This window comes from Pseudomonas sp. PS01299 (genome assembly GCF_029960145.1).
GTDB classification, from domain to species: domain Bacteria; phylum Pseudomonadota; class Gammaproteobacteria; order Pseudomonadales; family Pseudomonadaceae; genus Aquipseudomonas; species Aquipseudomonas putida_A.
This window is the reverse complement of the sequence record NZ_JASCPO010000010.1, coordinates 1-57671: the sequence shown is the minus strand read 5'-3', so window position 1 is coordinate 57671 and position 57671 is coordinate 1. Positions and strand designations below refer to the sequence as shown.

The 57671-nt window shown below is 61.2% G+C and carries 42 protein-coding genes (1 of these 42 running past the window's edge); 25 read left to right on the top strand and 17 right to left on the bottom strand.

The annotated features are described in order from the left end of the window. The 5 genes from QMX91_RS04300 to QMX91_RS04280 all read left to right on the top strand — a co-directional run. Positions 1-601, top strand: partial view of a sigma-54 dependent transcriptional regulator gene (locus tag QMX91_RS04300; RefSeq protein ID WP_139054272.1) — the 3' end only. The gene continues 728 nt to the left of window position 1, outside the view; only the last 601 of its 1329 coding nucleotides appear in the window; its start codon lies off the left edge, out of view; the stop codon is at positions 599-601. Positions 602-609: 8 nt separating this feature from the next. Next, a complete protein-coding gene (locus QMX91_RS04295) occupies positions 610-939 on the top strand; it encodes a GlpM family protein (protein ID WP_209318240.1) in 330 nt (109 codons plus the stop codon). Positions 940-1049: 110 nt separating this feature from the next. Next, positions 1050-1970: an arginase gene (locus QMX91_RS04290; RefSeq protein WP_282412306.1), complete on the top strand. Its 921-nt coding sequence runs from the start codon at positions 1050-1052 to the stop codon at positions 1968-1970. Further along, positions 1967-2341 carry a transporter gene (locus QMX91_RS04285; RefSeq protein WP_098965385.1) on the top strand — a complete coding sequence of 125 codons (375 nt, stop codon included), beginning with the start codon at positions 1967-1969 and terminating at the stop codon, positions 2339-2341. The genes QMX91_RS04290 and QMX91_RS04285 overlap by 4 nt, the downstream gene beginning before the upstream one ends. A 31-nt stretch (positions 2342-2372) precedes the next feature. After that, positions 2373-2756: an EamA family transporter gene (locus QMX91_RS04280; RefSeq protein ID WP_282412305.1), complete on the top strand. Its 384-nt coding sequence runs from the start codon at positions 2373-2375 to the stop codon at positions 2754-2756. Positions 2757-2859: 103 nt separating this feature from the next. On the opposite strand, the gene QMX91_RS04275 is transcribed toward QMX91_RS04280, so the two are convergent. Next, a complete protein-coding gene (locus QMX91_RS04275) occupies positions 2860-3732 on the bottom strand; it encodes a fatty acid desaturase (protein ID WP_134787238.1) in 873 nt (290 codons plus the stop codon). 72 nt (positions 3733-3804) lie between these two features. Continuing rightward, the gene (locus QMX91_RS04270; RefSeq protein ID WP_282412304.1) at positions 3805-4566 is read right to left on the bottom strand and encodes a MipA/OmpV family protein; all 762 of its coding nucleotides are present in this window, start codon (positions 4564-4566) and stop codon (positions 3805-3807) included. 230 nt (positions 4567-4796) lie between these two features. On the opposite strand from QMX91_RS04270, the gene QMX91_RS04265 reads away from it, so the two are divergent. The 6 genes from QMX91_RS04265 to QMX91_RS04240 are packed head-to-tail and all read left to right on the top strand — an operon-like array spanning position 4797 to position 12084. Next, a complete protein-coding gene (locus tag QMX91_RS04265; RefSeq protein ID WP_003227777.1) occupies positions 4797-5507 on the top strand; it encodes an HAD-IB family phosphatase in 711 nt (236 codons plus the stop codon). Beyond that, positions 5500-6894: an aminotransferase class III-fold pyridoxal phosphate-dependent enzyme gene (locus QMX91_RS04260; protein ID WP_098965393.1), complete on the top strand. Its 1395-nt coding sequence runs from the start codon at positions 5500-5502 to the stop codon at positions 6892-6894. Before QMX91_RS04265 ends, QMX91_RS04260 begins: the two co-directional genes overlap by 8 nt. Further along, positions 6891-7769 carry an alpha/beta fold hydrolase gene (locus QMX91_RS04255; protein WP_134787240.1) on the top strand — a complete coding sequence of 293 codons (879 nt, stop codon included), beginning with the start codon at positions 6891-6893 and terminating at the stop codon, positions 7767-7769. Before QMX91_RS04260 ends, QMX91_RS04255 begins: the two co-directional genes overlap by 4 nt. A gap of 37 nt (positions 7770-7806) precedes the next feature. Then, complete coding sequence (locus tag QMX91_RS04250; RefSeq protein ID WP_098965397.1) at positions 7807-8934, top strand: GNAT family N-acetyltransferase; 1128 nt, start codon at positions 7807-7809, stop codon at positions 8932-8934. Further along, positions 8931-10703 carry an ATP-binding protein gene (locus QMX91_RS04245; protein ID WP_139054267.1) on the top strand — a complete coding sequence of 591 codons (1773 nt, stop codon included), beginning with the start codon at positions 8931-8933 and terminating at the stop codon, positions 10701-10703. The genes QMX91_RS04250 and QMX91_RS04245 overlap by 4 nt, the downstream gene beginning before the upstream one ends. Beyond that, a complete protein-coding gene (locus QMX91_RS04240) occupies positions 10693-12084 on the top strand; it encodes a sigma-54 dependent transcriptional regulator (RefSeq protein ID WP_223008034.1) in 1392 nt (463 codons plus the stop codon). The genes QMX91_RS04245 and QMX91_RS04240 overlap by 11 nt, the downstream gene beginning before the upstream one ends. A 10-nt stretch (positions 12085-12094) precedes the next feature. Here the strand turns inward: QMX91_RS04240 and QMX91_RS04235 are convergent, their stop codons facing one another. Beyond that, complete coding sequence (locus QMX91_RS04235; protein WP_223008033.1) at positions 12095-12760, bottom strand: DsbA family oxidoreductase; 666 nt, start codon at positions 12758-12760, stop codon at positions 12095-12097. 178 nt (positions 12761-12938) lie between these two features. Beyond that, entirely contained in the window at positions 12939-13973 is a 1035-nt protein-coding gene (locus tag QMX91_RS04230; protein ID WP_210558487.1) for an alpha/beta hydrolase, read from the bottom strand. A gap of 258 nt (positions 13974-14231) precedes the next feature. Between QMX91_RS04230 and QMX91_RS04225 the strand changes: the two genes are divergently transcribed. After that, complete coding sequence (locus QMX91_RS04225; RefSeq protein WP_282412303.1) at positions 14232-19397, top strand: DUF6543 domain-containing protein; 5166 nt, start codon at positions 14232-14234, stop codon at positions 19395-19397. A 118-nt stretch (positions 19398-19515) separates the two neighbouring features. Beyond that, positions 19516-20433 carry a transcriptional regulator MetR gene (metR, locus tag QMX91_RS04220; RefSeq protein ID WP_282412302.1) on the top strand — a complete coding sequence of 306 codons (918 nt, stop codon included), beginning with the start codon at positions 19516-19518 and terminating at the stop codon, positions 20431-20433. Positions 20434-20650: 217 nt separating this feature from the next. Here the strand turns inward: metR and QMX91_RS04215 are convergent, their stop codons facing one another. From QMX91_RS04215 to QMX91_RS04200, 4 genes are all read right to left on the bottom strand, one after another. Next, positions 20651-21148 (bottom strand): GNAT family N-acetyltransferase, encoded by a 498-nt coding sequence (locus QMX91_RS04215; protein WP_096795595.1) that lies wholly within the window; start codon positions 21146-21148, stop codon positions 20651-20653. Positions 21149-21150: 2 nt separating this feature from the next. Beyond that, positions 21151-21789 carry a LysE family translocator gene (locus QMX91_RS04210; RefSeq protein WP_134787245.1) on the bottom strand — a complete coding sequence of 213 codons (639 nt, stop codon included), beginning with the start codon at positions 21787-21789 and terminating at the stop codon, positions 21151-21153. A 23-nt stretch (positions 21790-21812) separates the two neighbouring features. Then, complete coding sequence (locus tag QMX91_RS04205; RefSeq protein WP_282412301.1) at positions 21813-22247, bottom strand: NUDIX domain-containing protein; 435 nt, start codon at positions 22245-22247, stop codon at positions 21813-21815. 67 nt (positions 22248-22314) lie between these two features. Then, a complete protein-coding gene (locus QMX91_RS04200) occupies positions 22315-23676 on the bottom strand; it encodes an HD domain-containing phosphohydrolase (protein WP_282412300.1) in 1362 nt (453 codons plus the stop codon). Between the two features lie 241 nt (positions 23677-23917). Here QMX91_RS04200 and QMX91_RS04195 point away from each other — a divergent pair, with 241 nt between their 5' ends. From QMX91_RS04195 to QMX91_RS04175, 5 genes are read left to right on the top strand one after another with little or no spacing between them, the layout of a single operon-like run. Further along, positions 23918-26182 (top strand): EAL domain-containing protein, encoded by a 2265-nt coding sequence (locus QMX91_RS04195; protein ID WP_139054260.1) that lies wholly within the window; start codon positions 23918-23920, stop codon positions 26180-26182. Then, on the top strand, positions 26179-28053 hold the full coding sequence (locus tag QMX91_RS04190; protein ID WP_139054259.1) for a GGDEF and EAL domain-containing protein: 1875 nt from the start codon (positions 26179-26181) through the stop codon (positions 28051-28053). The genes QMX91_RS04195 and QMX91_RS04190 overlap by 4 nt, the downstream gene beginning before the upstream one ends. A 40-nt stretch (positions 28054-28093) precedes the next feature. Further along, positions 28094-29047, top strand: a complete 954-nt coding sequence (locus QMX91_RS04185) for a cytochrome c peroxidase (protein ID WP_134787250.1) — start codon at positions 28094-28096, stop codon at positions 29045-29047. Next, on the top strand, positions 29044-30858 hold the full coding sequence (locus tag QMX91_RS04180; protein ID WP_134787251.1) for a DAHL domain-containing protein: 1815 nt from the start codon (positions 29044-29046) through the stop codon (positions 30856-30858). The genes QMX91_RS04185 and QMX91_RS04180 overlap by 4 nt, the downstream gene beginning before the upstream one ends. Next, positions 30855-32258: an ATP-binding protein gene (locus QMX91_RS04175; protein ID WP_282412299.1), complete on the top strand. Its 1404-nt coding sequence runs from the start codon at positions 30855-30857 to the stop codon at positions 32256-32258. The genes QMX91_RS04180 and QMX91_RS04175 overlap by 4 nt, the downstream gene beginning before the upstream one ends. Before the next feature lie 6 nt (positions 32259-32264). Here the strand turns inward: QMX91_RS04175 and QMX91_RS04170 are convergent, their stop codons facing one another. Together QMX91_RS04170 and QMX91_RS04165 are read right to left on the bottom strand one after the other, a co-directional pair. After that, the gene (locus QMX91_RS04170; protein ID WP_282412298.1) at positions 32265-33590 is read right to left on the bottom strand and encodes an APC family permease; all 1326 of its coding nucleotides are present in this window, start codon (positions 33588-33590) and stop codon (positions 32265-32267) included. Positions 33591-33884: 294 nt separating this feature from the next. Beyond that, positions 33885-34706, bottom strand: a complete 822-nt coding sequence (locus QMX91_RS04165) for a carbon-nitrogen hydrolase family protein (protein WP_282412297.1) — start codon at positions 34704-34706, stop codon at positions 33885-33887. Positions 34707-34831: 125 nt separating this feature from the next. Here QMX91_RS04165 and QMX91_RS04160 point away from each other — a divergent pair, with 125 nt between their 5' ends. Both QMX91_RS04160 and QMX91_RS04155 read left to right on the top strand, forming a co-directional pair. Next, positions 34832-35632 carry a LuxR C-terminal-related transcriptional regulator gene (locus tag QMX91_RS04160; RefSeq protein ID WP_098965425.1) on the top strand — a complete coding sequence of 267 codons (801 nt, stop codon included), beginning with the start codon at positions 34832-34834 and terminating at the stop codon, positions 35630-35632. A 241-nt stretch (positions 35633-35873) separates the two neighbouring features. Next, positions 35874-37493, top strand: a complete 1620-nt coding sequence (locus tag QMX91_RS04155; protein WP_027612095.1) for an FMN-binding glutamate synthase family protein — start codon at positions 35874-35876, stop codon at positions 37491-37493. A gap of 6 nt (positions 37494-37499) precedes the next feature. Here the strand turns inward: QMX91_RS04155 and QMX91_RS04150 are convergent, their stop codons facing one another. Then, a complete protein-coding gene (locus QMX91_RS04150; RefSeq protein WP_134787254.1) occupies positions 37500-38987 on the bottom strand; it encodes a glucosyltransferase domain-containing protein in 1488 nt (495 codons plus the stop codon). A 166-nt stretch (positions 38988-39153) separates the two neighbouring features. Then, positions 39154-40572: an amino acid permease gene (locus QMX91_RS04145; RefSeq protein ID WP_027612097.1), complete on the bottom strand. Its 1419-nt coding sequence runs from the start codon at positions 40570-40572 to the stop codon at positions 39154-39156. A gap of 625 nt (positions 40573-41197) precedes the next feature. On the opposite strand from QMX91_RS04145, the gene QMX91_RS04140 reads away from it, so the two are divergent. The 3 genes from QMX91_RS04140 to QMX91_RS04130 all read left to right on the top strand — a co-directional run bounded on the left by QMX91_RS04140 (position 41198) and on the right by QMX91_RS04130 (position 49959). Then, a complete protein-coding gene (locus tag QMX91_RS04140; protein WP_098965430.1) occupies positions 41198-41656 on the top strand; it encodes a transposase in 459 nt (152 codons plus the stop codon). 341 nt (positions 41657-41997) lie between these two features. After that, positions 41998-45111, top strand: coding sequence for a transglycosylase domain-containing protein (locus QMX91_RS04135; RefSeq protein WP_282412296.1), 3114 nt, complete (start codon positions 41998-42000; stop codon positions 45109-45111). Between the two features lie 165 nt (positions 45112-45276). After that, positions 45277-49959 carry a DUF6543 domain-containing protein gene (locus tag QMX91_RS04130; RefSeq protein ID WP_282412295.1) on the top strand — a complete coding sequence of 1561 codons (4683 nt, stop codon included), beginning with the start codon at positions 45277-45279 and terminating at the stop codon, positions 49957-49959. A gap of 48 nt (positions 49960-50007) precedes the next feature. Here the strand turns inward: QMX91_RS04130 and QMX91_RS04125 are convergent, their stop codons facing one another. From QMX91_RS04125 to QMX91_RS04105, 5 genes are all read right to left on the bottom strand, one after another. After that, positions 50008-50499, bottom strand: coding sequence for a CS1 type fimbrial major subunit (locus tag QMX91_RS04125; protein WP_098965436.1), 492 nt, complete (start codon positions 50497-50499; stop codon positions 50008-50010). Further along, positions 50496-51260, bottom strand: coding sequence for a molecular chaperone (locus QMX91_RS04120; RefSeq protein ID WP_223008022.1), 765 nt, complete (start codon positions 51258-51260; stop codon positions 50496-50498). The genes QMX91_RS04125 and QMX91_RS04120 overlap by 4 nt, the downstream gene beginning before the upstream one ends. Before the next feature lie 59 nt (positions 51261-51319). Further along, a complete protein-coding gene (locus QMX91_RS04115; RefSeq protein ID WP_282412294.1) occupies positions 51320-52576 on the bottom strand; it encodes a hypothetical protein in 1257 nt (418 codons plus the stop codon). Between the two features lie 28 nt (positions 52577-52604). Beyond that, complete coding sequence (locus QMX91_RS04110; protein WP_282412293.1) at positions 52605-55127, bottom strand: CS1-pili formation C-terminal domain-containing protein; 2523 nt, start codon at positions 55125-55127, stop codon at positions 52605-52607. Between the two features lie 105 nt (positions 55128-55232). Beyond that, positions 55233-55709: a CS1 type fimbrial major subunit gene (locus tag QMX91_RS04105; protein ID WP_177416203.1), complete on the bottom strand. Its 477-nt coding sequence runs from the start codon at positions 55707-55709 to the stop codon at positions 55233-55235. 515 nt (positions 55710-56224) lie between these two features. On the opposite strand from QMX91_RS04105, the gene QMX91_RS04100 reads away from it, so the two are divergent. Both QMX91_RS04100 and QMX91_RS04095 read left to right on the top strand, forming a co-directional pair. Continuing rightward, a complete protein-coding gene (locus QMX91_RS04100) occupies positions 56225-56806 on the top strand; it encodes a PadR family transcriptional regulator (RefSeq protein ID WP_027612106.1) in 582 nt (193 codons plus the stop codon). Next, positions 56803-57588: a siderophore-interacting protein gene (locus QMX91_RS04095; RefSeq protein ID WP_098965444.1), complete on the top strand. Its 786-nt coding sequence runs from the start codon at positions 56803-56805 to the stop codon at positions 57586-57588. The genes QMX91_RS04100 and QMX91_RS04095 overlap by 4 nt, the downstream gene beginning before the upstream one ends. Positions 57589-57671: the final 83 nt, after the last annotated feature.

Here is a 57671-nt window from a genome sequence, read left to right as displayed (position 1 = left end):
CCTCGATGAAGTGGAAAGCATGCCCCTGCCGCTGCAGATCAAACTGCTGCGCGTGTTGCAGGAGCGCACCCTCGAACGCCTCGGTTCGAACCAGAGTGTGGCGGTGGACTGCCGGGTGATTGCAGCGACCAAGTCCGACCTCGACGACGCGAGCAAGGCCGGCGAATTCCGCAGCGACTTGTACTACCGCCTCAACGTGGTGACGCTGGAATTGCCGCCACTGCGCGAGCGGCGCGAAGACATCCTGCAACTGTTCGAACACTTCACCCAGCAGTCAGCGCTGCGTTTTGACCGGGTGCTGCCGGAGCTGGACAACCAGACCCTGTCGAACCTGATGAGTCACGACTGGCCGGGCAACGTGCGTGAACTGCGCAACGTCGCCGAGCGCTTTGCCCTCGGCCTGCCGGCATTCAAGAAGTCCGGCGCCAGCAGCGGCGGTCAGGGGCTGGCGTTCGCCGAAGCGGTGGAAGCCTTCGAGCGCAACCTGCTCAATGACGCCTTGCAACGCAGTGGCGGCAACCTGACCCAGGCCAGTCAAGAACTGGGCATGGCCAAGACCACGCTGTTCGACAAAGTGAAAAAGTACGGGTTGAGCCACTGATGGATCTGATACTCAAAGCGGCACTCGGCGCGGCGGTGGTGCTGATCCTCGCCGCGCTGTCGAAGACCAAAAACTATTACATCGCCGGACTGGTGCCGCTGTTTCCGACCTTCGCCCTGATCGCCCACTACATCGTCGGCAAGGGCCGCTCGATCGACGATCTGAAGGCGACGATTGTGTTCGGCATGTGGTCGATCGTTCCGTACTTCATCTATCTGGCGACGCTGTACGTGATGGTCGACCGCATGCGCCTGGAGGCGTCACTCGCGGTGGCGGTTGTGGCGTGGTTGATCGCCGCGACCGTGCTGGTCACGGTGTGGGTGCGTCTGCACGCCTGAGACAACGGCTGGCCCGTCCCTTGCATTTACCCCCGAAAGCCCTGCCCGGCTGGCGCTCATGCTCGATGAGGCCGGTGTCTGGCAGGGTCTGCCAAGGGTAAATAGCGACCTTGAATATTTTAGATCTCGACCACAGCCTGACCGCCCAGGCGCCGATTGCGCGGCTGCTCGACAGTGGCCGCGCCAGACGCCTGGACCTGCTCGACCTCGGCCCGAAACTCCGGCTCTGGTCCAGCGAACGCACCTGGCGACGCTTCGCCGAACGCTTGCAGCAGCGGCCGCGGCACATCGGCCCGGCACCGGAAATCTTCTTCGTCGGCTCCGGTGACTATCACCACCTGACCCCGGCGTTTCTCACCGACCTGCCCGAGCCGGTCAGCCTGATCCATTTCGACAATCACCCTGACTGGGTGCGGTTTGCGCCGCGTCGGCATTGCGGTTCCTGGGTCAATCAGGCCCTGAAACTGCCGGACATCCGCCGCATCGTCACCCTCGGCCCGTGCAGCGATGATCTGCAAAATCCACAACTGAAGGGCGGCAACCTCGCAGCGCTCAAACGCGGGGTTCTGCAGCTGTTTCCGTGGCAGCACGCGCCCTCCCGAGTCTGGGGGCGAGTCGGTGATGGCGCCGGCCATGAACAGCAGGAAAACATGCTGCACTGGCGCAATTTGTCCGAGGTCGACTGGACCCTGTTCCTCGACAAAATGATCGCCAGCCTGCCGACCGATGCGGTGTGGATCACTATCGACAAGGACGTGCTCGCCAGCGAAGACGCCGCGACCAACTGGGATCAGGGCGGCATGCGCCTGAGCCATATGCTTCAGGCCCTGCGCGCGCTGGCGGCGAGCAAGCGAATCATCGGCATCGACATCTGCGGCGAATACGCCCGTCCGGCCTTCAGCAACGTATTCAAACGCTGGGAGGCGAAGACCGATCAGCCGCCGGCCGAGCGCTGGAGCGACACCGATATCCTGCGCAACTCCACCACCAATCAAGCCTTGATCGACCTGTTCGAGGAACTGTTTCCATGACTTTCACCGTGATTGTGCTGGTGGCCCTGTCCATCGTTCTGGATGTGATCGGCCAGCTGTGTTTCAAACTGGGCCTGGATCGATTACCGGAGCTGGAGGGTGGTTTTCGGCTTCAGGTGTTCTGGGGCCAAGTGTTCAACGCACCGCTATTGTGGTGCGGGATAGGCGCTTACGCGATCGAGTTTTTCGTCTGGCTCGGCGCCCTGTCGCGGGCACCGCTGAGTCTGTTGTTTCCGGCAGCCGCGCTGGCCTATTGCGGCGTGGTGCTGGCGGGCAAACTGGTGCTTGGCGAAACCGTCAGCCGGCGGCGCTGGCTGGGCACGCTGGTGATTACGGCGGGCGTGATGCTTGTGTGTGCCGGCCATGTCTGAAGCTCGCCTGGAACTGCAAAGGAACGACGCAATGCATTGGCTACACGGGCGCGTGGGCACCATTGTGCTCTGGGCGCTGTTGATCATTCTGGAAAGTGGCGGACAGATCGCGAGCAAGGTCGGTGGCGATCAGTTGGGCCAGATGGACTTCAGCCTGCAATGGCTGCAAGGCATCGTCATGACGCCCGGGGTATGGGTGGCGGTTGCCTGCTACATCGGCGCGTTTTTCGTCTGGATGCTGATTCTGCGACGCAGCAGTCTGTCGCTGGCGTTTCCCCTGAGTTCGCTGGTGTTTGTCGGGGTGCTGCTGGGGTCGTGGCTGGGACTGGGCGAGCAGATCAGTCTGCTGCACTGGGTCGGCGTGGCGGTGATCATGGGCGGGATAGCCTTGCTCGCCGAGGGCGAAGAGCACTGAAATGCTCCGTGTAGGAGCTGCCGCAGGCTCGGGCCGCGATCGGACGATCTTTGCTTTTCAAGATCAAAAGATCGCAGCCTGCGGCAGCTCCTACACAAATCGGTCAGGCGTCAGGCTTTTGGTGGTTCAGCAGGAAGCCCAAACCGTGCGCCAGCGGAATATCCTTCACCCCCGCTTCCTGCTGTTGCCGGGCGATCTGCCGGTGATAGGCCTTGACCTGAGTCCAGTGCATTTTCGGCCGGTAGTGGTGCTCGGCGTGATAGCCGTTGTTCATCCACAACAGGTTGTACAGCGGGCTGTAGGCACTCACGCCCCAGGCAATCGGCAAGTCCGGGTTGCCGCCAAAATGCTCGTAGTAACCGTTGAGCGAAGACAGCGCCTGGCCCAGATACCAGAACGGCAACAACACCAGCACCGCCTGCCAGTCATACACCGCCAGCAGCAAATAAAACGCTACCGTCACATAGATCTCGACCTGAACCCAACGCGCATCCTTCGGGCGTTTGCGGCGCATTTCGTTGTAGATCGGCTTGGGGTCGTCGCGGAAAAAACTCAGGAAGGTGTAGGCCCAGGGATTCTCCGGCTGACCGTTCTTGCCGCGCAGATAGATCGACAGCGGATCAATGGTCTTGCCGTCCGGCCCCGGCAGATCCGAGTTGCCGCGGTGATGGCGGTTGTGGATATCGCGATAGAGGGTTTGCGAAAAACCGATGGTCACCGACAACAACAGATCGAATGCCCGGTTCAGCCACGCCGGGGTGAAGTAGGCGTTGTGAATCTGGTTGTGGGAAATGCTGTTGATGCTCCACGACAGGCTGATTGCGTAGCCCAGCGCCAGCGGCACATAAGTCCACCAGGACAGGTCGTGAAAGGCCGCAACCAGCCACAGGACGAAAGCGAAATGGGCCAGGCCCAAAGCGACGGGGATCAGGTCCCACAATGAATGAGCCAGCAGACGGTTAGCAGGGCGAGCCATGAAGAACATCCTGGAGGAATGGATTCGACATGGCTGTCTGCAAACCGCAGACCAATTTGCCCGCGCGCGTAATCAGTCGAACTTGTAGGCGATGGCCGCCTGCACTTCGCCCTGATTGGTATCGCCCACCGCTTTGACGATGCTGCTGTCCGCCGCCGAGCGAGTCAGGTGAATCCAGCTCACGCTGGTGACCAGCGACCAGTGTGGCGCCAGAGGGAACTCGAAGCTCTGGGTCAGCGCCACGTTCTGCAAACCGCCGCCGGCGTTGTACGCGCGGATGCCCGAGGCCTGCGCCTCGTGATCACTGACACCGAAGAAGGTCTGGGTGCCCTGCGCATCGGCAAAATGCGCGGTCAGGTTGCTGCTGCCGATCACCCCGCCGCCCAGTGGATAGCCAATTTCACCGCCCACTTTGCCAAACACGCCGCCCTGCCCGCTGCCACCGCCGACGGCCTGGCCAACGAAGGCGAATACGCGCCAGAAATCGGCCGGAGCGTATTGCACGAAGCCGCCAGCCTCGGCCATGTCGGGCACATCACGCAGGCCGCGCAACTCGCCGTTGGCGGTGCGCCCGGAGAGGTAATTGACGTACGGCCCGGCGCTGAAACCGTTGCTTTTCAAGGCGCTCCAGGTCAGGCCATCGTCGGTACCGAGGCTGACATCGCCCCAGTCCAGATCCAGATACGGGATCGGTCGGGTTTCGTAGCGGCTGCCGCTCGGATCATGCGGTTGGTACCCCACCCCGATTCCTGCTTCACCTGTAATGCCATCCGCCAGGGCGGGCCCGGAAAAGCAGGCCAGTGCGGCCAATAACGCCAGTGTCTTCCTCTGCATGAGGTCATTCCTTTTCTGAACTTGCGCGCATCAATCCCCGGATACCGCCCTTGGCGCAAGCACTCATGTTGTTTGTAGCAAGCTACAAAAATTGTAGCTCCACTTTTCGAAAACCGCGCATCGCCCCCGCCAGCACGGGGCTTTGGCCAATTGGCACAGTCCCTGCTCCCACCCTTGCCAGGCGCAGACCGCGCACCCTGACAACTGCCTCGACCCAACAGGTACTGCAGATGATTGACTGGCATATCGTGTGTGATTTCGACGGGACGATCACCCGTACCGACGTAATCGACAGCATCCTTGAACGCTTCGCCGACCCGAGCTGGGAAGCCATCGAAAATGAATGGCTGGAGGGCAAGATCGGTTCCCGTGAATGCCTCAGCCGTCAACTGGCGCTGATCAAGGCCACGCCGGCACAACTGCTGGAATTCTTCGACAGCATCGACATCGACCCGGACTTCCCCGATTTCGTCGACCACGTGATCGGCCTCGGCGCTTCGCTGGAAGTGGTCAGCGACGGCATCGAACAAGGCATCGCGCGGATTCTGGCGCGCAACTACGTGACACTGCTGCCGATCCTCGCCAACCGCCTGCGCCAGATCGACCACGACAAGTGGCGCATCGATTTCCCTTACGCCAGTGACGCCTGCCGCGCGGCCTCCGGCAACTGCAAATGCAAATCCACCCCCAGCAGCAAACGCGTGCTGGTGATCGGTGACGGCCAGTCCGACATGTGCGTGGCGTCCACCGCCGATTTCGTCTTCGCCAAGGATCGCCTGGCCGAGCACTGCGAGCGCAACGGCATCGCCTACGCGCGCTTCGACAGCTTCGCCGAACTGCCGCAACTGCTGGCCCGCCTGCCGCTGGCCCCGGCCGCCAACGCCGTCAATTTCAGCACCGAATCCACTTCTGAAGCACAGGAAACCCTGCACCATGTCTGATATCCGCATTGCGACAGCCGAAGACCAGGTCCTTCTGGAAAAAGAAGCCAGATACTGCTCCTACGGCGACACCGTTCACTACATCGAACCGCCGCGCATCTTCAGCCGCTGCGAAGGCTCCTACGTCTGGGACACCGAAGATCAGGCCTACCTCGACCTGCAAATGTGGTACTCGGCGGTCAACTTCGGTTACGCCAACCCGCGTCTGAACAATGCGCTGAAACAACAGATCGACACCCTGCCGCAAATCGCCAGCCAGTACCTGCACAAGGGCAAGATCGAGCTGTCGGAGATGATCGCGGTCGACGCCAAGAAAAAATTCGGTCTCGACGGCCGAGTGCACTTCAACGTCGGCGGTTCGCAGTCGATCGAGGACTCGCTGAAAGTCGTGCGCAATGCCAGCAACGGCAAGAGCCTGATGTTCGCCTTCGAGGGCGGCTACCACGGGCGCACCCTTGGTGCTTCGTCGATCACCTCCAGCTACCGCTATCGCCGCCGCTACGGTCACTTCGGTGAGCGCGCGCAATTCATCCCGTTCCCGTATCACTTCCGCGGCCCTAAAGGCATGACCAAGGAAGAGTACGGCAGCCACTGCGTGCAGCAATTCGCGCGGTTGTTCGAGACTGAATACAACGGTGTCTGGGACCCGAAAGTCGGGCAGAGCGAATACGCCGCGTTCTACGTTGAGCCGATCCAGGGCACCGGCGGTTACGTGATCCCGCCGATGAACTTCTACAGCGAACTCAAGCACGTGCTGGATCAGCACGGCATCCTGATGGTGGTCGACGAAATCCAGATGGGTTTCTACCGCACCGGCAAGCTGTGGTCGATTGAACACTTCGACGTCAAACCCGACGTGATCGTCTTCGGCAAGGCGCTGACCAACGGCCTCAACCCGCTGGGCGGCATCTGGGCCCGCGAAGAGCTGATCAACCCGAAAGTCTTCCCGCCAGGCTCGACCCACTCCACGTTCGCCTCCAACCCGCTGGGCACTGCGGTGGGTCTGGAAATGTTCAAGATGACCAGCGAAGTCGATTACGGCGCAATGGTCATGGCCAAGGGCAAATACTTCCTTGAAGGCCTGCAGGATCTGCAAAAACGCTACCCGATCATCGGCGATGTCGACGGCCTCGGTCTGGCGCTGCGCTGCGAGATCTGCACCGCAGACGGTTTCACCCCGGACAAGGCCACCCTCGACTTCATGGTTGAAGAAGGCATGAAGGGCGACATCGAAATCGACGGTCGTCGTCTCGGCCTGATCCTCGACGTGGGCGGCTACTACAAGAACGTCATCACCCTGGCACCGTCGCTGGAAATCAGCTATCCGGAAATCGATCTGGGCCTGGCCCTGCTCGACCGCCTCCTGCATCGGGCGATGAAACGATGATCGACGCTGAGATCGACATGGGCGAAGGCAACGCCGGTTTCGTTCTCGGTGACGGGGAGGTCGCGGTGCTGTTGATCCACGGCCTCACCGGCACCCCGACGGAGCTGCGTCGGGTGGCCGTGGGCCTGGCGAAAGCCGGACACACGGTCTATGTGCCGACCCTGGCCGGGCACTGCGGCGGCAATGCCGACCTGCAAGCCACCGGCTGGCGCGACTGGTACGAAAGCGCACGCAACACCTTCGTCGGCGTACGCCGCAAACACCGCAAAGTGTATGTCGGCGGCCTGTCCATGGGCGCCGTGCTGTCGATGTACCTGGCCGCCGAACACCCGGGACAGATCGAAGGTTTGCTGCTGTATTCGACCACCCTGCGCTACGACGGCTGGAGCATCAACAAACTCGCGTTCCTCACCCCGTTGCTGATGAAAATCCCGTTCGGCGTGCACCTGTGCAGTTTCGAAGAAAAGCCGCCCTACGGGATCAAGAACGAGCGCCTGCGCGCCATCGTCGAACGCCAGATGAAAGAAGGTCAGAGCAGCCAGGCCGGGTTGCTGACCATGGAAGGCGTCACCGTGCGCGAACTGCACCGGCTTAACGCCGTGGTGAAAAAACGCATGCCGTCGATCACCACGCCGGCGCTGGTGCTGCACTCCATCGAGGACGACATCACCAGCCGCTGGAATGCCGATTACGTCGAACGCACACTCGGCGGGCCGGTGACCAAGGTGCTGCTCGACGACTGCTATCACATGATCACCGTGGATTTGCAGTACCGCCGGGTCGTGGAGTTGAGCGCCGATTTCATCGAGCGCGGCGTCACGCAACCGGTCGCCATAGCCGATACGCCATCACTGGAAACCCGGCAACTGGCTTGAGCAGTTGCAGTCCGACTCGCCGACACAAGGAACCGACGTGATCACCGCTCAAGCCTTTTCAACGATCGAAGCAATCGACCGCTGCGCCTGGAATGACTGCTTCGTCGATGAGCTGGAGGACTGGGATTACTACCGCGCCGTGGAACGGGCCGGCATCGACGGCTTTCACTGGCGCTATCTGACGCTGCACGAGGATGGCCGCCTGGTCGCGGCCACCGTGGCGTTCACCACCGCCTATTCGCTGGACACCACCCTGCAAGGTGCGGGCAAACGGGTCAGCCAATGGCTGCGCCGGCGTCTGCCCGGACTGTTCGATATCCGCCTGTACGCCCTCGGCTCGCCGGTGGCGGAGCAATGCCATGTCGGCAGCGCTTCGCACATTGCCTCGACACAGCGCCCGGCACTGCTCAGGCAATTGCTCGAGCTGGCCCGACAAGATGCCGAGCAGGCCGGGATCGGCCTGCTCGCGGTCAAGGACGCCTCGCATCGCGATCGACAATGGCTCGACGTCTGCCGCCAGGCCGGCCTGCAAAGCATGCCCGGTCTGCCCGGCGCCGAATTGCCGATCAACTTCGCCTCGGTGGACGCGTATCTGGGCAGCCTCGGCAAATCCACGCGCAAGGACCTGCGTCGCACCCTGCGCAATCAGGGCCCGCGCACGGAATGGCGGCGCTCGGTGCACGACCTGCTGCCGCGCATGATGGAACTCTACGAAGCCACTCTGGCCCGCAGTGATCTGGCCTTCGAATGCCTGCCTGCGGCGTATTTTCGCGAAGTGCTCAATCACCTCGATGACCGCGCAGCCTGTGTGCTCTATTGGGTCGAGGATGAACTGGTTGCGTTCAACCTGCTGTTGCTCGACGGGCAACGGATGGTCGACAAGTTTTTCGCCCATGATCTGGCCCGCACCCGCCAGTACAACCTTTACACTCGTAGCTGGCTGGAAAATGTCGACTACTGTATTGAACACAAACTGGCGATCTATGTGTGCGGGCAGGCCGGCTATGCCAGTAAGCTGCGTCTGGGTTGCTCGTTTGTCGGTAACACCGTGTTCTTCCGCCATCGCAATCCACTGCTCGACCAACTGTTGCGTCTGGTGAAAATATTCGTCCGCCCGGATCGCAGCGATCCGGCCCTGGCCGCTGCAATAAGCGAAATCCAATGATCAATGACCGACGCGCCACGCCCCGCCCTTTCGCCCTCTCCGGCTGGAGCCTGCAACGCAAACTGGTGCTGGCCTTCTGGCTGGTCAGCGTGATTCCGACCATGATCGCTGCGGAACTGGCGGCCACTACGCTGTCGCAGATCTTCGACAGCAACGTGCGCATCTGGCTGCAGGAATCCTCGAAGATCGTCGAGGATGAAATCAGTGAAATCCTCCGCGAAAACGCCCGGGCCGCGAAGCTGTTCATGCGCCACGCCCGCCCGCCCACCGACCGCCAGTCCGCCAGGCACGACAAGCTGACCGCCGATATCGCCGACTCCATGGGCATCGATGTGGTGACGCTGATCCGCAACAGCGATAACAGAGTGGTGTTCAGTACCGCCGCCGACGATATCGTCAGCCAGATCAGCACTGCGCCGAAGGCTGTGCTGCAGACCCTGCAAGTCGGCGGCGTACCCACCGGCACGGTGATTTCGACCTTCGAGACCGATCAGGGGGGCGTGGACTACAAGATGATCGTCGGCACTTATCTGGACAACAGCTTCCTGACCAGCGTCGCCGATGTGCACTCGCTGGACCTGCGCCTGTACCTGGCCAAGGGCGAGGACTTTTCCGAGATCTTCTCGACCCAGCGCTTCCAGGATCACCCCTCGCAAGTGCCGAAAAAAATCGAGCAGATCCTGCGCGAGACCAAAGGCCCCTACGAACAATTCACCAATAACTACAGCGGCATCTACCGGCCGATCTTCAATGAAAACGGCCAACTGCAAGGCGTCATCTTCAGCGGTCTGCTGCGCCACACCAGCCTGGTCGGCCTGGTCAATCAGAGCAACCTGTTCATTCTGATTTTCCTGCTCAGCTCGGCAGCGTCGCTGGCGGTTGGCTGGCTGGTCTCGCAACGCCTGACCAAACCATTGCGCGGTCTGGCCCGTGGCGTACAGGCGGTGATCGCCGGCGATTATCATCAGCGCCTGAGCGTGAATGGCGGCGACGAACTGGCAGAACTGAGCAGCACGTTCAACCACATGAGCGAACGTCTGGAAGAGTTGCAGCATCTGGAGTCGCAACTGCGCCGCCGTGATCGCCTGCACGCGCTGGGCGAAGTCGCCATGGGTCTGGCCCATGAAATCCGCAATCCGCTGGGCATCATCAAAACCGCCACGCAACTGCTGCATCGCCGTGCCGATCTGCCGGAAACCGACAAGCGTCACCTGGAATACGTGGTCAAGGAAGTCAGCCGGATCAACGACCTGATCACCGAATTTCTCGACTTCGCCAAACCCAGCGCGCCGATCCGCGCTACGCAATCAGCACGCACCCTGGTCGACGAACTGGCCGGATTCTGCGAGCCGGAACTGGCCAGCCACAACATCGATCTGCACATCGCCGATCACGCGCCGGGGGCGACGATCTACGCCGATGCCAAGCAACTCAAACAGGTGGGCCTGAACCTGATCGTCAACGCCATCGACGCAATGCCCGACGGCGGTCGCCTGACCCTGAGCATCGCCAACGCTGGAAAATTCACCATCATCGGCGTCGCGGACACTGGTCAGGGGATCGAAGCCGACATGCTCGAACGCATCTTCACCCCGTTCGTCACCACCAAGGCCTCGGGCACCGGGCTGGGCCTGGCCAAGGTGTTTTCGGTCATGGAAAGTCATAACGGGCGCGTAGAATGCGTCAGCGAAAAAGATGCCGGCGCCACCTTCAGCCTGTACATTCCGGCCAATGGCGAAGACTTCGACGAGAGCGACGATGACGCATAACATTCTGGTAGTGGACGACGAACCGAAACTCTGCGACCTGCTGGCCTCGGCCCTCGGGCAGAACGGCATCAGCGTGTTCACCGCCGGCAATGGTCTGCACGCACTCAAAGTGCTGGAAATCGAAGACATCGATCTGCTGATCAGCGACTGGCGCATGCCCGGCATGGACGGCCCGCAGTTGCTGGCTGAGGTGAAGACCCGCTATCCGCAGTTGCCGGTGATCGTCATGACCGCCTACAGCACGGTGAAAAACGCCGTGGAATCGATGCGCAACGGCGCGTTCGACTACATCGCCAAGCCGTTCGACATCGACGAGCTGGACATCACCGTCAGCAAGGCCCTGCAGTTTCGCGACATCCTCAAAGACAACCAGCGCATGCGCGCCGAGCTCGACGAGCATCAGCAGATCGACAGCCTGATCGGCGACAGCCCGAGTTTTCGCAGCGTGCTGCAAGCGGTGGACTCGGTGCGTGAAAGTGCCGCGACGGTGCTGCTCAGTGGCGAAAGCGGCACCGGCAAGGAAATGGTTGCCCGGGCCATCCACAAACATGGCAACCGCGCCGACAAGCCGTTCGTTGCGGTGAACTGTGCGGCCATCCCCGAGGGGCTGCTGGAAAGCGAAATGTTCGGCCACCGCAAAGGCGCGTTCACCGGCGCCGTGGCCGATCGCATCGGACGTTTTCAGCAGGCTGACAAGGGAACGCTGTTTCTTGATGAAATCGGTGAAATGCCGCTGGCACTGCAGGCCAAGATCCTCCGCGCCCTGCAGGAGCGGGTGATCGAGCCGGTGGGCGATACCAAGGAACGCAAGGTCGATGTGCGGGTGATCGCCGCCACCAACAAAGACTTGCTGCAAGCGGTGGCGAATAAGGAGTTTCGCGAGGATCTCTACTACCGCCTCAATGTCTTTCCCATTCCGCTGCCGGCATTGCGCGAACGGGTCGAGGACATCGCGCCGCTGGCCCGCCACTTCGCCCACACGCTGGGGGCCGCTGCCGGCAAACGCATCAGCGGCTTCAGCGCGCAGGCCTTGCAGGCCATGACCCGCTATTCATGGCCGGGCAACATCCGCGAACTGCAGAACTGCGTGGAGCGCGCGACCATCGTCGCCTCCGCCAACATCATCGAGGAGCACGATCTGCCGGCTTACCTGTTCGCCGCACAGGCCTCGGACAGCAGCGGCCCGCTGAGCGAAATCAACGGTGTCCCGGCGGATCTGGACGCAGCACTCGCCGAAGTCGAGAAGGCCTACATTCTGGCGGCCCTGCAACAGAGCAATGGCGTGCAGGCTGCCGCCGCGCAGTTGATCGGGATCTCCGAGCGCAGCTTCTGGTATCGCCTGAAGAAGCTCGGGATTCACGTCGACAAGATCGTGCGCTGACCCCGCAAGGTCAGTTGACGGTGCCGCCGCGGGCTTCACTGATGATCTGCCGAATCGCCCCGACAAAGGTGTCCACCGGTTGCCCGCCCGTGACCGCGTACTGACCGTTGAACACCACGGTCGGCACCGAACTCACGCCGCGTTGCAGCCACAGTTGCTCTTCTGCACGCACCTCATCGGCAAACTCGTCGGAGGCCAGAATCGCTTGCGCACGCTGCCGATCCAGGCCCACGCTTTCAGCAATCTGCGCCAGTTGCGCGTGATCGGACGGATTACCGCCATCGGTGAAATAGGCTTTGAACAGCGCCTGCTTCAACGGCAACTGCCCCCCCTCAAGCCCGGCCCAATGCAACAGACGATGAGCATCGAAGGTGTTGTAGATGCGGCTGTTGCCATCGGTGCGAAAGGCAAATCCGACCTCGGCGCCACGGGCACGAATCGCCTCGCGGTTCTTCTGTGACTGCTCCGGAGTCGAGCCGTATTTTTCGCTGATGTGTTCGGTGATGTTCTGCCCGTCCGGGCCCATCTTCGGGTTCAGTTCGAACGGCTGGAAATGAATCTCGGCCTGCACTTCATCGCGCAGAATCTCCAGCGCCTGCAGCAGGCCATTCAGGCCGACGACGCACCACGGGCAGGAAACGTCGCTGACAAAATCGATTTTCAAAGCGGAACTCATCACATACCTCGCGGGCGGAAATCGTGCGGGAAAGTTTGCACGATACACCTGCCTGCTCTTGCGATGACAGTGATGGCCCCTTCGCGAGCAAGCCCCCTCCCACATTCGGAATACGGTTCCCCTTGTGGGAGCGGGCTTGCTCGCGAAGAGGCCCGAGTCAACACCGCCAAAACCTCAGCTACAGCAGGTTGCCGCTTGCCACCGGCTCAATCTGCGCCCAGTGCGAGGTATCTTCACGGTGCTCTTGCAAATACGGCAACACCGCCGCCAGCAAGGGCGCCTTGAACGCCTCCTGAAAGCGATGAGCCAGCCCCGGAATCAGCTTCAACTGACTGCCACGAATGTGCGCCGCCAGATGCACGCCGTGCATCACCGGCAACAGCGGATCGGCCGTGCCGTGCACCACCAGCGTCGGCACCCGCAGTTGATTGAGCAAGGCCACCCGGCTCGGCTCGGCAAGTATCGCCATGATCTGCCGTTTCACACCTTCAGGGTTGAACGCCCGGTCATAAGCAATCGCCGCCTGATGCAACAACGCTTGCCGGTCATCGGTCACCGCGGGGCTGCCAAGCGCCGCCAGCAGATCGGCCTGCTGCTCCAGCGCCACTTCGCGATTCGGTGCGCCACGCCGCGCCAGCAGTTGCACCAGCGCCGCACTGGGCGCCGGCAAACCTTCGGCGCCGGAACTGGTCATGATCAGCGTCAGACTCTCTACCCGCTGCGGTGCCATCGCCGCCAGATGCTGGGCGATCATCCCGCCCATGCTCGCGCCCAATACGTGAAACTGGTCGATGTGCAACGCGTCCATCAAGCCCAGCGCATCGTCGGCCATGTCCGTCAGCGAATAGGGCGCCGACACCGGCAAGCCGAGTTTGTAGCGCAGCACTTCAAAGGTCAGGTTGGCGTCGGCCGGGGCCTGACGCCAGGTCGACAGGCCGACATCGCGGTTGTCGTACCGGATCACCCGAAAGCCTTGCTGACACAGCGCAACCACCACTTCGTCCGGCCAGTGGATCAACTGACCACCCAGGCCCATGACCAGCAACAGCGCCGGATCCGAGGCACGGCCGATGCTCTGGTAGGCAATGCTCACTTGTTGCAGATCGACATGCGCGGTCGGCACATTCACATCGCAACGCGCCGCCGCGAACGCTGACGTACCGAATAAAAACGCGACCAAAACGGCCGCGAGCGAAAAAAATCCCTTGCTCATGAAAAACACCGAAACGCAGAACCCCAGTAGAGCGCGAGTCTGATGAAGTTTGTTCAAGCGCGCTGCCACAGTTGCGTGACAGTTTGATGAAGATTGCCGAGCGGTCATTTGTGCAGGCCGTTGAGCAGGCGGACACACTCTGCAAAACAGACCAGCGCAAAGCGATACCCCAGTACCACACCCGCCTCCGACGTCTGACCTCTAATGGCTTGAAATCCGGCTCAGCCCGGTCTTTCAAGCCATTGGAATCCTTTCATCATGTTCGACCTCCCCACCCCCGCCACGGTCGATTTCGGCCTGCCCCATTCGTTGCCGAAAAATCTCGATCAGAACCTCCACCAGCAGTCCAGCGCGTGTTTGCGCGATTGTCATCGGCAGTGGCGGGCATTGATGGCGCAAGCCGCGCGCGACGATTGGGATCAGCGCGCAACCGGCACGCCGTTTTCGCGTCGGGATCAGGCGCTGCTTATCTATCGCCAGCACTTCGAGGCGAGCTGCCTGAATGCCCATGCACAAGAAACGCTGCAGGCCGCGCCCCTGCAGAGGCTGCTGACAAGCGTTGACCAGCAGACCACACACAGCGACGTTGCCATCCGCCAGCCACGACTCGCACGCCGCGATGACAGCCAGGTCACGTTGCCCGGTGCGCTGCTGATTCGTCTCGACCCGACGCGACATTTACTGTATCTGCCCTCGCACGACCCGGCACTGCAGCTGTTCCGGCAACACGCCGATCTGCAGGACTGGCTGATCAGTCATTGCCGACAGAGCGGGCAATACTCACGGCTGGAGGCGGTGACACTGGTCGAGCCGGTGCTCGGTCAGGATCCGCTGCGCCTCAACCTGCAAATGCTGTTCACGGGTTCAGCGTCGACGAGTGACTTCCACGAGTTGATCGGCGCACCGTCCGAACTTGCGATCGACGCGTTGCCTGCCTCCGATGACGTCGCGCTGTTCGGTCTGCTGAGTCCGGACATTCCCTTCAACCAGCGCAGTCGGGCGCTTGATGTTGAGCAGCGGGCCCTCGAGCGCTTGCTCGGCGAAGCCGCTGCAGCAGAGCTGAACAACCCGCAACGCCAACAACTGGCGCAGCATTTCGACGCACTGAGTGAAGCCCGGCAAGCCAGCCACGCTGCCGCTTCAGCACTGCTTGAGAGTCGCGATCCGCTGAAAATGCTCGAGCTGCGTCATGCCACGAATGCCCATCACCACGCCCTGCTTCAGGCCCGTATCGCAGGGCTGCGCGCCGAGGTCGAACTGCAAAGGGCGCTGGATCATCTGACCGTCGAGGAGCATCGGCGAATCATCGCGATGCTGGACGCACCGGGGCGCCATCTGCCGACAGCGGACGGGGTTATCGCCCGCCTATCGATGGCGGCGGCAGATCAGAACATGACCGCCGTCGAGGAGCTGCATGGCGTACTGATCATAGCGACGACCGCCGCACTGGAGCCTGACTCGAGCGACAGCCTGCTGCTTTACTGGCCGGGCGAGTTCGGCGGGCTGCAACGTTTTACTTCACGTACAGCGCTGGCACAGGATCTGTTCAAACATTCGCCGAACGACGGCGGGCTGACCCTGCACCTGACGCCGCTCACGGGGGACCCTCTGGCCTGGTCCCTTGATCGACAGCTCTATCAATGCGAACAACAGGCCGCGCAGATCCTGCGGGACAACCCGCTGCCCGGCCGTGCCGACGAACGCCGGGCCGAGATGGAAAAGCTGCGCGAACAACACCTGCCACGCCTGACCGTAGCGGTCGCACAGGCCCGCGAACAGGCATTTGCCGAACGTCAGGCGCAAGACCGCAGCGCAGCGCTGGCCGGCAACCTGCCGGCATGGTTTGAAAAGCTGGAAGAAGCGCCACGTGCACGGATCAAAACGCTGATCAGCCAGTACCTCGGCGCCATGCAACGCGCCCATGCGTTGCTCGAACGGGAATTGCCGCCGCGTCAGGCCTTCGCCGAACAGCGCATCGACGCCCGCTTGCGCGCAGACTTCGCGCTCAAACAAAGCGTGAGCGTGAGCCTCGATCTGCCCGACTCGACTTTCTGGCAAAAGACCGTGATGGAAGGCGCCGCGCCTGGCACACCGCAACGCAATATTCTGACCGCGAGCGACCAGCGCGGCGACCTCACCCTTGAACAACTGGCACAGGAAAACATCGATCAGGACATGGAGTGGCGCCTGTCCTTCATGCGGGTCAGGATCAGCGCCGAGATCGCCACTGATCGACAGCGCCTCGAAGCCGGGATCACCCCGGTCTATTTGCGCAAACTGGTAACGGAGCTGGATCTGCCCGGACGTTACGAAGAACTGATTCGCCAGGCATTTTTCGGCGCGCCGGGAGAACCGGCGTTTCAGCAGGCCTGGCGCCGTGAATGCCTGAGCGAACCGTGGCGGCTGATGCTCCAGTTGCAAGGTGAGTTCGCGCTGCTGCAACGGCACATCGACAGTGCCGGCCATGCCGTGCTGAAGGTCGCCATCGATGCGACTACACCTCAGGCGTATGCCGTTAATGGACAACGCATCGCGCTGCTGCCGGTGCACCTGACGGTCGGTGGAGAGGACACCGCGCATCAGGGGCCGAGCACGCTCGCGGGTGTCACGTTCATTGTCGAGCAAACCAGTGGCCTGACCCTGCTCTACTTGCCCGACAGCACCGACGCCATCTTCCTGCGTCAGTACGACACACTGGAACAGGCGCGGGTGGATCTGTTCAAGCGTTGTGTGGACAGCAAAATGGTCAGCTACCTGGCCGGACGCGCGGTGAGCGGCGAGTTTGCCAGCCATGTCAGCCGGATCAACCAGGCACAGCTGCGCAATTTCGATGCGCTGATCGGCGTCGGGATGGCCTGGCCGGCGACCACATCGCTGGCCACTCATTTACTGAACGTGCACATGGGCCGGTTGCTGGAGGCCCATCGCAGCAGTTCACGTTCCAACGATGCGTTGTATCTCGAACGCTGTGCACTGAAGTCCGGGGCGTTGTTCAACTATCTGAAAATGGCCATCGGCATGTTGCCGTTCGTGGGCACGGCGGTGGCCCTATATGACGCCTGGAACAGCGCCAATCTGGCCGTCGCGGCGTTCTTGCGCGGCGAACTCGGGCATGGGCTGGCGGAGGTGGAGGCGGTGCTGCTGTCGCTGATCGACGCGGCAATGGATGTGCTCCCCGGAACCGTCTCGGCCCCCGCAGCCGCACGTCTGGCCAGCCGCCAGCGGCAACGCGCGGCATTGGGCAGATCCGCCGCGATGCCGACATCCTGGCAATGGGCCAGGCAGTCGCTCGAGCGTTTCAAGGGTTACGAGTACGAATTCGACATCTCCCTCGCCGGCCTGCAACCGGCCACCCACGGTGTCTATCGCAACGTCTACCGCCACGCCGATGGTGACTTCATCGTTCGTCAGGGCCGCATCTATCGGGTTCAGCTCAGCGATGCGCCACGTGGTTGGAGGCTTTACGGCACATGGATGCGCAGCTACAAACAACCGATCGCCCTCGACGAAAGCGGCCAGTGGAACACCCACTACGCGGTGTACGGCACCGTTATGGACGGTGGCGGTGCAGGCGGTGGCGCCGTGCTCGGACATCTGGCCGACGGCATGGACCCGCTCTGGCCCGCGCCAATTCGCCAGTGGTTGCCGCGCTGGTGGACCGATCGGCAACTGCGCCGGCAATTGACCCTGACCAACACCGCCGACGCCTATACCCGGCGCCTTGAAACCCAGACACGCGCTACCAACCAGTTGCTGGAGAACTATCAGAAACTCGACGTTGCCCAGCGCAAGCCACTACACACAGCAGTCGACGCAGCATGCCTGAATGACATCGACCTCGCGATCGCCCAATACGACAACCTTGCCGAACTGTTGCCCCTGAGCCATGGCCGCAAGCGTCTGCAGATCGAAGACATCCGCAGCCGCTGTGCCTGGATCGTGGTCGACCGCGCCGTGCAGCGCGTCACCGTCGCCCGCGACCGCTTGCTGGAACACCTGAACCGGATCGACGCACTGGTCGCCGAATCCGATGCCACCCCTTTCGGCAATACAGCGGCCCATATAAAACTCATGGCCCGGCGCAAGCAGGTACGCAAGGATTTCCTCAAGGAGTTCGATCAACTGCACGCAATCACCGAGCAGGCCAACCTGTGGAACAACCGCATCAGCAATCGCGCGCAGAAAACCCAGATGGCGAAAGACATGACCGCGCTCAATCGCAACCTGGGCGACAACACGCACCACTACCTGAGAACTGCACATCTGCTGGAAATCATTACTCGCTACGATGCGGTCAGCGACCTGTCCTGGGTGTATTTTCATACCCAGCTCAAAGACGCCCGGGTCAAGGTCGGGCGCGCACTGCTGACCCAGCATCACCTGCCAGAAGTCAGCGCCAGCCTGGTCGAGCGCAAACAGGTGATCGAGGATTGCCTGCAGATCTATGCCGGTTTCCGTCGTCAGCTCAACGCCTGGACGCTGGGTTATGCGCAGCATCTGGATCTGGAACAGGTCGGGCCATTCCTCGATGGCCTGACCAAGGTCGAAGCACACGCGCGGCACTCGATCAAACAGCGCCCGCCGATCAAACCGCGAGAGCCGGGCGGCAGGCAACTGTTCGAAACCGAGGACAACCAGTTGCTGATCGGTACCGAAAGCATTGACCCCGGCACCCGGGAAAAACGCTTTACCGTCGAAGGCATCGACGGTTTCCGCGAAACCTGGCTGCCGCGCTCCAGCGGCAAATATCATCTGCAAGCCCGCCCCGCATCTGCCACAACACCGCTGCCGACCGATGTTCAACCATTGCTCGCGGAAGCGCGAAAACGTCTGGAGGCGGTTGCGGCCTACAGCGCCAAGGTGCAGGGCTACACCCGTCAGGACATGTTGCCGGTGGATCTGGAACACATGTTCAGCAGCGAAGCGACCGAGCTGAGCATCCGCGCCCAGGCCATCGAACGGTTATCGCCGACCGAACCACTGGTGGTGCAATTGCACGCCAAGGCCGGTGAGCTGCGACGTACCGGTCGTACCCTGCGCATTGATCAGTCACTGCGCAGCAAGACACCCACCGAAGGCTATCTGGACTATTTGCTGCAACAGCAAGTGGTGGATATCCGCCGCGAAGGTTCATTGCGGGCACTGGGCAAACGCGCTGACGGACGCAAGGATTTCCTTCAGGAATACCAAGTGCGCGACCTCACCAGCACCCCACCGCGCACGCTGTGGTTCGCCCACTTTCACTACACCTCGGACAAGGTGCCGTTCGCCGACTTCGTCAAAGCCCACCTGAAATTGCCGGAACAACGCAATCTCGGCATGCAATGGCAGCAGGCCCAGGCCGCCGGCGGTGCGCAGGTCGAAGCGATCTGGCGTGGCGATATCGGCAAACCGCTGGGCATTCGGCATTTCGCAGATCTCTAAGGCAAAAAACAGCGGGGCACTGACTGTGCCCCGCTGCTTGAGCGGTCGACAGCGCCGTCAACATGAGACAAACTCACCGCTTTCGTCATGATCACAAATTTTCTTCATGGGGCCAGCAGTGCTTGAAATCCGTCATCTGAAAACCCTGCACGCCCTGCGCGAGGCTGACAGCCTGGTCGATGCCGCCGACCGTCTGCACCTGACCCAATCGGCGCTGTCGCACCAGTTCAAGGAACTGGAGGAACGCCTGGGCATGCCGTTGTTCGTGCGCAAGACCAAACCGGTGCGTTTCACCAGCGCCGGCCTGCGCCTGCTGCAACTGGCTGACGCGACTCTGCCGCTGCTGCGCGCTGCCGAACGCGACATCAGTCGTCTGGCCGGGGGTACCGCCGGGCGTTTGCACATGGCGATCGAATGCCACAGCTGTTTCCAGTGGCTGATGCCGACCATCGACCAATTCCGCGACGCCTGGCCGGAGGTCGAACTCGACCTCGCCTCGGGCTTCGCCTTCGCCCCGCTGCCGGCGCTGGCCCGCGGCGATCTGGATCTGGTGGTGACCTCCGATCCGCTGGACATCGCCGGCATCACTTACGTGCCGCTGTTCACTTACGAAGCGATGCTCGCGGTGGCCAACCAGCACCCGCTGGCGAGCAAACCGTACATCGTTCCCGAAGACCTGCTGACTGAAACGCTGATCACCTATCCGGTGGAGCGCGATCGGCTGGACATCTTCACCCGCTTCCTCGAACCGGCCGACATCGAACCGGCGCAAGTGCGCACCTCGGAGCTGTCGATGATGATGATGCAACTGGTCGCCAGCGGCCGTGGCGTCTGCGGCATGCCGCACTGGGCGCTGCACGAATACAGCTCACGCGGCTACGTAAAGGCCAAGCGCCTGGGTGAGAAAGGTCTGTTTGCCACGCTGTACGCGGCGATTCGTGCGGACATGCTCGATGCGCCGTACATGCGCGATTTCCTGCTGACCGCCAAGGACACATCATTCTCGACGCTGGATGGGGTCAGCGCGGTTCGCTGACACCAAGGTGCCTCATGACTGACGGTAAACCGAGAACATTTGCGAGACAAAAAGATTCATTGTGGTGAGGGGATTTATCCCCGATGGGCTGCGCAGCAGCCCTGAGACCTGTGCACTCGGTGTTTCAGATAGCCCGCGTTTGTAGGATTTGGGGCTGCTTCGCCGCCCATCGGGGATAAATCCCCTCGCCACAAAAACCTCTCACTTAGGGGGACGATCAGAGTTGTCGCCACATGTGGATCTTGTCGAAGTAGTCTTCGCCGACCCGCACCGCCAGCGGCTCAAGGCCGAACTGGATGAAGCCGCAGCGTTGGTACAGGGAGAACGCGGCGTCGTTGCCGGCGGTGACGGTCAGTTGGATGAGTTTCAGTGCAGGATGGGTGTGTGCTTCGGCGATGGCGGCCTGCACCAATGCATGGCCCAGGCCGTGCTGGCGAAAATCGGCTGAGACGTACATGCCGAACAGGGTCGACTTATGGCGGGCCTTTTCTCGCGGCTCGAATGCCAGGCCGACGATGCCGGCCAGTGTGCCTTCCTCGAACGCACCGAGCACCACGTCGAGCTTGCTGGTCAGCCGCGCTTCCCACCAGCTCAGCGGCATCACCGCGCGCTCGCGCACGCTGGAGGTGAAGGCCTGCGGATGGCGGTCGTAGGCTTCGAGCATCAGCTCGCGATAAGCCAGGGCATGACTGGCGTCGAGGCGTTCGATCCACATGCTCAGGCGGTCCTGCGTTGTTCAAGCATCAGGCGCACCGCCAGACCGGCGAGTACAAAACCCATGAAATAACGCTGCAGCGCCAGCCATGTCGGATTGCGCACGAACCACGACGCGATGCCCGCCGCGAACAGCGCGATCAGCAGATTGACGCTGAAACTGACACTGATCTGGGTCAGACCAAGAATGATGCTCTGGGTAAACACCGAACCGTGTTCAGGGCTGATGAATTGCGGAAACACCGAGAGGTAGAACACGGCGATTTTCGGGTTCAGGGCGCTGGTGAGAAAGCCCATGGTGATCAGTTTGCGCGACGAATCCGCCGGCAGTTGCTGCGCTTCGAACGGCGAGCGCGCACCGGGTTTGACCGCTTGCCAGGCCAGCCACAGCAGATACAGCGCACCGGCCCACTTCAGCACTTCATAAGCCAGCGGCACCGCCAGAAACACCGCGGTCAAACCGGCGGCCGCGGCAAACATATGCACGAAAAATCCCGCGACCACACCGAGCAACGAGGTGACTCCGGCCTTGCGTCCCTGACAGATCGAACGCGAGATCAGGTAGATCATGTTCGGCCCCGGCGTCAGTACCATCAACAGCGCGGCGGCGGCGAAGATCAGCAGGTCTTGAAGCGGGATCATGGCAATGTCCTTTGCGTGAATGATCAAGCGAGCGCCGTCAGTGAGCTGCGATAAAACGGCAGGATCAGGTCGCGTGTCAATGGCGCCATAACGACAGCAGGATCAGTGGCGGGATCGATCCAGATCACTTCCTCGATTTCGGCAGCGGGCTTCACATCGGCGTCGATGGTCAGCTGAAAGATCTCCGCTTGCACGACGAATCCCGGCTCGTTGGCGGCCGGCGCCGAGAACTGGCCAAGGAAGCAGGCCTGCGCCGGGTCGATTTGCAGGCCCAGCTCTTCTTCCAGCTCGCGGGCCAGTGCGTGCACCGGCAACTCATGGGCTTCGATCTTGCCGCCCGGTTGCATGAACGCCGTGGTGCCGCGCTTGCGCACCAGCAGGGTCTGGCCTTCGGCGTTGAGCAACAGCGCCGCGGAGATACGGATGAGGTTTGGAGCGACAACGGATGCAGAGGTCATGGGTCAGCCACCGGCCTGGAAAAACCGCAAGGATCCCATGCCCGGCCTGATTCAGTCACCTCACAGGTCACTCCCCCTGAGCCTTGAGCGCGGTTTCATCCTCCTCGGGCAGCTTGACGAATATCTTGTATTTGCCGCCCTCCATGGCTTCGAAGGCAATCAGCTTTTCCACCAGCAGCGCGCTGAGCACCTTGCCGGCGTTGAGCAGCAGCATGCCGTTATCGGCATTGAGATTACGCGCCAGAATCATCCCTGCCGCCAGGTCCCGGGTGGTCAGCACCTTGACCGACGGGTCGGCGAGGGTGACGTCGCCCAGAAATGCCGCGCACACCTGAATGAAATCCTCGACCAGCTCGGGATCATACAAACGCCCGGCGTACTGCCGCAGGTAGAGCAACGCTTCGTCGCTGTTCAAATGCCGTTCGAGGATCAGGCCGCGTTGCAACTCGACGAAATCCACTGCCAGTTTCAGCAACCGCGCCCCCAACGGAATCGCCTCGCCCTTGAGCCGGTCAGGAAAACCGCTGCCGTCCCAGCGCTCCTGGTGATGCAGGATCAGGCGCGCCGCGTCCTTCATCGGGTCAAGCGTCATCAACAGCGATTCGCTCTGCTTCGGATAGCTGCGATAACGCTCGCGATCGGTATGGCGCAGCAAGTCCGAAGGCGTGGTCATCATGCCGTCGGTCCAGCTCAGTTTGCCGATGTTGTACAGCGCAGCGGCCATGGTCAGGTCGCGGCTGGTGGCCTCGTCCAGACCGTGTTGTTTGCAGTAGCTGCGCACCAGTTCGATGATCTGCCGATTGGTCTGCTTGGCAGGCGGCAGACGCAGATTGGCCAGCAGCGAGAACACTTCGGTGCCGGTGACATAGCTGTGTTTGAGTTCTTCGTACGCCAGATCGAGCATGTCGGCGGTCTGCTGCAACTCGGCGGTACGCGCCGCGACGTGCTTTTCCAGGGTGCTGTTGAGCAGCTTGAGCTGGTCGTTCTGCACCTGGGTCAAGCGCTCCAGACGTAGGCGCTCCTGCTCGGAATGCTGATGTTCGAGGGCTTGGCGCAGGATCAGCAGCAACTCCTCGTCATTCCACGGTTTGCTGATGTAGCGGTGAATCTGCCCATCGTTGATCGCCTTGATGATTGCCGACGGGTCGGCATAACCGGTGAGCATGATGCGCACGGTTGCCGGATAGCGTTGACGGACATGCGCCAGTAACGAGGCGCCATCCATGTTCGGCATGCGCGCATCGCTCATCACCAGGTCCACTGGCTGTTGCTCCAGCATCTCCAGCGCCTGGGCACCGCTGGTCGCCAACAGGACGTCATAGGGTTGTCCCCGCAGCAGACGACGCAGGCTGTTGAGGATCGATTCCTCGTCATCGACCAGCAACACCTTGGGTCGATGTACCGGCAAAGGGGCGGATTGCTCTTCCATGGCTTGGCCTCAAGAAACAGGGTTGACGACACATCGACCGACCGCCTCACTGGCCCGCGCCTGAGTCCAAGGCTAGATGATTTTTGACTGCATTCACGCAAATCTTCGCTCACAGGCCACGGCGTCGCGCCGGGACGACTATGCTGAACACGGCGCAATACTCCATCGGTCGAACCGACAAGTTGCGAGGGAAAAGGATGCCCCGGATGACACCCGCCAGCGGCCTCATGGGCGGCGCGGCATGAACCAGCCAACAGCGCAGATCAATCGCCGAGTGCTCATCGTCGACGACAGCCCGTCGATCCATGGCGATTTCGCCAAGATTCTCTGCCCGCTCGTCCCCGCTGACGACGGCCTGGGCGAAACCGAGAATCTGTTGTTTGGCACCCCATCCGCCACACCGTCCCAGCATTTCGAGCTGGACTCGGCCTTTCAGGGCCGCGAAGCGCTGGAAAAACTCGAAGCCGCGCTGGCTGAAAACCGCCCCTACGCCATGGCGTTCATCGACATGCGCATGCCGCCAGGCTGGGATGGCCTGGAGACCATCGAACGGCTGTGGCAAGTCGACCCCAAGCTGCAAGTCGCGCTGTGCACGGCGTATTCCGACTATTCCTGGGAAGACATCGACCAGCGTCTGGCACTCAATGACCGCTTGCTGATTCTGAAAAAGCCGTTCGATGCGATCGAGATCCGGCAGATGGCCAGCGCGCTCACGGTCAAATGGCAGATGACCGAAGACGCCGAGCTGAAAATGAACCAGCTGGAACAGGCGGTTCAGGCGCGCACCCGCGAGCTGTCCGACGCCAACATGATTGTGCAGAACAGCCCGACCATCCTGTACCGGCTGCGCGGCGATCCGTCGTTTGCCCTGATGTACATCTCCCACAACATCACCCGCTACGGCCATGTCGCCGCCGACCTGCTGCGCTCGCCCAACTGGGCGCAGGAACTGATTCACCCGGACGATCAGGCCAGCGTCGATGCCGCCATGGCGCGGGTGCTGGATCGGCATGCGTCAGGCGCGTCGATCGAATTTCGCCTGAGAACCGGCCAGGGCACCTGGCGCTGGGTGGAAAACCGCTACATCCCGGTGCGCGATGATGACGGCCGTCTGCTGGAAGTCGAAGGCATCATCCTCGACATCACCGAGCGCCGCGTGGCCGAGGAAAAACTGGCGTTGCTGGCGCGCTCCGACGGCCTCACAGGCCTGGCCAATCGCGCCACGCTGATCGAACGCCTGCATCAGGCCTTCGCCGCCGCACGTCGGGGGGCCGCGCCGTTTGCGGTGTTTTATCTGGATCTTGACCACTTCAAACGGATCAACGACACCTTGGGCCACCCGGTGGGCGATCTGCTGCTGCAGGAAGTCGCCCGCCGCATCAAATCAGGCGTGCGCGAAAGCGACGTGGTGGCGCGCCTGGGCGGCGATGAATTCGCGATCCTGCAACTGGACGTCAGCGATCCGACCCAATCAGCCGCCATGGCGGCCAATATCCGCGACACGCTGCTGGCGCCCTACAACCTGGCCGGCAATGCGTTGCACATTTCGGTGAGCATCGGCATCAGCAGTTACAGCGAGCTCAGTCTCGACGCCGACAGCCTGCTGGGCCAGGCCGACATGGCGCTGTACCGCGCCAAGGAAATGGGGCGCAATCAGTATCACTTCCACTCCGAGGACATCTCGCGGGAAGTGGCCGAACGCATGACCCTCGTCGACGAATTGACCAGCGCCCTTCAGGGCAATCAACTGTTGCTGCATTACGCACCGGAGATTGACCTGCACAGCGGCAGGATTCTGGGCATGGAGGCGCAAATCCTCTGGCAACATCCGCGCCTCGGCCTGCTGCCTGCCTCCGCCTTCGTACCGATAGCGGAGAAAACCGGCGCGATCATTCCGCTCGGACGCTGGGTACTGAATCACGCCTGCCACCAGATGCACCTGTGGCGAAATGACGGGGTCGCCCCGCCGGTGATGGCGATCAAGATTTCCCTGGCACAGCTCAAGAGCGGCCCCGAACTGATCTATGACGTTCTGCGCACCACCGCACGCTGGGAACTCGCCCCCTGGGACCTGCGATTCGATGTCACCGAAGCCACGCTGGCCCAGACCAAGTGGACCCACAACGATGCATTGCCGCGCCTGCGTGAGCTGGGCGTGGCGATTGCCATCGATGATTTCGGCACCGAATATTCCTCGTTCGATTACCTGAAAACCTACCGGGTCAATCACCTCAAACTGGCCCAGAGCTTTATCGCCAGCGCGTCCCAGGATGTGGCCGGAGCCAACGCCCTGCGAGCGATCGTCAATTTCGCCCGGGATCTGGACATCGGCATCATCGCCGAAGGCCAGACACCCCTGAATCGACCCGATGTACCCCGTGCCGAAGCACCGCTGCCCAGCGCACAGGGGCTGTATTTCAGCGAAGCGGTCAGCGCCGAACAGGCGGGCCGGCTGCTCCGGGACGTGCCCCGCGCGGCGCCCTCCCCCAAGGAGGATGAGGCATGAAAACGGCCTTCCCCCAGACCAACCGGCGCATCCTGATCATCGATGACACGCCAGCGATTCATGAAGACTTTCGCAAGATTCTGGCCCCGCAGGCGCAGGATGACGTCGACTTGCATCAGTTGGAACAGACGCTGTTCGGTACCCGCCAATCGCCGCACCTGACCTTCCAGCTCGACTCCGCCTATCAGGGCCAGGAAGCCCTGGCCCTGGTCAAACACGCGCTGGCCAGCGGTAACCCGTATGCTCTGGCGTTCATCGACATGCGCATGCCACCGGGCTGGGATGGCCTGGAAACCATCGAGCAGCTATGGCGTGTCGATCCAAATCTGCAGGTTGCCCTGTGCACTGCGTACAGCGACTACAGCTGGGAAGCGATGGCCGAACGGCTGGAATTCGGCGACCAGTTGCTGATCCTGAAAAAGCCGTTCGACAGTCTGGAAATCCGTCAGATGGCCAACGCCCTGACCTGGAAATGGCAACTGGCGCAGGACGCGGCGCTGAAGATGCTCAGCCTTGAGCAGACCATCGAGGCGCGGGTTCACGAATTGCTCAAGGTCTCGCATCTGTTGCAATACGACAGCCTCACGGAGCTGCCCAACAGCACCCTGCTGGGTGATCGCCTGAGCCAGGCCATGGCTGCCTGCCGGCGCCATGACAAGCAACTGGTAGTGATGTTTCTCGGTCTGGATCGCTTCAAGCGCATCAACAATGCGCTGGGCCATCCGGCGGGCGATGAAATGCTCAAACGCACCGCCCGCCAACTGCTGTCATGCGTGCGTGATTCCGACTCGGTGTTTCGCTATGGCTCGGACGAGTTCGTGGTGATCCTCGGCGACATCAACCATCCCCAGCAAACCCACGGCGTCGCGGAAAAACTGCTGGCCGCCATTCGCCTGCCGCAGACGATAGCCGGGCATGACGTCAGCGTCACCGCCAGCGTCGGCATCAGCGTCTACCCCGATGACGGCCTCGAAGCCACCGAGCTGATCAAGAAAGCCGAGACGGCGATGCGCAACGTCAAGGAACACGGCCCTGACAGCGTTGGCTTCTTCATCGAAGCCATGAACCAGCACGCCCGCGAGCAGCACAGCATCGAGTCGGGCATTCGCCGCGCTCTGCACGAGCACGAGTTTGTCCTGCACTATCAGCCGAAAATCGACCTGCGCAGCGGCACCGTGGTCGGCGCCGAAGCGCTGATACGCTGGCAGAAACCGGGACACGGCTGGATCTACCCGGCGGAGTTCATTCCGGTGGCCGAAGACAGTGGACTGATCGTGCCCTTGAGCAAATGGGTACTGGGCGAAGCCTGTCGCCAGACCCGTGCCTGGCAAACAGCCGGTCTGCCGCCGATCCGCATGTCGGTGAACATGTCACCCATCGATTTTCGCCAGCGTGACTTCGTTGCGGGCGTCGAACGCGTGCTTGAGCAGACAGGCCTGGCCCCTGACTGGCTGGAGATCGAGATCACCGAAGGTGTGCTGATGCAGAACGTCGAAACAACGATGGTAGCGCTCAATCGTTTGAAGGCGCTGGGCACCCGCTTGGCCATCGATGACTTCGGCACCGGCTATTCCAGCCTGAGTTACCTGCGCCGGTTTCCGATTGATGTGCTGAAGATCGACCAGTCGTTCATTCGCGGTCTGTGCAACGACAGCAACGATGCGGCACTGGTCAGCGCCATCATCAGCCTGGGCAGGAGTCTGGGGCTCAACGTCATCGCCGAAGGCATCGAAACCGCCGAGCAACTGGCGTTCCTCAAGGCCCACGACTGCGAAGAAGGTCAGGGCTACTTTTTCAGCAAGGCATTACCGGCTGACGACTTTGCGCACTGGCTGGCCAGCGCAGCCCCGCCACCGTGGACGGCGCGATGAACGCCTCGATACCGGCCTTGAGTCAAGGAGACGATTGCCGATGAACCTGTTCCGTCCCGCCATGACGCTGCTGCTGTGCGGACTCTGCGCCGGGGCCAGTGCCGACCCGCTGGACGAGCCGCTCAAACCGTTGCCCGCCGTGCCACAGCAGGACGCCCGGCGCGTGGAACTGGGACGTCGGTTATTCCACGAGCCACGCTTGTCGATCAACAACACACTGTCCTGTGCCAGTTGCCACCAACTGGACAAGAACGGTGCCGACAGCCGGGCGCTCTCGCTGGGGTTCGACGGCAAACCGGTGGCGGTCAACACACCGACCGTGTTCAACGCCAGCCTGAATTTCCGCCAGTTCTGGGACGGCCGCGTAGAGACGCTGGAAGAACAGAGCAATGTCGTCATCACCAGCCCCCATGAAATGGGCAGCGACTGGAGCACGGTCGTCGAGCGGATCGCCAACGACGCCGATTACCGCCGCGATTTCGCCGCCACCTACCCGGACGGCGTGACCAAGACCAACATCCAGCAGGCGCTGGCCAGTTTCGAACGTACCTTGCTGACCCCCAACTCACGCTTCGATCAGTACCTGCTGGGCAATACCGACATCCTCACGCTGGACGAAAAATACGGTTATCAGCGCTTCAAGGAGTACGGCTGTATCTCCTGTCACCAAGGGGTGAACATCGGCGGCAACATGTTCCAGAAGTTTGGCGTGTTCGGTGATTACATTGCCGATCGCGGCAACCCGACCGTGGCCGATCAGGGCCGCTTCAACGTCACTCGAGACGAAGCGGATCGTGAATTTTTCAAAGTGCCGAGCCTGCGCAACGTCGCGCTGACCGCACCGTATTTTCACGACGGGTCAGCGCCTACCCTCGAACGAGCCGTGGATGTGATGTTCCAGTATCAGTTGGGACGCAAGCCGACCGAAGACGACAAAATGCAGATCGTTCTGTTTCTCAAGACCCTGACCGGCCAAAGGGAAGGCAAGCCATGATCAACATTTCCCGTCGCCGTAGTCTGTTGTTGCTCACACTGGTCGTCCTCGCGTTGGCCTCGATCCTGCTGTTTCTGTACTTCAAGTCCAGCTCCGACCAGACCATGACATACACCGAGTCGCGGGATCTGATCCGGCAGATCAAACAGCAGAATTCGCTGTGGGAAAACGAGATCCTCAAGGCGCGGGTGGCGCTGACCCACAACTATGATCCGCTGGTGTCGCCGATGAACGAGATGAACCGGCTCTGGGAGCGCTTCGACGCCATAGAATCGGGGCATGGTCGAAACGATTCGACGCAGTGGAACGAGGCCTATGAGAGTTTCCTGCAAGCGATGCAGGAAAAAACCCGGCTGGTCGAACAGTTCAAATCGCACAACGCCTTGCTGCGCAACTCTCTGGCGTTTTTGCCCACCGCCGAAGACGACATTCAGCAACAACTGGCCAACCTGTCGGACTTCGATAAATCCCAGTTGGAGAACATCACCACCGATACCTACGACCTGCTGCTCAGTGCGCTGGAGTTTGCCCAGGTCACCTCCGATGACCGGGCCGCCGACATCGAGGTGGGTCTGAACAAACTGACCGTCAACGCACAGCGCCTGCCGCAGGCGTTTCAAACCCCGGTCAAAATCCTCAGCAACCACATCAGCCTGATCGCTCGCGAGCAGCCACTGGTCAATCAGTTGCTCGAAAGCATCGAAAACATTCCCGTCGCCGAACGCCTCGACAACATCACCACCATGCTCGATCGCGATCAACAGCGTGTCGATCAGGTCGACCGCCAATACCATTTCTACCTGCTGCTGTTCTCGGTGCTGCTGATGTTGTCGCTGGTGTGGCTGGCCATCCGCCTGATCGGCAGTTTCGCCGAGATCAATCGGGTCAATACGGCCCTGCAAACCGCCAACGATGCACTGGAGCAACGCGTCGAGGAGCGCACCCGGGAACTCAAGAACGCCCAGAGCGAGCTGCTCGACGCTGCACGTCAGGCCGGCATGGCGGAAATCGCCACCAACGTGCTGCACAACGTCGGCAACGTGCTCAACAGCGTGAACATTTCCAGCGATCTGATCGCGCGCAAGCTGCGCAGCAGCAAGACCCAGGGCCTGGGCAAGGCGATGCAACTGATCAACGAGCACCCGCACGACCTCGGCGCCTTTCTCAGCGAAGACGCCAAGGGCAAATTGCTCCCCGGTTATCTCAACCAGCTGGTCGGCGCGATTGCCCAGGAACAGCAGGAAATGGTCGACGAATTGAACCAGATGAACAAAAGCGTCGATCACATCAAGGACATCGTCGCCACCCAGCAATCCTATGCCGGCGCCAACAGCATGACCGAGCCGCTGTTTATCAACGAGCTGCTCGAAGATGCGTTGCGCATGAACGCCGGGGCCCTGACCCGGCATCACGTCACGGTGGTCAAGGAGTACGCCGAGGTGCCCCAGGTGATGGGCGACAAACACCGTTTGCTGCTGATCCTGATCAACCTCATCAGCAACGCCAAATACGCCATGTCTGACCTCAGCAACCGCCCCCGCACCATGACCCTGGCGGTAAGGATCGTCGATGACAACTTCCTCGAAATCAGCGTCAGGGACGACGGCGAAGGCATCGCGCCGGAAAACATGACGCGGATCTTTGCCCACGGTTTCACCACCCGCAAGGAAGGTCACGGCTTCGGTCTGCACAGCTGCGCGCTGGCGGCCATCGAGATGAACGGGCACCTCACCGCGCACAGCGACGGACCGGGCAAGGGCGCGCTGTTCACCTTGCAGATCCCCCTGATCAGCGTCACGGAGAACGCATGAGCGAGCTTGTGAACCGCCGCATTCTGCTGATCGACGACATGCCGTCGATTCATGAAGACTTCCGCAAGATCCTCGCGCCACCGGCAGCACAGTCAGTGGAACTGGACGAGATGGAAGCAGCACTGTTTGGCGCTCAGATTCGCGCCGAACGTCCGCCGTTCGAGCTGGACTCGGCCTACGGCGGCGAGGAAGGTCTGGGCAAACTGATGCAGGCCTTGCAGGAACAACGCCCTTACGCGCTGGCCTTCGTCGACATGCGCATGCCCGACGGCTGGGACGGCGCAAAAACCATCGAGCATCTATGGCAGCAAGACCCGCTGTTGCAGGTGGTGGTGTGTACCGCCTACTCGGATTATTCCTGGGATGAACTGCTCGAACGTCTGCAAGCGCATGACCGATTGCTGATCCTGAAAAAGCCGTTCGACAACATCGAAGTGCAGCAGATGGCCAACACCCTGCTGACCAAATGGCAGATGACCGAACGGGCCTCGTTGCAGATGCATCACCTGGAACATCTGGTGGATCAGCGTACCGCGCAGTTCAAGCAGGCCAGCGAAGAACTGCAGCGCGAAATAGATGAACGCAAGCAACTGGAAAGTCAGTTGGTGCAGTCGGAAAAGCTTGCGTCACTGGGGCAAATGGCGGCCGGCGTGGCCCATGAAATCAATAACCCGATCGGCTTCATCTCCTCCAACCTCGGCACCCTCGACGGCTACTTCAACCAATTGTTGAGCGTACTCGATGCCTGGCAGACGCTTGGCCCCACGCCGGACAGCGAATCCGTGGCCCGGCTTGAGCAACTGCGCAAAGACGCCGATCTGGATTTTCTGCTCGAAGACATCCCGGTGCTGATCCGCGAATCCAAGGAAGGCATTGGCCGGGTCGGACAGATCGTCAAGGATCTGAAGGATTTCTCCCGGGTCGATACCCATCAGCAATGGCAGTGGGCCAATCTGCAACAAGGCATCGACTCGACGCTGAACATCGTCGCCAGCGAACTCAAGTACAAGGCCGATGTGATCAAGGAATATCAGCCACTGCCGGACATCGAGTGCCTGCCCTCACAAATCAATCAGGTGATCATGAACCTGGTGGTCAACGCGGCGCAGGCCATGGGGCCCGAGCGCGGCACCATCACTTTGCGTACCGGGCAGCAGCAGGACACGGCCTGGGTGGAAGTCGCGGATACCGGCGCGGGAATCGCGCCGGACATCCTGCAGAAAATCTTCGATCCGTTTTTCACCACCAAACCGGTCGGTCAGGGCACCGGGCTGGGCCTGTCCCTGTCCTACGGCATCGTGAAAAAACACGGTGGCGACATTTCAGTCCGCAGCGAACCGGGCGTGGGCACAACCTTTCGCGTCGAGTTACCGATGCGCCAGAGCCGACCCGCAGCCTGAGGTGCCTCAGGTCGCTTCTTGAAAATCCATCTCCGGCGGCTGACGACGAAAGCCGCCCGTGAGCACCGCCAGATACACCACGCCAATCGCCAGCCAGCTCAGGCCCAGATACACCGCCAGGTGATCCAGGCTGACCATCAGCCACAAGTCCGCCACCAACCCGATGAACGGGAAGATCAGAAACAGCACCAGCTCAAGCGGGCCCTTTTTCTCGCCGCCGATCCAGTAGTGAAAGATCACCGACAGGTTGACCAGACTGAACGCCAGGAACGCGCCGAAGTTGATGAACGACGTGGACGTGGTCACGTCGAGTTTCAGCGCCAGCAACGCCACCACTGCACACAGCAGGATGCTGTTGACCGGTGTGCCAAAGCGCGCATGCAAGGTGCCGAAAAATGACTTGGGCAACACGCCGTCGCGGCCCATGGCAAACAGCAGACGCGAACCGCTGGCCTGGGCCGACAACCCCGAGGCGAACTGGCCGACGATCAAGCCAATGAGGAAGGTCGAGACGAACAGATCGCCACCGATGTTGCGCGCAATTTCATAGGCCGCCGAATCGACGCTGTCGAACTGGAATGACGGGTGGGCGATCTGCACAAAGTACGACACCCCGACGAAGATCAGCCCGCCAATCAGCGTAATCAACATGATCGCCCGTGGAATGGTGCGGCGTGGGTCGCGGGTTTCTTCGGTCAGCGTGCTGACCGCGTCGAAACCGAGGAACGAGTAACAGGCGATGGCCGCGCCACTCATGATCAGCGGCATCTGCATGCCGCCGTTGAAGAACGGTTTGATCGACCACAACGGCGTGCGCGCATCGCCGCCGACGTAGTGCACGCACAGCGCGACGAAGGCGATCAGCACCAGAAATTGCACCAGCATCAGCAAGGCGTTGATGCCATTGGCCAGTTTCAAACCGATGATGTTGATCGCGCTGGTGATGCCGATGAACGCCAGTACCCAGATCCACTGCGGGATCGACGGGAACGCCGAAGCGAGGTACGCCGCGCCGATCAGCCAGATCGCCATCGGCAAGAACAGATAATCGAGCAGCACCGCCCAACCGGCGATGAAGCCGAGCTTGGGGCTGATCGCCTTGCGCACGTAGCTGTAGGCGGAACCGGCGACCGGGAACGCGGCGGCCATGCGCCCGTAGCTCATGGCGGTGAAGAACATCGCCACCAGTGCCGCCAGATACGCGGCCGGGACCATGCCGGCGGTGGATTGCGCGAGGATGCCGAAAGTGCCGAGGACAATGATCGGCGTCATGTAGGCGATGCCGAACAGCACCACCGACCCTAATGACAGGGTGCGTTGCAAACGAGCCATGGGCGACTTACTCCGAATGTTATTGGATTTATGGCAGAGCCGAGTTCGGCGTATGTTTCGGGTGTGGCTTTGTTGTTTTGGGTAAAACTCAAAGGTGCGTCAGAGTCAAAATCCACCCCTCATCGGAACGCCCCCCGCCCAGCCCTCTCCCCAAGGGGGAGAGGGGGAGAGGGAGCAGATCTCCATGATTTTCAGATCCTGAGTTCGACTGGGTATTTCAGGTCGATGTACTTCAAAAGAACACCTCGATCAGTCCCCTCTCCCTCCGGGAGAGGGTTAGGGTGAGGGCAGCGGTCAACAGGCAGGAATCAAAAGCTCCCGGCCCCCACCCTCCCGCTCCACCACCTCCCCCGGCAGTTTCAAACGCTGATCATCCAGGTAGTGGTAATCCTTGCGCGCAATCACCAACCGGTCGAAATCCAGCTCGACGCTGAACTGCCCTTCCTCACGCCCCGCTTCGAACAGCAATTCCCCCAACGGATCCACCAGCGCACTGCCGCCGGCAAACATCAAACCGTCATCCCCGGCCTCGACGCGGTTGACCATCAGCGCAAACGCCTGGTTTTCCTGGGCGCGGGCCATGATTGCGGTACGGTGCGTCGGGGCGTACGGGTCCATGTTGCCGTTGGTCACGATCAGCAATTCGGCACCCAGTTGCGCCAATGCGCGGGCGGATTCGGGGAACTCGATGTCGTAGCAGATCAGCAGGCCGACGCGCACGCCGTTCCACTCGCAAGTGGCATAGCGGTCGCCGGGTTCGAACACGCCGCGATCCGAAGCCCAGAGGTGGGTCTTGCGATATTTGAGCGCGATGCCTTCGGGGGTGATCAGCAGGGTGGTGTTGTAGAAGCGACCGTTGTCGTTTTCGGCCATGCCGATCACCACAGCGATGTTGCGCTCGCGGGCGGCGGCCAGCACCGCGCGGACGGTCGGGCCATCCAGCGGCTCGGCGATCTGCGCCACAGTGTCGGCGCTCGGAAAGCCCATCAGGTGGGTTTCCGGGAACACGATCAATTGCGTGTCGGCCGCGCATGCGGCAATCGCCGCGAGGGCACGTTCGAGGTTGTACGCCGTGTCTTTGTCACGGCCCGCCAGTTGGGCGAGTTCGACTTTCATGAGAATTCCTTGTGATGGGCAGCGGGCGCCGAAAGATTGCCCGGTGGCTGTCTGTGGGCCAGTATGCGCAGCAAGCAACCGGCCAGGGAATCACGCGGCCGGGGTAACCCGATAGGGGTAGATCCATGACCGTTTCGTTTGATGACATCACCTGGCACCGCGCCGTCGGGCAACTGATCGACGCGCTGGACAAGCCGAATTTCTGGGCGCAACTGGTGCGTCTGCTCGACCAGTACGTGGCGTTCGATAGTTGGGTGGTGCTGCTGTTCAGTGCCGATCAGCACCCGCAGGTGTTCGCCGAATGCCCCGGCGAGGACGGCAGTCCCGACCCGCTGTTTCAGGATTATCTGCGCGGGTTGTACCTGCTCGACCCGTTCTACATCGCCTGCCGCGAGCAGTCGCGCACCGGGTTGTATCGCCTGTCCGAGGTGGCGCCGGAGCATTTCGAGCTGACCGAGTATTACCAGCGATACTTTCGTCTGAATGTGGTCGCCGACGAAATCCAGTTCAATTGTCAACTCGAAGGCGAGCGCACGTTGTGCCTGTCGCTGGGCAGTGAAAAACGTTTCACTGGCGAACAGATCGCTTTGCTGTCTTTGATCCAGCCGTGGGTGCTGGGCCTGTTGCGTCAGCGCCTGCCGTACGAGATCAACCAGACCGTGGCCCTCGCTGCCGCGCCAGCTGCGGCCGACTGGCGCGTGCAGCTGGAAGCCTCGGTGCAACAACTCAAGGGTGCGCAACTAACCGCCCGGGAGCTGGATGTCGGGCGTTTGATGCTCAGCGGTTGCTCCAGTAAAGAAATCGCCCGTAAGCTGGAAATCTCCGTAGAAACCGTGAAAGTCCATAAGAAACACATGTACAGCAAGCTGGGGATCAAATCCCAGTCGGAGCTGTTTTCGATTTTTCTCCAGGCGCAGAACGCCTGATAACGCGTGGAAATGCTTTCCTGTGTCGACAGATTCTCTGTGGTGAGGGGATTCATCCCCGATGGGCTGCGCAGCAGCCCCAAGTCTATGCATGCGGTCTTTCAGTTAAACCGCAGTGAATGGTTTTGGGGCGGCTTCGCCACCCATCGGGGATGAACCCCCTCACCACAATAAATCTCTTCAACAGGCCCGCCTGCTGCCACAGGTTTGCAAACCATTGAGTCCGAACCAAGGAAACCGTATGAGCCTGTCACTCCTGAGCCGCTACGCCTTCTTTGCCGTCTGCGTGATTTTCACCCTCGCCAGCCTGCCCTTTCTCGAACACGACTGGCTGTGGCCGATCACCGCCGTCACCGGCGTGCTGAGCCTGCTCGGTCTGTTCGACCTGCTGCAGAGCCCGCACGCGGTGCGCCGCAACTACCCGATCCTGGGCAACATCCGCTATCTGGTCGAAGGCATCCGCCCGGAGATCCGCCAGTACCTGCTGGAATCCGACAGCGACGCCCTGCCCTTCTCCCGCGCCCAGCGTTCGCTGGTGTACTCGCGGGCGAAAAATGAAAGCGCCGACAAACCCTTCGGCACGCTGATCGACGTGTATCAATCGGGCTTCGAATTCATCGGCCACTCGATGCGCCCGGCGCCGTTGAGCGACCCGAGCGGTTTCCGCGTCACCGTCGGCGGCCCGCAGTGCACCCAGCCGTATTCGGCCTCGGTGTTCAACATCTCGGCGATGAGCTTCGGCTCGCTCAGCGCCAACGCCATCCGCGCGCTGAATCAGGGCGCCAAGCTCGGCAACTTCGCCCACGACACCGGCGAAGGCAGCATCAGCCCGTATCACCGGGAACACGGCGGCGACCTGACTTGGGAACTGGGCAGCGGCTACTTCGGCTGCCGCACCAGCGATGGCCGATTCGACCCGGAGCGCTTTGCCACCCAGGCGCAGAATCCGCAGGTGCGGATGATCGAAATCAAGATGAGCCAAGGCGCCAAACCCGGTCACGGCGGGATCCTGCCCAAGCACAAGGTCACCCAGGAAATCGCCGACACCCGCGGCATCATGATGGGCGAAGACTGCATCTCGCCGTCACGCCACAGCGCGTTTTCCACGCCGATCGAAATGATGCATTTCATCCAGCAACTGCGCGAACTGTCCGGCGGCAAACCGGTGGGCTTCAAGTTCTGCCTCGGGCATCCGTGGGAGTTCATGGGCATCGCCAAGGCCATGCTGGAAACCGGGATTCTGCCGGATTTCATCGTGGTCGACGGCAAGGAAGGCGGCACCGGCGCCGCACCGGTCGAATTCACCGACCACATCGGCGTGCCGATGCGCGAAGGCCTGCTGTTTGTGCACAACACCCTGGTCGGCCTGAACCTGCGCGACAAGATCAAACTCGGCGCCAGCGGCAAGATCGTCAGTGCCTTCGACATCGCCAGCGTGCTGGCCATCGGCGCCGACTGGGCCAACTCGGCGCGCGGCTTCATGTTCGCCATCGGCTGCATCCAGTCGCAAAGCTGCCACACCAACAAATGCCCGACCGGCGTCGCCACCCAGGACGCTCTGCGCCAACGCGCCCTCGTCGTCCCGGACAAGGCTCAGCGCGTCTACAACTTCCACCGCAACACGCTCAAGGCGCTGGCAGAAATGCTCGCCGCCGCAGGCCTTGAGCATCCGTCGCAACTGTCGGCCAAGCACCTGGTGCGCCGCATGTCGGCGACCGAGATCAAACTGTTTTCGCAGTTGCATGTGTTTCTGAAACCGGGGGAATTGCTCACGGGTGAGGTGAATGGCGAGTTCTATTCGCGGATGTGGCAGATGGCGCGAGCAGACAGCTTTGAGCCGCAGGAAGTGGCGGCAGCCTGAGCGTCGTCACCAACTGAGCAGGCGGTGAGGCGGCGGCTCTTTCATGACGATGAAACCGTAATCGCCAATCAGGTAAATCCGGTAATACAGGCTGTCCACCAGCGCTGGAAACCCCTGATAGCCGACGCGGGTGGCATTGCGCCGTTCGCGTTCGGCGACCACGTTGGTAATGCCTGCTGACGGCAGATTTTCCGCGAGCATGAAGTAGTCGACGTTGAGCAAATACTTCAGAACCGGTAGCCGTTTGAATGAACCGGTCGCACTGGCCAGCCAGCGCTCGGAGTAGCTCACCGAGAGATAGATCCGCTTGGCTTCACGCAACTCGCGATGGGCGGCGATGTCGTGGCTCAGGCTGTACAGCGCGCTGTTGGCGAAGGTTTTCTGCAGGCTCAGCACCCGGCCATACGCGAAGGACAGCGAGAGAGTCGCCAGCAGCGCAATGATCAGCAGCAAGGGCAAGCGACGGTGCGCGGATGCCAACGCAACGTGAGACAGATAGAACAACCCCAGCAACAACACGCCGAACCCCATCAGGGTGCGCGCGCCCTCATTGAAGTCACGGAACAGCAGCGTGATCCCCGGCACCAGCAAGACCAGCACTGGCAGCGTCAGCAAGCACAGCAACAGGGTTGACCAACGGTTCTGGCGGTACTGAATCAGGCGCACACAGCCGGCGATCGCACACAACACCAGCGCAGCGAAAACCCACGGGTAGCCACCGTGAAACAACAGCGCAACTTTATCCAGGATCCGAGCGAAATTGATGCCGATCTGCAACAGCGGATCGGCGTCCAGGTTCAACAGATCCGTTTTTCGCAACGTTTCCATGAATGGGTACGCCGTGGCGCTGTAGATCAGGATGCCCAGGCCCGCTTGTGCGAGTTTCCAGCCCAGCATCCGCAGAATCTCCGGCCACTGAGTTCGCCGCTGAACAGCCCTGATCAACTCGACACAACACAGCCCGAGAAACACATTGAAGCTGATCTGATAAAGACCGATTGCCAGCGCCAGCAACGCCGCCGGCACCAGCCAGCGCTGCACCCGCGATGAACCTTCGAACGTGATGGCGTAGATCGCCGCGACCATGCTCAGGGCCATGATCGGGCCGTCGTATTGATAGGACAGATTCTGCAACAGGAACGGGTTGTACCAGAGCGGCAACGGCACCAGACAGCAGGCCAGCGTCGGTTCTGCAAAGTAGTGAAAGGTCAGGCGCGTCAGGGCCAGGCTCATCGCTACGACGGCGAGCAACAGCGGCAACGGAAAGATGTTCGGCGCGGCGCCGGTGAACGTCAGCGCTTGATAAAACCAGTCGGCAAACAATCGCCCCTGCCCGGCCCAGGCATTGCCGGCGGCCAGCGTGCGCCAGTTGTCGTCGATGTAGGGGAAGTCGGCGAGGATCAGGGGCAGGACGTACAACGCGGTAGCCAGCAGGAAGAACAGCGCGACCTGACGCTGACTGAGTTCTCGTTGGAGAAATGCGCTCGTTCTCATGTGCGCGCCTCGGTTCACTGCCGCGCGGGATTGCTGAGTGATACAGGTTTGAGCCTTGCTTCTGGGTTTGTATCGCGCTTTCAGACCGGCGGTTACAGCTTCTGAAGCGCCCATGAAAAAAGCCCCGACCAATGGGCCGGGGCTTGTGTATCACCGTACTGTCGACTTACGAAACCGAACGCACCGCACCCTGCGTTTCACCGGTCGGCTGCAGCTTGAACACGTAGAACAACACAGTCAGCAGCACCAGGAACACCGGCCCCACATACAGCGCCACGCGGGTGTCCGGGAAGTACGCCATCAGGCCGACCACCAGCACCAGAAACGCCAGCGCGAAGTACGAGCTGACCGGGTACAACCACATCTTGTATTTCAGGCCGGCACGTTCGCTGGCGCTCAGGCCTTTGCGGAATTTCAGTTGCGCCAGCAGGATCATCACCCAGGTCCAGATCGCGCCGAAGGTGGCGATCGAGGTGACCCAGACGAAGACTTTCTCCGGCACCAGGTAGTTGAGCAGCACGCCGATCAGCAGCGCGAAAATCGACAGCAGCAATGCCCGACGCGGCACGCCGTTGGAGGTCTTGGCGAAACCGGCCGGGGCCTGGCCGTTCTGCGCCAGGCTGTAGAGCATGCGCCCGGTGCTGAAGATGCCGCCGTTGCACGACGACAGCGCCGCAGTGATCACCACGAAGTTGATGATGCCGGCGGCGGTCTTGATGCCCAGACGCTCGAAGGTCATCACGAACGGGCTGCCCTGGGTGCCGATTTCGTTCCACGGGTAGATCGACAGGATCACGAACAGCGCGCCGACGTAGAACAGCAGAATGCGCCAGAACACCGAGCCGATCGCATCGGGAATGGTCTTCTGCGGGTTCTTCGCTTCACCGGCGGTGAGGCCGATCATCTCGACACCGAGGTAGGCGAACATGACCATTTGCAGGGACATCAGCACACCGGTCACGCCGTTGGGCATGAAGCCGCCGTGGGCCCACAGGTTGGAAATCCCCAGCGCCACGCCGTCGTTGCCGAAACCGAAAGCAATGATGCCGACGCCGCCGATGACCATGGCGATGATGGTGACGATCTTGATCAGGGCGAACCAGAACTCGAATTCACCGAAGGCTTTTACCGCGATGAGGTTGATCGAGCCCATGCTGATCAGCGCCGCGAGGGCCCAGATCCAGCGCGGTACATCGGGGAACCAGATGCCCATGTACACGGCAACGGCGGTGATTTCCGCGACGCAGGTCACCAGCCACAGGAACCAGTAGTTCCAGCCGGTGAGAAAGCCCGCCAGCGGGCCGAGGTAGTCCTGGGCATAGCGGCTGAACGAGCCGGCCACCGGGTTGTGTACAGCCATTTCGCCGAGGGCGCGCATGATCACCAGGATCGCCAGGCCGCCGAGAATGTACGACAGCATGATCGCCGGGCCGGCCATTTCAATGGCCTTGGCCGAGCCGAGAAACAGGCCGACGCCGATACAGGCACCGAGTGCCATCAGGCGAATATGCCGTTCGCCGAGTTCGCGTTTAAGCGGGCCGCCGTGAGCGGTCTCGCCATGGGGCAGGTGATTGCCGACTGGCATAGGGATACAACCTCGTCTTGTTATTGGATATGACCACCGTGTGTCGAAGCCTCGACCGATAGGCCTCAGCTTCCCGACACCGCGCCTGCTTCGTGGGCAGACACGTCATGCAGGACCCTGCCTGCAAGATCAGCGGGGCGTGCAGTATAGAAAGCTTGTCACAGGGCTTTTCACTCTATAAGTGACAACATTCAGCTAGAAGTCTCGGCAAAAAGCCGCTTTGCGGAGAGATATTACCTGATATGCGTAGGAATATTCACCACAAAAAATCCCGGCGAGTATTGCACGATGATGGTGCACCGTCATGGCCCTGCTTTGGTGGTATTGAAGATTAAAGAGCTCTAAACCGGTACTCCTCAGTTCATATGGCCTATTGCGTTGAAAGCTTTCTGTGGTGAGGGGATTTATCCCCGATGGACTGCGCAGCAGGCCCAAGCTCTTAAAATGTGATCACCCTTGGTCAGGGCCGCTTCGCGCCCCATCGGGGATAAATCCCCTCGCCACACGTGACGTCAATATTCCCCGCCCCGCCTGAAAAACGAAAATTCCTACGGCATTTACAGACCCGGCTCAAGTAATCCGCCACTAGCCTTCAGGCCTTGATGACTGAACGCAGGGAGCGAACATGCCAGTCAAACCAAATACTTACCGTCTTCGTTTAGGCCGACATTCCGAAACAGACCGAGCCTATTTCGTTACTTCAGTTGTATATGACCGCCAACCCGTATTTTCCGACTGGCGCACCGGCCGATTATTGGTTACAGAGTTCCGCCACGCCCATGAACAAGGCTTAGTGGAGTCCATCGCCTGGGTGGTCATGCCTGATCACTTTCATTGGTTGATGCAGTTGAAAAGCGACAACCTTGGCACAGTCATTGGCGCGGTAAAGGCGCGCTGCACCCAAGCCGTTAACAGGAAAACCGGTCGGCGCGGTCGATTGTGGCAAACCGGTTTCCACGACCGCGCTATCCGTGATGGTGAGGACTTGAAACCATTCGCCCGGTACATCATCGCCAATCCGCTACGGGCGGGATTGGTAGAGCGGATTGGCGACTACCCGCTTTGGGACGCCTGCTGGCTCTAGGTCCATTACCTAAACTCAATCATGTCAATTCATCTGTGGTCAGGAGATTTGAATGTGGTGAGGGGACTTATCTGTGGCGAGGGGATTTATCCCCGATGGACTGCGCAGCAGGCCCAGCTATTAAAATGCGTAGCCCCTTGTTCAGGGGCCGCTTCGCGCCCCATCGGGGATAAATCCCCTCACCACAGATAAATCCCCTCACCACAGTTAACCTCCACTCAAAATAGCCAGCGACTCCAGTTTTGTTCAGATGGCTTCCCCGCACTTTTTTTTCCCCATCACCAACCACCGTCTAAGCTTCAGTCAAGTCCGATCAATCTGCGTGAATGGATCAATCGACTATGGGCGCTTTGTGGCAAACCGATTCGAGTAAAGCCGTGGTTCCGACTGAACGTGTGGATGAAGCGCCTGTTCCCCCCCAAAAACGCCGCAGCCGGCATGGCTGGAAGGCGTTCTGGTTATTGCTGCTGATTATCGCCATCGTGGTGGGTCTGGCCGCGAGTAAGGAGATGCGTACCTCGCGTTTCCAGTCCCGGGAGCTGAGCCAGTACGCCGCCTCGCTCAAATATCAGTTGGAGCCCGGTCCCAGCGAAGCGATCCGCTATCCGGGCAACGGGCCGTTCGATCTGCGTCTGGGCTACAGCTCTCTCGATGAATTCCTGCCACGCCTGCTCAAGCGCAATTACGTGATCACCGAGCAGACACGATTTTCACCCGCGCTGCTGAGCTACACCGACAAGGGCCTGTTCGTGCCCTATTCGGAAAAGATCCAGGCCGGGCTGTCGATCACCGATTGCCGCGCTGCGCCGTTGTATCAGTACAAGTACCCGCAGCAGCTGTATTCGAGTTTTGCGGCGATTCCGCCGGTGGTGGTCAGCAGTTTGCTGTTCATCGAAAACCGCTTTCTGCTCGACCCCAAACAACCGCTGGCCAACCCGGCGGTGGACTGGCCGCGTTTCGGCATGGCCGCGTGGTCGCAGGTAGCGAAGTTGCTGCACCTGCCGGGGCAATCGGCGGGCGGCAGCACCCTGGCGACACAGCTGGAAAAGTACCGGCATTCGCCCGATGGCCTGACGGTGTCTGGCGCCGAGAAGATCCGCCAGATGATCTCCGCCAGCGTGCGCGCCTATCAACCCGGCCCCGAAACCCTCGGCGCACGGCAGAACATCATCCGCGACTACCTCAACAGCGTGCCGCTTTCCGCTGTACCGGGGCACGGTGAAGTACACGGCATGGCTGAAGGTTTGCGGGTTTGGTACGGCAGCGATTTCAACCAGGCCAATGCACAGCTGAACAGCCCGGCCACCGATGCGAAAACCATGGCCGACAAAGGCCTGGCCCTGCGCGAAATGCTCTCGCTGATGATCGCCCAGCGCCGCCCTTCGCATTACCTGACCAAGGGCCGCGAAGAACTCGCCGACCTCACCGACAGCCACTTGCGCCTGCTCAAACAGGGCGGCGTGATCGACAGCGCGCTGGCCGATGCCGCACTGGCGAGCAAGGTCACTTACCGCGACTGGCAGACCCAGCCGACCCTTCAGCCGATCGAAACCAACAAGGGCATCAGCGTCGCCCGCAGCCGTCTGGCGAGTATGCTCAACCGTCCGCTGTACGACCTTGATCGCCTCGACCTCTCAGCCACCAGCACCTTGCAGGGCGAGTTGCAGACCCAGGCCACCGATTACCTGAAAAAACTCGCCGATCCCACGTTTGCCGGGCAGATCGGCCTGATTGGCGAACGCCTGCTCACCCCCACCAGCACCACCCAGGTGCGTTACAGCTTCACCCTGTTCGAGCTGACCCCGGACGGCTCGCGGGTGCGCGTGCAGACCGACAGCACCGACCAGCCGTTCGACATCAACGAAGGCAGCAAGCTGGAGCTCGGCTCGACGGCGAAGATGCGCGTGCTGACGACTTACCTGCAGATCATCTCCGAACTGCACGACAAGTACGGCGCCATGAGCGTGCCGGAACTGAAGAAGGTCGAAGTACCGGATCAGGACCGCCTCAGCCAGTGGGTGATCGATTACCTGATCCAGAACAAGGACCACGATCTGTCGAAAATGCTCGGCGCCGCGCTCGACCGCAAATATTCGGCCAGCCCCGGCGAGGCGTTTTTCACCGGTGGCGGCCTGCATGTGTTCCACAACTTTCGCAAGGAAGACAACGGCCGCCTGCCGACTCTGCGCGATGCGCTGCGCGAGTCGATCAACCTGCCATTCATTCGCCTGATGCGCGACGTGGTGCGCTACGTCACCTACTCCGGCCCCAACAGCAGCGCCGAACTGCTCAAAGACGACCGCGATCCGCGACGTCAGGAATACCTGGCCAGTTTCGCTGACCGCGAAGGCACCTCGTTCCTGCTCAAGTTCTGGAAGAAGTACAAGAACAAGGACACCCAGGCGCGCCTCGACACCTTCCTCGACAGCATGCGCCCGACCCCGATCCGCATGGCCGCGGTGCATCGTTATCTGCTGCCCAATGCCAGTCAGGAAGACTTCAACAGCTTCGTGCGCGCCCACCTCAAAGGCGCCAAGCTCACCGAGAAACTCACCGACGATCGCCTGATCCGGTTGTACGACGCCTACGGCCCGGGCACCTACGATCTGCCGGATCAGGGCTTCATCGCCAAGGTCCATCCGCTGGACCTGTGGTTGATGGGCTATCTGCTGCACAACCCGGACGCCACCTTCAGCCAGGTGGTCAAGGCCAGCCAGTTCGAGCGCCAGGAAGTCTATAGCTGGCTGTTCAAGAGCAAGCACAAGGGCGCCCGTGACAGCCGCATCCGCACCATGCTCGAGATCGAAGCGTTCCTGGAAATCCACCAGCGCTGGCAGAAAGTCGGCTATCCGTTCGACCATCTGGTGCCGTCGCTGGCCACCGCCATCGGCAGCTCCGGCGATCGTCCTGCCGCGCTGGCCGAACTGATCGGCACCATCCTCAACGACGGCGTGCGCATGCCGACCCTGCGCATCGACAGCCTGCACTTTGCTGCAGACACCCCGTATGAAACGCGTCTGACCAACGACCCGCATGTGGGCAAACGGGTGATGCCATCGGAGGTCGCCACAGCGATGCGCGAGGCTCTTTCACAAGTGGTGGACTCGGGTACGGCGAAACGGGTGTCCGGCAGTTTCAAAACCGCCGACGGCACCCCGCTGGTGATGGGCGGCAAGACCGGCACCGGCGACAACCGCATCGAAGCCATCGGCTCCGGCGGGCGCATCCTCAGTTCGAAGTCGATCAACCGTACCGCGACCTTCGTGTTCTACATCGGCAACAACCACTTCGGCACGCTCACCGCGTTCGTCCCCGGACGCTCGGCGGAGAACTTCAAGTTCACCTCGGCACTGCCGGTGCAAGTGCTCAAGGGCATGGCGCCGATCCTTTCGCCATACCTGCAACCGGGCACGCACACGCTGTGCCAGGCGCCGGAGGTCACCGCCGCCCGGTAAGCCACGAAAGCAGCGTGGCGTGGTGGTAACTGTGTATTTTTCCCTCCGTGTTTTTCGAAGGCTCCGTACGCAACCCCGGCGCTTTCAACCGGGTATTTGCGCTTTTTTCGCCCACTGTCCTTGCCTAGGCTGATCGCTCCATTTTTGATCAAGGACGATCCAGCAATGCCCACCCTTTCCCCGCAGGGGCAACCGCCACGCACGGCGCCCCTCGTTTCACCGGATGTCAGTGTTCATTATCAGACGATCGAAAAAGCCATCCCGGCCTGGCTGCGCGCAAGCTCAGCAAAGCGGGTCAATGAATTGCAGCTGCACCGACTGAAACTGCCGGCCTGGTATCAAGAGGTATCGGACGCCGAACATCGGCGTCTGCAACAGCAGATGCAAAATGCCTGGAAAGCACAAAACGACGTGGACAAGGCCTTGAGCAGTCTGCAAGACGTCTACGCCTTCGCCAAACCGTTATTACAGCAGGCGTTGCGACAGCGCTTCGGCGTCGAGGACGACGTCGAGAACACCTGGCTGCGCCTGTACGCCCCCGTCAACAGCGCGTGGTGGGCCCATGACTTTGCCGGTGCAACCACCAGCCGGACCGTCTCGCTGCTCGACGCTGCATTGCATAATTTTTCCCGTGATGAAGCGTTCAGCCCGGCCTCGGAGTTCATTACCCGCCCCGATGCCAACGGCCACTTCACGGTCAGGCCGCTCAAGCACAAAGTGAGTATCGAGCAGTTCAAGTCACTGTGCCGCGAGCTGAATATCGGCGCCCGATACGAGCAGCATCTCAACGATTTTCTGCGCTCGGGCAACCGTGTGGCCCGCCAGGTTTTGCAGTACCGGGTCATCTTCAGCCAGAAAAGTACATTGAGCGTCTGTGCCCAACTGGCCCTGGCGAAAAAGGACATTGACCGCGACGCCTACGAGGTCATCCAGGGCATGCTCGATGATCGGCGCAACCTGCGCTGGCGCGGGCGCGCCATCAACTACTACAACCTCGCCATGATGGATACGGCGCTGACCGGTATCACCCTCATCGCCCCTGACGTGGACACCGCCAACGCCCCGGTCCCGGTGATTGTCTATGTGCCCCATGACCCGGAACACCCGCTCAAACAATACCCCTCGGCGCTGGACTTCATGGCGGAACTGACGCGGCAACTGCGCGACCGCGACGCTGCCGGCAGCTATCAGCGGTTTTTCAGCCAGTTCGTCAACCATCAGCAACGCGGGCATTTTTTTGCAGGGTTGAACGCCCGCCTGAGCACCGTGAAATGGCACGCCGTACCGCCGGGAACCCACCTACCCAGTTGGCGCGAAACGCCTGTGGATCACCCCGACCTGCGCTTTCGCCTGACAAAAGTCCAGGACGACCGCGATACCCGTTACACCGGCAGTCTCTGGGCTTACTTCCACCAGCAGAAGCTCAACAAGATTTTCAATGACGCCCGGGAGATCGCCATTTCCACCGAGTATGCCGACCGCATGGCCCGCTGGGCCTGGTGGGACAATCTGGGGAAAATCCTCTCGGACATCTTCAACGTGGCGCTGCTGGTGGTGACCCCGCTGGTGCCGGGGCTCGGCGAATTGATGCTGGCCTACACCACGTATCAACTGCTCGACGGCGTCTTTGAAGGCATCGTCGACATGGCCGAAGGGCACTTGGCCGAAGCGGGTGAGCAAGCCATCGGCGTGCTGCAAAGCATCGTCCAGCTCGGCGCCTTCGCCGCTGGCGCCAGCCTGGGACGTGTCGCACGGGTCAAGCTGTCGTCGTTTGTCGAAGGCCTGAAACCGGTGCAGTTGGCCGATGGCCAGACCCGCCTGTGGAATCCGGATCTGGCGCCCTATCGTCTGCCGGAACAAACCCTGCCGAGCCCGGCCCGCCCCGATGCGCACGGCGTTCATACGCTGGGGGACAAACACCTGTTGCGCCTGGATCAACACCTGTTCGAGGTGACCAAGGATCCGGCTTCCGGGAAACACCGCCTGCGCCATCCGCGACGTCCCCGGGCCTACGCACCGACGCTTGCGCACAACGCCGACGGGGCCTGGGTCTGTGAAACGGAAAACCCGCGTCTGTGGGACGGGCGAAAACTGATGCGGCGCATCGGCCATCGCACCGATGGTTTCAGCGACGCGCAACTGGAGCACATGCGCCTGCTGACCGGCACTGACGAGGACATGCTGCGCCGCATGCACGTCGACAACACCTCGCCGCCGCCATTGCTCAGCGACACGCTGGATCGACTTGGCCCGGCGCGTCCGGTGCAGCCCGACGCGCCACTGTCGCCGGCGGCCAGCCAGGTGCTGGTGGATTGTCCACAGTTGACGCCGGTTCTCGCCGAACGGGTGGTGTCTCATGCCCGGCCGCTGGAACAGCAGCAAGCCACGGCGCAACGTCGTTTGCCCTTGCGTTTGCGCACGACCGCCCGCGAGGTGCAGTTTGAATTGCAGTCCGTGCGCGCCGCCCAGGGTTTGCAGCAGGAAGCCCTGAGCAATATCGACAGCGAACGGCTGATCCTCGGCGCGCTGCGGCATTACAGCGATACTTTCGGGGCGCTGCGGATTGAAATCCGTGAAGGCACGTTCGATGGCGAGTTGCGCTGCGAAGCCGGTGCTGCGGTCGCCGAGCGCGTCCGGGTGCTGGTGCGGGTCGCTGCCGATCGCTATCAAGTGCGCGATGGCGCGGACCTGCCGATCCACCCTGCCAGTGGCCTGTACGAGGCATTCCTGCAGGCAATCAATCACGATGGCCGCAGTGCCCTGGGGTATCGAACCGACGACATCGAACCGTTCAAGCAGTGGATCATCGCCAGAACCCAGGCCCCCAGCGAGCGGCGCACGCTACTCGCCAGTCCGCCGATCCGCCCGATCGCTGAATACAACACCCTGTTTCTGGTGCGCGGCCCGGGCCTGAGCCGCAATGCCGCCACGCTGGAGCAACGCATCCAGGATCTGCATCCGCATTTCAGCCCGAGCGAGGTCGAAGCGTTTGCCAATGCCCTGACCGAACGCGGCGAGCCGCTCAAGGCCATCGAGGCACATGAAGATGAACTCGATGAACTGCGGGTCATCGTCCATCGCTGGCGCTATCAGCAACCGGAGAGCTGGGGGCCGGGCAGTCAGGGGTTCCGTGACGGTGGCGGGCTGCATATCTACGAAAGTCTGCTGAACTGCTTCGAACGCAAAAACGCGCACCTGGGCAACCGCGCCGATCCGTCGGCCTATGCGCTGGACCTCTCGCGGGAACTGCTCTCCACGAATCTGGAAACCTGGTGGGCGAAGCGTCCACCGCTGAAGAAGTTTCTCGACAAGGTCACGCTGCTCAACCTCGACAACGCGCGGTTTTCCCCCGACGCCAACGGCCTGCTCAAAGACTTTCCGAACGTGGTCGAGCTGAGTGCCAAATACTGCGAGCTGACGCGCTTGCCGGACCGCATCGGGAGCACGATGCCCCGCCTCGAACGTCTGCGTCTGAACAATAACCACATTGTGCTGGACCGCGCCGCCGTCGAACGGCTGGGCAGCCTGACCTACCTCGAAGTGCTGAGAATGGACGACAACCCGCTGGGGCTGTCGCCTGATCTGTCACGCATGCCGCGCCTCAAAGTGGTGGCGCTGAAGAACACCGGCCTGACCACCTGGCCGGACGGCATTCTGGCCAAGCCTCGGCCACGCGGTCTGCTGCTCGATCTGCGCGGCAACCCGCTGACGGTAATCCCCGACGTGCCGAGCGGTTCCGATGGGCAATGGCTGGTGGCGCGCACACGTCTGGACGTCGCGGCCCTGTCTGATCTCAACCAGTTGCGTTACCAGGACAGTCGCCGTTCGATGGCACTGCCACCGGAGCCGATCATGCCGGTCGCCATCCCGGGCACCTCGATCATCTCCAACTATGGCGCCGACTACTGGTCCGACGTGCCGGGCTGGGGCATTGATCGCGAAACACCGTGGACAGAGCTGGTGGAAGATCCCATGGCCGCACCGTTCATGGCGACGTTGCTCAGCGTGCGTGAGTTTGCCGATTTCCGCGCTGGCGGAACGGCGCGCGAGCAGTTGATGCAACGCGTCTGGCGCATGCTCGACGCCGTGCACGTCGACAGTCGCTTGCGCGAAAAACTGTTCACCATGGTGGTGGCGCCGGTGGACTGCGCCGATGCCGGTACGCAGCTGTTCAACCACATGGGGGTGAACGTGCTGGCCTACGAGGCGCATGCCTATTCGGTCGAGCCGAAGGAACTGGAACTGAAACTGGTGACGCTGGCCAAAGGCGCGGCGCGCCTGGAACAGGTCAACGAAATCGCCCGGGCCGATGTCGCCAGCCGTGGCGGCAATCCCGACGACGTGGAAGTTTATCTGGCCTACCAGACCGGCCTGGCCAAACGTCTCGGCTTGCCCTGGCAGTCCGAGGGCATGCTGTACCGGGCGGTGTCCGGCGTCACTGACGCGATGATCGATCAGGCCTGCGACACGGTACTGGCGCTGGGTGAAGGTGATGGCCTGGTCAACCAGATGCTTGAGCTCGACTTCTGGAAAGAGTATTTGAGCGAGCGCTATCCCGTGCGCCTGGAAAGCAACAAGCGTCTGTTCCAGCACCGCTACGAAGCCCTTGAATCGCTGCGCGAGATCCAGCGCCAGTGGGTGCAATCGACCGTGGCCGAGGAACGCGCAGCCTTGCGCGAACAGCTCAAGACGTTGATGAACGATCTGCCGGCGCCGGCAACCGTGGTGTTCAATGAAGAACCGATCAGCGACGCGCTGTTCGAGCGGCTGCTGGTCGATCTGGCGGATGACGAAAAAGAGCTCGCGCGTCGCCTGACCCGTGAAGCCCTGACCCGCGCCGGGCTTTGATAACGGCGTGCCGGCCTGCCCGTTGCACATCGGGCAGGCCGGGCCACCTCAGGGCGCCGCCGCATTGAAGATCAGGTGCACGTTGCCATAGTAATTCCCCGGCTTGTAGCCGCCGGCGGGCGTGATCGGCTGGATCTCCAGCGCATAACGCCCGCCGGCCCTGGCCTGCTCTGCAGAAACCACCTGACGCGGCGTCTCGTGAGTCAGCACGGTATCGGCGAAGCTGACGCGCAGATAAATGTTCTGCTCCTCGCGACCATTGGACAGAAACGCTACGTTCTCCAGGCGGGCCTCGATGGCACTGGTGTCGTGCCTGAGGTCGAAGTGTTTGCGCATTCCGCCGAGGCTCTTGGTGCTGATATTCCACGGCAGAATCTGTTCACGATGAATCCAGTCCGTTTCGGCCGGTATCACATAAAAACCCAGCGTCGGAATATCCACCGACACCTCGAACCGGTGCTCTTCGCGTGCCGCAAACGATTCCGCGCTGAACAGGATCAGAACGCCCGCGCACAGAGTCATCAACGATGGCTTGATCATCTCAGGTCACCCCGTGATGAGAGGCCGGCTACGCGCAGGGACTTCTTGCTGTCGCCTTCCACCAGATTGAAGCGGTATTCACGTCCGGCCTGCTTGTCGAACTCGAAACTGTTGCCTGCGCGGATATGGTGTTTGGTGGTTGGCTCGCAGGCGGTTTCGTCTTTCAGCGCACAATTGCGGAACTCGTCGATCAGCACCACGGTGTTGCCGTTATTGCGCACTCGATAGCTTGTCGGGGTGTCTTCGATCACGCTGTCGAAACGGCTGTCTTTCGGGCGCACAAAGAACACCGTACCGAAACCGGTCATGACGTTGACCCCGGCCGACAAGGTGGTTTTGTATTGCTCACGCTCCTCGGCGGACACGGCGAATTCGTCTTCCTTTTCCGGGACAACGGGGATGAACCGCACGCGGAAATAGCGCTCCCGGTCACGCTCACCCATCATCAACAGACGCGTACCCTGCATGCCGTTGGCCGGCACGATCAGCCGCGCGGGGCTGGCCATCAGGCCGTCTCGACTGCTCATGTCGGCCTGGCTCCTGACCTCGATTTCCCGTGAGGTGCCGTCGGCGTCATAGAGGATTTCGAGAATGTTGACCTTGACGAATGCAGTGCTGTCGCCGCTGTTGAATACCCGTTTCAGGTACGTGCTCTTGTCACCGTCGAGATAGTCGTAGACCGTCCCGACATTGATCTGCGGGCCGGCCTGCAGGGCAAAGGGCAGCCCGCTCAAAACCATTGCTAACACCAGACGCTTCATCACCTTGATTCCTTGGTCGTTGAACACAATGCCGATTCGACTCATCGATACGCAGCCCATCAGATATCCGAGTCCCAGATCACAATGACGATGCCGGAATACGAGCCTCCCGCACCGGGTTGCAGCATCCCGGCCATCGAATATGGCGGAACTTCGAAGTGCAGGGTTCCCGGCGTTCGATCCACGTAGAAACCCGGTTTGAAATACTGCTCATTCCCTAGTCCTGGCCTCAGTCGCAAGCGCCTCACAGGCTGGCCGGCAAGGTCGGTTATCCCGTTGGGCAGGCTGACGCTGACGAACAGCTCCACTCGACGGTTAGCTTCACGGTCCTCCAACGCGCATTCACCATTCAATCCTGGGCCGCAGCCTATCGACATCTTGAAACGCGATGACGCCGAGATGTTGAAGGTCTGGTCGCGGAACAGCCCGACCGGCCGCCGTCCGGCCTGCAGCCAGCTCTGCCAGCCACCGACGGGGACCATGCGGATCTTTTCACCACCGGGAGGAATTTCAACCTTGAGGGTGTGCTGCACATTCAGATTGAAATTCAAGGTCAGAGACGAACTCGACGGCAACATCACATCGCCAAAATCGAAATCCGCATTCGGCCCGACGCTGTAGGTCAGCGAACCGCTGTAGTCCCCCGACGACATGCCCAGCGGATCGGGGGTGACCAGTTCATAGGCAAAATCGAGGTGTTCCAGACGCAACCACGGCACATCGAACTTCGCCTGTTTGGTAGAGGCAGCGGCCGCTGGCGTTTTCCAGAAAAACGAGTACGAATCGGGGGAGTACCACCCCACACCGCTGTACTGACAGGGTGCGGGTGCATAGACCCAACTCAAGCCCCACAACAGGTTGTGGGCGCTGCGATCGTCTTCGGCGCCCTCCACCAGTTTCATCACATTCTCGGTCACATAGCGCGAACCGATACCGACGATCCGCACCTTGACGATTTTTGGCTCGCGGGTGGTCTCGTGATAGACCGTCAGCTCACGCCACTGCACGGGTACCTGAAACGTTGCCCCTTGCCGCGGCGAAGGATGATTCGCCGCAATCGGCGCACGAGCGTTGAACTGAATCGGCACCTGCAAGCTGAATATTTCGTGCTGCTCGCACTGCGCCGGATCGTAGGTGCAGTAACCACTGGAAGGCGTGGTGTTGTGGAACTTGTTGCGGTGCGGATAAGACGAGTCCGGCTTGAACTCGGCGGTGATCGACACCTGTTCGGCGTGAGCCGCAGATACCGTGCCGGCGACCAGCACAACAGCGGCCAGCCCGCGACGCAGGTATGTAGCCAAGGGTGAGACGTTCATGTCTGCAAATCTCCTGAAGCAGGCCGGATCAACCCGCGGTGTGAGCCTTTTGGGTGACGTCGGCCAACGTGTCCGGCGAGCAGCGCAAATCGCCGATCATCAGCACGTTGTTTTCGCTACGGTGTTGGTCGGGGTCGAGCCGGAACTGGCACAGCAGTTGATCGGCGTAGCGCACTTCGAGGGTCGGTGAGCCGGCGTGCATCTCCATCGAGAAAAACCCGTCGACTTCGCTGACCCCGCGACTGGCGTGATTGATCACGTGATGGCCTTTGAGCGGCTGGCCCTGGGGGTCGAGCAGGCGTCCGAGTACGGTGACGGTTTTCATCACCCGCACCTTGCGGTACTCCACGCCGCCCTTGTTCAGGTGATAGCGGGCGCGAGACGGTTCGATGTTGGCGGCCGGAACATGATTGCCTTCGAAATCGAAGCCCACCGAACTGTTGCGGTACGCCGTGAGCGGGATGAAATTGCGCCCCGGCCGCAGCGCTGAACTGCCGCCGCTGAGGTCGTCGGCGCGCAGGGTGATGTCGGCGATATCCGACTCGACATCGACGATCATTCCGGCGCCACGGCCCTGATGCTGGCTGGTCATGACCAGTTGCTGACCGCCGACGATCACGCTGCTGTCGAGGTTAACGCCACCGGTGAAGTTGCCGTTGTAGGACGAGCGCTGCACGAAGCCGTCGCCATTGACCCAGTCGGTACGGAAGTTGGCCAGGCTCGAAAGACCGACGCCGTAGGTGTCGGTCAGCGCCGTGACCGAAACGCTTTGCAGAATGTGATTCTGCAGATCCTTGCGATAGCCGATCGAGCCATTGTTGTCGCGCCCGCCATCGCGGGCGGTGCGGCTGCCGATGCTGCCGGAAATCTGCTGCCCCGGCCCGCCCAGTGCCATGTTGATGCTCAGGTCGATCCCGCGATTACGCGCCTCGCCACTGCTGTAGCTGCCCGGCCGGTCGAACAGCGACAGCCGCCAGTTGGCATCGCTGCCAAACAGCTCGGTGCGCTGCGTCCAGCCCAGGTCCATGCCCACGCCTTCGACGTTGCCTGTACTGTGCGAGACCCGCGCACTCAGCGAATCCTTGCGGCTGATACGGTGGTTGAGCGCCAGCGACGAGTTACTGGTTTCGCCGGTGAACACATTGCGCTGCCGCACCCGGGTACCGTCGGGCAGCGTGTCGTAACTGTTACGGGTATCGAGCCAGCTGCGGTTGTGGCTGACCACCAGACTGCCGGCGCCATAGTTGTACAGGCCCTGCACATCGGCGCCGGTGCCGTGGTCTTCGGTCTGATAGAGATTGGCGAAGAGGCTGATGCTGTCGGCCAGGCTCCAGTCGATCGAGGTGCCGTACTGCAAGGTGTCGCGTACCTGACGCGCCGACAGGCCAAGGATCACGCGCGGGTGCAGCAGGTAGTTGAGCGCAGCGCCGGCAGTGAGATCACCGCTTTGCTGTTCCTCCCAATTGCTCAGCAGTTTGCTTTCCTGCCCGGCGAACACGTTATAGCGCCAGCGCTGGTCGAGGTTTTGCCAGTTCACCGGTTTGTAGACCAGCTCCTGAGTAGTCGCGGTGGTCTGGCCATCCTCGATCAGGCGCACTTCGACTTCATAGATGCCACCGGGCAAGGGCCGGGTATCCAGCGTCTGTAAACCGGCCGGCACGGCTTGCGTATTGATCAGCAGGCCATCGCGATAGATCTCCACCGACGCCTGGCGATTGGCCGTGACGAAAATCGGGTAGACGCTGGGCCGCGGGCTGTCGACCGCCAGGCTGTCGGAGCTGCCATACATCACACCCACCGCCGTATCGGGGCTGGTGCCGAACGAACGGGGCTGGCGGGTCAGGCCTTCGGAATTAGGGGTGAAATAGCCCAGGCGGAAAAAACTGCCCTGCAGTTCGCGCTGGGTGTAAAGCTCGTGTACCGCATGATAGGTCTTGGTGTCCGGCCCGCCGAGGCGCGCCAGTTGCATATTGAAGGCCTGGCTCCAGTTGCCGAGACTGGCACTGGCTTCCAGACCGAAACGTCCGCCCAGATCCTGGTTCTGGCCGCCATTGAGGTTCAGCTGATTACGCAGCATCAGACCGCTGCTGCCCCCCTCGGGCTGCTCATGGAAGCGTTGCGTCTGCAGATCGCGCTCGGCGTTTTCGGTGGCGATCGAGAGCAGTGAATTTTCCAGGTTGTAATGCACCGCCAGCAGTTGCTCGGGGCATTGCCCGCTGCAGTTGCCCAGGGCTACGCCGGATTTGAGGAGACTGGCCCAGGTTTCGCGCTCGGCGGCACTGATACGGCTGTCACTGGTGTCGGTGAAGTCGAGCAAGGTAATGCGATCATCACGCGACAATACAATCATTGCCTCGCCCAGCGGTTGTTGATCAAGTTCGACACGAACCGCCAAAGGCACATCAAAGAAATGCTCTTCAAAGTCCGCCGGAAGACCTTTCGCCTGAGCCAGCAAACTTCGCGGGGTATTATCGACTGGAGGCGGCGCCGCCAGTACGCTGCTGCTCAAAAGCAATGCAAGCGCAGCCGCGATGGGCGTCATCGGATACATGGATTAATACTCTGATTACCGGAAGTAAAAGCCCGGCCGGGCAACTTCAAAGTTGCCGGCCGGTTACGTTACTGGACAAGTAACGTCAGGTATTGCCGTTATGACTCAAACCGAAGGTTCGACGACCAGCATGACCACACCGGTGTAATCGCCAGCGGCCGGTTTGGCACCGGTAGCGCTGATCTTGAAGGGCGCGCGATAACGCGTATTGGACTCGGTATCACCGACCACTTCCTGCGAAGTGGTGGTCAGCGTCTTGCCGTTGAGTTCGACTTTCAGGTCGATGGTGTTGTTACCGCCAATCAGCTTCGGCACACCTTCCAGACGTGCATGAACCTTGCCGGCCGTGTGCAGCACGTCGAAGTGCCCGTTGACTTCGCGCATCGAATTGGTGGCCGGGTTGTAGCTCATGTCCTGATCCTTGTTGACCAGATCGGCATCCACCGGCACCGCATAGAAGTCGTCAGCCGGCACGTGCGCCACGAGACTGATGGAGTGCTTGGCTTCAGTGGCGGCAAACGCCATCGAGGCGCTCATGGCCAGGACAGTCAGAGGGGCGGCAAAGGCGAGTTTCTTGAGCATCATTGAATACCTGTCTTATATAAATTAGTTGAGTCGTCGAGCAGTCAAGGCGAACTGAACAGTCACGAGCAGTCAGTGCTCACCGTTAACTTTCAACGCCGAAGAATGTTCAACCAATTTATCTTCAAAGTAAGCAGGCAACGTCCTGCGACCTTGTAGCCTGGACGCTATTAGATGAGAAAGAAAAAACCGCGAAATTCAGGAAAGTTCCTGTTCAACTGTAAGAAGCAGGCTACAGCGCGCCAGCCGAATGACTGCATGCGCCACAACTTGGTAGCAACTTCCGTAAGACATGTACCACACTTTCCCGGAAACAAAGGGCGAAACGGAATATTAGAGAATCAGCACTAATCTGCGCCTTTGCCGGGGGATTTAATACTGCGTTTTCTTGATCATTTTCCGGTTTTTTCGACCGCAGATTCGATCGGTCAGGTGAGCGCCGTTGGTCAGGAACCCTTGTCAACGCCTAAAGATATATCTTAAGTTGTATCTAAACACGACGAGAGAGCAGGAAAATGAGAGACCATCATTCCCCCCATCATCACCGCGAACACGGCGACGGCCGTGACGGCTTCGAAAAACGCCCCGGCCGCGAACGCGGTGGACGCGGCCCACGGGTCTTCGCCCCCGGTGATCTGAAATTGTTGCTGCTGGCGCTGATCGCCGAGCAGCCGTGCCACGGCTATGACCTGATCCGCCAGATCGAAGGCATGTTCGACGGCGCCTACAGCCCAAGCCCCGGCGTGATCTACCCGACCCTGACCTTCCTTGAAGAAAGCGACTTGATCAGCGGCGACGCCGAGGCCGGCAAAAAACGCTACAGCGTGACCGACGCCGGTCGTTTGTCCCTAAGCGAACAAGCGGTAGCGCTGGACGGCGTGCGCATGCGCATCGACGTCAGCAAACGCTCGTTGCGCGGCCATGACCGGCCGCCGGAAATCCACGAGGCGGTGCACAACCTGCGCCACGCCTTGCAACTGCACCACGGACGCTGGAGCGCGGAAGAAATCCAGCGGGTTGCCGCGCTGCTCAACGACACCGCCAAAGCCATCGTCGACGGCCCTGCCGTTCAATCTGCCCCGGAGAAAGCCGAATGACTGCAGTCGATACGCAAACCATTCACCGCGTGATGCACGAAATCAAACGCCGCAAACTCGAAGTCCTGCGCGTGGTCGACCTGACCCCGCGCATGCGCCGCATCACCCTCGGCGGGCCGGAACTGGCCGGGTTCATCAGCCTGGGCACCGACGATCACGTCAAGCTGCTGTTTCCGCAGAATGCCGAACAGGCTGCGGCGCTGGAAACCATGGTGCTCGGCGCCGGCAAGGACAACGGCCCGCTGCCCGAGATGCGCGACTACACCCCGCGCCGCTACGACCTGGAAAAACTCGAGCTGGACATCGACTTCGTCCTGCACGGCGACGGCCCTGCCTCGACCTGGGCTGAACAGGCCAGACCCGGGCAATTCCTGCACATCGGCGGGCCACGCGGTTCGATGATCGTGCCGGACATCTTCGACAGCTATCTGCTGATCGGCGACGAAACCGCCCTCCCCGCCATCGCCCGCCGCCTTGAAGGCCTGGCGGCGAATCGCAAGGCGCTGGTGGTGATCGAAGTGGAGAACGGTGCCGAGCAACAAGTGCTGGAGAGTGCGGCGCAGGTCAATGTGATCTGGGTCCTGCGCGACGGGGGCAAGGACAACCTGCTGACCACGGTCAAAGAGCTGCAGGTGCCCAAGGGCAATCTGTATGCGTGGGTAGCGACCGAGACCAAGGTTTCGCGACAGATTCGCCGGGTGCTGCTGGATGAGCATGGACTCAATGAGCAGTTCGTCAAAGCCGTCGGCTACTGGCGCGCCGAAGGTTCGGCAGAAGAGTGATTTGCCCTTGTGGGAGCGGGCTTGCTCGCGAATGCGGTCGATCATTCAACCATGATGTTGACTGACCTGACGCCTTCGCGAGC

Coding starts and splice junctions, on each gene's coding strand:
- QMX91_RS04245 (WP_139054267.1), top strand. CDS start 8,931: ATGATCAATGACCGACGCGCCACGCCCCGCCCTTTCGCCCTCTCCGGC.
- QMX91_RS04115 (WP_282412294.1), bottom strand. CDS start 52,576: ATGAACGTCTCACCCTTGGCTACATACCTGCGTCGCGGGCTGGCCGCT.
- QMX91_RS04240 (WP_223008034.1), top strand. CDS start 10,693: ATGACGCATAACATTCTGGTAGTGGACGACGAACCGAAACTCTGCGAC.
- QMX91_RS04135 (WP_282412296.1), top strand. CDS start 41,998: ATGGGCGCTTTGTGGCAAACCGATTCGAGTAAAGCCGTGGTTCCGACT.
- QMX91_RS04160 (WP_098965425.1), top strand. CDS start 34,832: ATGACCGTTTCGTTTGATGACATCACCTGGCACCGCGCCGTCGGGCAA.
- QMX91_RS04180 (WP_134787251.1), top strand. CDS start 29,044: ATGATCAACATTTCCCGTCGCCGTAGTCTGTTGTTGCTCACACTGGTC.
- QMX91_RS04095 (WP_098965444.1), top strand. CDS start 56,803: ATGACTGCAGTCGATACGCAAACCATTCACCGCGTGATGCACGAAATC.
- QMX91_RS04150 (WP_134787254.1), bottom strand. CDS start 38,987: ATGAGAACGAGCGCATTTCTCCAACGAGAACTCAGTCAGCGTCAGGTC.
- QMX91_RS04230 (WP_210558487.1), bottom strand. CDS start 13,973: ATGAGCAAGGGATTTTTTTCGCTCGCGGCCGTTTTGGTCGCGTTTTTA.
- QMX91_RS04175 (WP_282412299.1), top strand. CDS start 30,855: ATGAGCGAGCTTGTGAACCGCCGCATTCTGCTGATCGACGACATGCCG.
- QMX91_RS04145 (WP_027612097.1), bottom strand. CDS start 40,572: ATGCCAGTCGGCAATCACCTGCCCCATGGCGAGACCGCTCACGGCGGC.
- QMX91_RS04125 (WP_098965436.1), bottom strand. CDS start 50,499: ATGATCAAGCCATCGTTGATGACTCTGTGCGCGGGCGTTCTGATCCTG.
- QMX91_RS04200 (WP_282412300.1), bottom strand. CDS start 23,676: ATGGAAGAGCAATCCGCCCCTTTGCCGGTACATCGACCCAAGGTGTTG.
- QMX91_RS04280 (WP_282412305.1), top strand. CDS start 2,373: ATGCATTGGCTACACGGGCGCGTGGGCACCATTGTGCTCTGGGCGCTG.
- QMX91_RS04130 (WP_282412295.1), top strand. CDS start 45,277: ATGCCCACCCTTTCCCCGCAGGGGCAACCGCCACGCACGGCGCCCCTC.
- QMX91_RS04195 (WP_139054260.1), top strand. CDS start 23,918: ATGAACCAGCCAACAGCGCAGATCAATCGCCGAGTGCTCATCGTCGAC.
- QMX91_RS04210 (WP_134787245.1), bottom strand. CDS start 21,789: ATGATCCCGCTTCAAGACCTGCTGATCTTCGCCGCCGCCGCGCTGTTG.
- QMX91_RS04170 (WP_282412298.1), bottom strand. CDS start 33,590: ATGGCTCGTTTGCAACGCACCCTGTCATTAGGGTCGGTGGTGCTGTTC.
- QMX91_RS04285 (WP_098965385.1), top strand. CDS start 1,967: ATGACTTTCACCGTGATTGTGCTGGTGGCCCTGTCCATCGTTCTGGAT.
- QMX91_RS04165 (WP_282412297.1), bottom strand. CDS start 34,706: ATGAAAGTCGAACTCGCCCAACTGGCGGGCCGTGACAAAGACACGGCG.
- QMX91_RS04190 (WP_139054259.1), top strand. CDS start 26,179: ATGAAAACGGCCTTCCCCCAGACCAACCGGCGCATCCTGATCATCGAT.
- QMX91_RS04120 (WP_223008022.1), bottom strand. CDS start 51,260: ATGAAGCGTCTGGTGTTAGCAATGGTTTTGAGCGGGCTGCCCTTTGCC.
- QMX91_RS04255 (WP_134787240.1), top strand. CDS start 6,891: ATGATCGACGCTGAGATCGACATGGGCGAAGGCAACGCCGGTTTCGTT.
- QMX91_RS04155 (WP_027612095.1), top strand. CDS start 35,874: ATGAGCCTGTCACTCCTGAGCCGCTACGCCTTCTTTGCCGTCTGCGTG.
- QMX91_RS04260 (WP_098965393.1), top strand. CDS start 5,500: ATGTCTGATATCCGCATTGCGACAGCCGAAGACCAGGTCCTTCTGGAA.
- QMX91_RS04185 (WP_134787250.1), top strand. CDS start 28,094: ATGAACCTGTTCCGTCCCGCCATGACGCTGCTGCTGTGCGGACTCTGC.
- QMX91_RS04270 (WP_282412304.1), bottom strand. CDS start 4,566: ATGCAGAGGAAGACACTGGCGTTATTGGCCGCACTGGCCTGCTTTTCC.
- QMX91_RS04265 (WP_003227777.1), top strand. CDS start 4,797: ATGATTGACTGGCATATCGTGTGTGATTTCGACGGGACGATCACCCGT.
- QMX91_RS04205 (WP_282412301.1), bottom strand. CDS start 22,247: ATGACCTCTGCATCCGTTGTCGCTCCAAACCTCATCCGTATCTCCGCG.
- QMX91_RS04225 (WP_282412303.1), top strand. CDS start 14,232: ATGTTCGACCTCCCCACCCCCGCCACGGTCGATTTCGGCCTGCCCCAT.
- QMX91_RS04110 (WP_282412293.1), bottom strand. CDS start 55,127: ATGTATCCGATGACGCCCATCGCGGCTGCGCTTGCATTGCTTTTGAGC.
- QMX91_RS04140 (WP_098965430.1), top strand. CDS start 41,198: ATGCCAGTCAAACCAAATACTTACCGTCTTCGTTTAGGCCGACATTCC.
- QMX91_RS04100 (WP_027612106.1), top strand. CDS start 56,225: ATGAGAGACCATCATTCCCCCCATCATCACCGCGAACACGGCGACGGC.
- QMX91_RS04105 (WP_177416203.1), bottom strand. CDS start 55,709: ATGCTCAAGAAACTCGCCTTTGCCGCCCCTCTGACTGTCCTGGCCATG.
- QMX91_RS04275 (WP_134787238.1), bottom strand. CDS start 3,732: ATGGCTCGCCCTGCTAACCGTCTGCTGGCTCATTCATTGTGGGACCTG.
- QMX91_RS04235 (WP_223008033.1), bottom strand. CDS start 12,760: ATGAGTTCCGCTTTGAAAATCGATTTTGTCAGCGACGTTTCCTGCCCG.
- QMX91_RS04215 (WP_096795595.1), bottom strand. CDS start 21,148: ATGTGGATCGAACGCCTCGACGCCAGTCATGCCCTGGCTTATCGCGAG.